We start from the raw sequence: 49,151 nt of genomic DNA on the forward strand, positions 1-49,151 counted from the left end.
GTGGGGCTGGGTCCTTCCATTTGGTTGAGGAACCACAGTCGTTGCTGGGCGAAGGACAGCGGCAGCCGGTCGGGTCGCTCGGTTGCCCGGTGCAGCGGTGAACGGGCGCGGCCGGCCCGGTCCATGAGGCGGGCCAGGTCTGCGACGGTGGGGTTGTCGAACACAGCGCGGATGTCCAGGTCCACGCCGAGAACCGACCGGACCCGGCTGACCAGGCGCGTCGCCAACAACGAGTGTCCGCCGAGGTCGAAGAAGTTGTCGTTGACGCCGACCCGGTCGACCCCGAGGACGTCGGTGAACAGCGCGCACAGGGCTGTTTCGGCGGGGGTGGAAGGCTCCCGGGCGGGTGCTGACGCGTACTCCGGTGCGGGAAGGGCACGGCGGTCGAGCTTGCCGTTGACCGACAGCGGGAGTGCATCGATGGTGACGATCGCGGTGGGGACCATGTAGGCGGGGAGTACCTGCGCGGCAGCCGCCCGCAGCTGGGCCGGCTCGGCTGGGTCGCCGGGGGTCGGAATGATGTAGCCGACGAGGCGGCGGTCGCCCGGGCGGTCCTCGCGAACCACGACCACGGCCCTGGCCACGCCCGGCTGCGCAGCCAGGACGGCCTCAATCTCGCCGAGCTCGATCCGGAATCCACGGATCTTCACCTGGTCGTCGACCCGACCGAGGTACTCCAGCTCCCCGTTCGGCCGCCAACGGGCGAGGTCACCGGTGCGGTACATCCGCTCACCGGACCCGAACGGACACGCCACGAACCGCTGCGCGGTCAGACCGGCCCGGCCCAGATAGCCCCGCGCCAAGCCTGGGCCAGCCAGGTACAACTCACCCGCCACCCCCGGCGGCACCACACCCAACCCCGCATCCAGCACATACGCCCGCACATTCCAGATCGGCCCACCGATCAACGGCGTGTCCAGCCCGGACAGCGGTCCGCTCATCGTGGCGCAGATCGTCGCCTCGGTCGGGCCGTAGGCGTTGAACATGCGCCGGTCTCCCGCCCAGGCCGCCGCGATCTCCGGCGGGCACGCCTCGCCGCCGACCAGGAGACACTCCAGCGCGGGCAGCTGCTCCGGTCGCGCCCCGGACAGCGCACTCGGCGACACCAGGGCATGGCTGATCCGCAGCTCCGACAGCGCCTCGGCGAGGACCTCGCCGGCCAACGGGCCCGCCGCGGGCAGCACGAGCGTCGCGCCCACCGGCAGCGACATCAGCAGCTCCATCACCGCCGCGTCGAAACTCAGCGACGCGAGCTGGCCGACCCGCGAGCTCGGCCCAATCGTGCACGTGTCGGCCAGGAACGCCGAGAAGCTCGCTAGACCCTGATGCGTGACCACCACACCTTTCGGCCGGCCCGTGGACCCGGACGTGTAGATCACATACGCCGCATGGGCGGGCTGTAGCGCCGCGATCCGCTCGTTGTCGGTGACGACTCCGCCGGGCAGCGAAGCCACCTGATCATTCACCCACGCATCGTCTACCTGGATCATGCCAACGGCCGCCGCGTGCGGCAGGGCCGCCCCGGTGGCACGGTCACCAATCAGCAGCTGAGGCTCGGCGTCGGCCAGCATGAACGCGATGCGGTTCGCCGGGTACGCGGGATCGATCGGCAGGTACGCCGCGCCGGCCTTCAGCACGGCCAGCACGGCCGCGACCATCTCCAGCGAGCGCGGCAGCGCCACCGCCACCAGCCGTTCCGGGCCCGCGCCGGCGCCGATGAGGTACCGGGCGAGGCGGTTGGAGCGGGCGTCGAGCTCGGCATAGGTCCAGGACGCAGTGCCGGAGGTGACGGCGACCGCATCCGGTGTGCGGGCCACCCGCGCGGCGAACAGGTCCGGCAACGTCGACGCAGGGACAGCGCGGGCCGTGTCGTTCCACCGGTTCGTGACCAGGTCCCGCTCCGCGGCGGTCATCGGCTCCATCTCACTCACCACGCTCGGCTCGGACGAGACTGTGCGGACTAGTCACGGCGACCTCACTTCTCTCGGCACGATCAAGCTGGCCAGGCGGCGTCGCGACGCCACGGCAGGCGACTGGAGCCCAGCGTGCCGGGCCGATTTGCCCCGTTGCACCTTTGCCGTTGCTGGCACCGGCCGGCGGCGGGCAGTGGCACACGCCGCTTCCCGCACCGCCCGCAGTGGATTCCCGGTCCGCACGGGCGAGGACGACCGGCGCGCAGGGGCCTGCCCAGAATCGCCACAGACCTCGAACGGAAGGCCGTCGTCGCAACGATGATCAGCAAACATGAGGAGCCAGTAAGCGCGCCGTTCGGTGCGGGGCACTGGGTCCGGCCCTGGTCGGTGATCCTGGCCGATGCCCCCGGGCCGTCAGTGGCGCGGCCGGCGGCGGATGGCGCATGGCAGGTGTTCGCCGCCTCGGACGACCCGATGGCCGCATCGCTGCGGCGGGCCCTGGAACGGGCCGGCGTCGGCGCCGGCGTCCTGGTCTGCCTGCCCCGTGACCGGGAGGACCAGGTCGAGCTCGCCCTGTCCGGCGCCCAGGCCGTGCTGGCCGGCGCGGCCGACCGGCGCTTCGTCCTGGTCGGAGGCGGTCCGGGCGCGGCCGCGGTGGCCAGGACGCTGCACCTGGAAGCGCCGCGCGTGCGCACCACCGTGGTCCACAGCGGCCGTGAGCCGCAGATCGCGGACCGGGTCGCCGCCGAGGTGGCCGCCACCACCACCTACAGCGAGGTGTACTACGACGCGTCCGGCGTGCGGCGGATACCGGTCCGGCGGATGCTACCCACCCGCGCGGGCGACCCGGCGGTGTATCCGCTCGGCCCCGGCGATGTGCTGCTGGCCGTCGGAGGCGGCGAGCGAGTCACCGCCGAGTGCGCGCTGGCGCTCGCCGGACGCAGCGAGTGCCGGCTGGGTCTGATCGGCCCCGGCGACCCCGCCGAGGATGCCGGACTGGCCGCCGACCTGGCCCGCCTGGCCGGCACCGGTCTGACGGTCCGGTACGCGCGAGCCGACGTGACCGACACCGCGCAGATGCGGCGCGCCGCCGCCGAACTGGCGCGAGACCTCGGCCCCGTTACCGCCGTACTGTACGGCGGCCGGCGTAGCGAACCCGCCGGAGTGGCCGCGCTGCGCATGGCGGACGTGCGTGACGCCGTCGCGGCCCGGACCGACGGTCTGCGGGGGATCCTCGCCGCGGTCGGTCCCGGACGGCTGCGACTGCTGGTCACCGTCGCCAGCGTTGCGGCGCGACCGGGGCTGGCCGACGCGGTCGCCGGCGAGTGGCTGGCCGAGCTGGCCGCCGACTACGCGGGCTGGTACCCGCACTGCCGCACGCTGTGTCTGCAATGGCCGGCCGCCGAGGCGTCGGAGCAGCCGGGCGTGCACATCCTGCACCGGCTGCTGTCGGACCCCGGGTGCCCGCACACGGTGGTCATCAGTGGCCGCACCGAGGGCGTCTCCACGGTTCGGTACGAGCGGCCGGAGACGCCGCCGCTGCGGTTCGTGTCGCGTCCGCTGCTGTGGTATCCGGGTGTGGAGCTGGTCGCCGAGGTTCGCCTCGATCCCGCGACCGACCTGTACCTGGCCGATCACCGGCTCGGCGACCGGATCCTCATGCCCGCGGTCCTCGGGATGGAGGCGATGGCGCAGGTGGCCGCCGCGCTGACCGGGCAGGATCGGGTGCCGGTACTGGAACGGGTGCGGTTCGTGCGGCCGATCGTGGTCCCGCCCGGCGGCGCGACCACGGTCCGGGTGGCCGCCCTCGCCAACGAGGACGACAGCGTCGACGTGGTCATCCACAGCGAAGAGACCGGCTACACCGCGTCACACTTCCGGGCTCGGCTTCGCTACGGCGACGACGTCGTCGCGCCGGGCGCACCGCGGATCCCTGACCGGCTGCCGGCGGTTCCGCTAGACCCCGCCGCCGAGCTGTACGGCAGCGTGCTGTTCCAGGGAGACCGGTTCCAGCGGTTGCGCCGGTGTCACCGGGTGACCGCCCGGCACGTGGACGCCGAGGTCATGCTCGTGCGCCGGCGGTGGTTCGCCGACCCGCTACCTGGGACGCTGCTGCTGGGTGACCCGGGGATGCGCGACGCCTTCATGCACGGCAACCAGCTCTGCGTCCCGGACGCCACGCTGCTGCCGACGTCGATCGACCGGCTGTACCCGGCGGGCCGCCGGCTACCGGGCTCCGGTGAGGTCCGCTACTGCGCGACCGAGCGGGCCCGGTCGGGGGACTCGTACATCTACGACATCGCCGTGCGCACCGCCGACGGGCAGGTGGTGGAGCGGTGGGAAGGGTTGCGGCTCGCCGCGGTGCGCAAGACCGACGCGCGTGGGCCGTGGGTGGCGCCGCTGCTCGGCCCGTATCTGGAGCGGATGTTGCACGAGCTGACCAGTGCCCGGCTCGCGGTCGTGGTCGAGCCGGACGGGCCCGGCGGCGACCGGGAGGGTGCGATGACCGCCGCGGCGCGTGCGCTGAGCCAGGCGGTTGCGCTCCGCCACCGCAGCGGCGGCCTTGCTGCCGACGGTGAGCAGACGGTCCGGGTGGCGCAGGGTGCCGCGCTGACCCTCTGCGTGGCGGGGCCGGACGTAGTCGGATGTGCCGTGGAGGCGGTGACGCGGCGGCCGCCGGACCCTCGGTACGCCGGCCTGCTCGCCGAGATCCGGTCGGACGCCGCGGAGGACGCCGAAATCGCGGCGGCCCGGGTTCGCGCGGCGGTCGCGTTGCTGGGCGGCAGCGGCGGTCCGGCGGCACCCCGACCGGTGTTGGTCTCCCGCCCTCGCCCTGGTTGGGTGCTCTTCGCCTCCGGCGACTGGTGGGTGGCGACGTTCGCCACCACGGTGCGTGGTGCGGACCGCGCGGCGGTGTTCGCCTTGCTGACGGAACGCCGACGCAAGTGAGCACGTTGGAATAATGAGAATGGGCGGCGACGATGCGCCCGCATGGGTGACAGGTGCCGTGCCTCGTGAACGGTGGCACCGCCTCCGCACGGCGCTGAGCGACACCGACCAACGGCTCCTGTTCGGCCGCGTGAGCACTGTGGAGGCCGCCGTACGCCGCGGACGTCGTCGTGGGCGGGCCGCGGGAACGTCCAGTTCGCGTTCCCTGCCGATGGGCGCGAATTACTCGCGGGTAATTGCAGCGTCAAGTTCACACGCTGTGGTCCGCCGCGGTGCAGGGCGCGTAGCGCTGCTGTCACCGGAGGTGGCGAGTTGGTCGGGCCGAGCGTGTGTTGGTCGCGGGCGTCGCGGTCCGTGGCCGTGCCACACAGAGCGGAGATGGCGCGGTGGCTACGCGCAGCGGCGTCAGGCGCCCTGCACGGCCACGCCGAAGCGGATCGTTACGTGATGCTCCTGCGCCAGCCGACGAAGTGCGGCCATGGCTGCGTCCAGCAGGATGCTGCGCACGACCGCGGCGGCGCGGTCGGCCCCGACGCCGTTCGCCGGCAGCAGGTCGAGCTCCTTGACGGCCTGGGTCTCGGCCGCGGCGGCGTAGTCGCCGAAGAACTCCACCCCGCACTCGCAGCCCAGTCTGCGCAAGGCGGCGACGACGGCGGTGAGTCGTTCGCGCGCGGGAGTCTGCCTCCCGATGTGCCAGCCGAGGTCGTCGAGGAACGCGTCCACGTCGGACTGGGCTCCGGGCAGGTGTTCGGTGCCGGCGGCTCGAGCCGCTTCCGGTGTCGAGCAGGCCTGGTCGACCAGCTCGTAGAGCTGGGACAGCGGTCGCTGGCTGTCTTCGATGGCGGTCAGCAACTGCCGGACCGTGGTCAGTTCCAGCTGGCCGATCTGGGTGAGCGCCCTAATAAGTTCCAGGCGCCGCAGGTGCACCTCGCCGTAGATGGCCTGGTTGCGGCCTGTCGGGGTGCCCGGGGGCAGCAATCCCTCACGCAGGTAGAATTTGATGGTTGCAATCGATACGCCGGCCTGCCTGCTGATGTCCGAAATGCGCATGAAACACCCCCGCTGTAAGCATACGACGTCGGGCACCGTGGCGGTGGGCACGGCGGCGCGTCGTCGCGGTCTGCACGTGGTCCCTTCGCTCACGCCGACATTATCGGCGAGGTCGTGGCATGAAGTCATCAGCCCTTTGTTGTTCGGTTTGATTGTCCAGGCTCTGGCTCTTGGGCGGCATTTGCGCCCGTTCGCTTCCGTGCCTGCCGTTCGGGTCGAGCAGGTTCAGAACGGTGTGTGGCGGCTTCCGAGGGTTGTCTCATTCTGTCTTGTGGCACTTACTCGCCACTATCCGACACCATGTCGCCCGAGTGGCGACGCCCTGGACGGATTCGTCTAAATTCCTGACTGTCAATTTCTCGCGGATGCTTCAGGCGGCCTGTTGCCGGCCGGACGACGCCGTCTCCGGGTTTCCGTGGGTCTCCTCGGCGAGGCGGGCCATGGCCAGCTTTCGCGCGTCGGTCAAGGCCAGCAGGGACGGTGGGTCGATGGAGCGGACCGGCTTGAGCTGGAGGCTGGTGTGGATCACGGTGGCCGACGAGATCTTGAGCGGGCCCTGGGCGGCCACACATACCCGCGGGTTGTCCGGGTCCAGCGTGGCGTGCAGGTCGTCGTCCGCGATCGACTGGGCCAGCAGAAACCAGGTGCCCTCAGGGACGGCGTCGAGGCGGTACGAACCCGGCCGGGTGAGGACCGTGCAGCGCACCGGACGGCCTTCCAGTACGCGGTCGGGGAACAGGCCGAGGAAGATCATTTCGTTGTGGTGCGTACCGGGCAGGCCGGCCCAGCCGGAGACGCGGGCCCGCGACGGCATGGCCGGCTGCGGATGTGTCGCGATCTGCGGCGCGTGGCCCCGCAGGCGGCGGTAGGCCGTCGGGGGCATGCCGACACTGCGGCTGAACCGGGAGCTGAACGTGCCGACGCTGTTGTAACCGACCTTGACGCTGATGTCGACCACGCTCAACGACGTGGACGCCAGTAGACGCTTGGCCTGCTGCAGCCGTAGCACGGACAGGAAGCGCCCCGGCGAGATGCCGGTGATCCGCTGGAACACCCGGGTGAAGTGGAACTTGCTGAACATGGCCGCCCTCGCCAGGTCGTCTACGGTCAGCCGCTCACCGAGGTTCCTATGCATCATGGCGATGGCCCGCCGCACTGCAGTTTCGACCGATTGTTCCATAACGCCCCCCTGAACCTAAGAACACGATTGAACGAACTCAATGAAGGCGAAGTTGCGTACGTCGACTCGGGAAATCCGCTTCCTCCGACGATTCTTGGACTGCATTGTTCGGGCGCTTTCGTCGACCCGACTACGATGTCGGCGATGTTCCGGCCCCCCGGTTCGCCGGTGATCGACTGGCGCTGAGACTACGTCAAGCATCTGTGCCTGACAACACCCGGTCCGGCATCACTAAACGGCGACCATAAATAGCTGCGTCACGCAAAGTAACGTCGGTTAATTGGTAATCATCGCCATCTTATGTAGATAGTGCGAATGTCCAATCTCCGCTTCCGGGTGGGGGTGTCGAGTGGCGCCGGCCCCGCTGGCCAGCCACCCAGCGGGGAGCGGACGACCTAGGCACCTTCGAAGTAGACAGATCTGCCGCCGTTGCGTACGTTGGTCGAAGATCTTCGGACGTCGCACCACGCAAGGGATGGACTGTTCTCGGATGCGGTCAGGATGTATGGATGGCAATTCTTTAGGCCTCCGTGCGGGGGTCTGTTTGATTGGCTTTCACGAATTGGCTTGGGATGAAAGAATGGCGTGGACCTTGAATGCGCCACGTCCTCTTCGGTCCAGGCCGCGGTCTGCGCCGGGTGGCCGTTCATTGGACACGTGCGCTCGCGCAGCTCGCCCGACCGGCCCGCGAGGCCGTGGCCGCGAACCGGACGGGGCGCGCGAGCGAGGCCGGTAAAGCGAGGCCGTTGCCGTGACCAGGGTCGCCACAGTCGATATGTCCGGCCGCTGCTCACCCCACCCGCACGCGTCTCGTCTCCCTGCGCGCACGCCAAAGATCTACTAAAAGGGGTCAATCGGGTGTTCAACCGAGTCGCCATCGTCAACCGTGGTGAGGCTGCCATGCGGCTCATCCACGCAGTCCGAGAGTTGGCCGCGGAGACCGGCGTCCCGATCGAGACTGTCGCCCTGTACACCGACGTCGACCGCACCGCGACCTTCGTGCGTGCGGCCGACATCGCCTACGATCTCGGTCCGGCGTCCGCCCGTCCGTACCTCGACCTGGTGGCGCTGGAGCGTGCGCTGACGGAGACGGGGGCCGACGCCGCGTGGGTCGGCTGGGGTTTCGTCGCTGAGGATCCGGCGTTCGCCGAGCTGTGCGAGAAGATCGGGGTCGCCTTCGTCGGGCCGAGTCCGGAGGCCATGCGCCAGCTCGGCGACAAGATCGGCGCGAAGCTGATCGCCGAGGAGGTCGGTGTGCCGGTCGCGCCGTGGAGCCGTGGCGCCGTCGCGACCGTCGATGCCGCCCGGGCGGCGGCGGCCGAGATCGGCTACCCGCTGATGCTGAAGGCGACCGCCGGCGGTGGCGGGCGCGGTATCCGCGTGATCAGGAACGCCGACGAGCTCGTCGACGCGTACGAGCGCACCAGTCAGGAGGCGGCGCGGGCATTCGGCAGCGGCATCGTGTTCCTGGAGCGCCTGGTCACCGGGGCCCGGCACGTCGAGGTCCAGGTGATCGCCGACGGGCAGGGCACCGCGTGGGCGCTCGGTGTCCGTGACTGCTCGGTGCAGCGCCGCAACCAGAAGGTCATCGAGGAGTCGGCGTCACCGGTGCTCAGCCCGGCGCAGGCGGCCGAGCTCAAGGCGTCGGCCGAGCGGCTGGCCCTGGCGGTCGGCTACCGGGGCGCGGCCACCGTCGAGTTCCTGTATCACCCCGGCGATCAGGTGTTCGCGTTCCTCGAGGTCAACACCCGCCTGCAGGTCGAGCACCCGATCACCGAGCTGACCACCGGGTTCGATCTTGTCAAGGCGCAGCTGCACGTCGCCTCCGGTGGGCGACTTGACGGCGAGCCGCCAGCGGAACGCGGGCACGCCATCGAGGCCCGACTGAACGCCGAGGACCCCGACCGCGACTTCACGCCGTCGCCGGGTCGGATCGCGCGGCTGGACCTGCCCAGCGGCCCGGGGATCCGGGTGGACACCGGCGTCAGCGAGGGTGACACCATCCCGGCCCACTTCGACTCGATGATCGCGAAGATCATCGCGTACGGCCGTGACCGCGACGAGGCGCTCGGCAAGCTGCGCCGGGCGATGGCGAACACCACGGTGATCATCGAGGGTGGGGCGACGAACAAGAGCTTCGTGCTCGACCTGCTCGACCAGCCCGAGGTGATCGACGCCAGCGCGGACACCGGCTGGATCGACCGCGTGCGAGGCGAGGGCAGGCTCGTCGCGTACCGGCACTCCGCGGTCGCTCTGGTCGCCGCCGCCATCGAGGCGTACGAAGAGGAGGAGCGCGTCGAGCGGCAGCGGCTGCTGTCGACGGCGTCCGGTGGGCGTCCGCAGGTACAGCACCGCAGCGGCCGGCCGCTCGACCTCAAACTGCGCGGCGTCACCTACCGGATGCGCGTGGCCCGGGTGGGGGCGCACCGGTTCCGCGTCGGCATCGAAGCGGGCTCGGCCGTACGCACCGCCGACGTCGAACTCGACCGCTTCGACCAGCATATCGGCCACATCGTCGTCAACGGCTCCCGGTACCGCCTGCTCACCGGCACCCACGGGCCCACCCACCTGGTCGAGGTGGACGGGGTGACGCACCGGGTCAGCCGCGACGAGGGCGGCGTTCTGCGTTCCCCCATGCCCGCGCTGGTCGTCGCCACGCCGCTGGAGGTCGGCGACGCGGTTGAGGCGGACGCGCCGGTGCTGGTGCTCGAAGCCATGAAGATGGAGACGGTGCTGCGGGCGCCGTTCCGGGCGCGGCTCAAGGAGTGCTCCGTCTCGGTGGGCAACCAGGTGGAGGCCGGTGCGCCGCTGCTGCGGCTGGAGCCGCTCACCGACGGGGCTGCCGAGACCGTGAGCGGCCCGGGCGCCGTCGCCGTCGAGCTGGACCTTCCCGCCGCGCCGGAGGACGTTCTGGCGACCCGGCGCAGCCGGCGCGGCCAGGAGGACCTGCGCGGCCTGCTGCTCGGCTTCGACGTCGACCCGCACGACGACCGTCGGGTGCTCGACGACTACCTCACCGCGCGGCGGGCGGCCACCGAGGACGGCCACCGGCCCCTGGCCGAGGAGCTCGACCTGGTCACCGTGTTCGCTGACCTCACCGAGCTGAGCCGCAACCGGCCGACCGGCGAGGACGGCGACGGCCACGTCTACAGCGCCCGCGAGTACTTCCACACGTACCTGCAGAGTCTCGACACCGAACGGGCCGGCTTGCCCGCCCCGTTCCAGGCCAGGCTCGCCAAGGCGCTCGGGCATTACGGGGTCACCGACCTGCAGCGCTCTCCCGCCCTCGAGGCCGCCGTGTTCCGGATCTTCCTCGCCCAGCAACGGGCGTCCGCCGACGCCACGGTCGTCGCGACGCTGTTGCGCGCCTGGCTGCGGGAGTCGCCGCCGGACGAGACGCTGCGCGAGCCCGCCGGCCTCGCGCTGGAGCGGCTGGTCGCCGCGACGCAGGTCCGCTTCCCGGTGGTCGCCGACCTGGCCCGCGGCGTGGTGTTCGCCTGGTTCGCCCAGCCGCTGCTGCGCCGCAACCGCGCCCGCGTCTACGCCCAGGTCCGCAGCCACCTTCGCCACCTCGACGCGCACCCGGACGCGCCGGACCGCGCCGAGCGCATCGCGGAGATGGTACGCAGCACCGAGCCGCTGGTCCGGCTGCTCGGTCAGCGGCTCGTGCGCGACCACCTCGACAACACGGTCATGCTGGAGGTGCTGACCCGGCGGTACTACGGCAACAAGGCCCTCACCGGCGTGCGTGCCCGCGAGGTCGCCGGCTGCCGGTTCGTGGTCGCCGAGCACGTGGACTCCAGCGTGGTCTCCACCGCGGTAAGCTTCGGCGCGCTGGGCAGCGCGCTGCGCGGACTCGTCGAGCTGGCCGGCGACGGCGACGCCGTCGACGCCGACATCTACCTCGGCTGGGAGGACCAGCCGGAGAACTTCGACGCGATGGTCGCCGCGCTGCTCGAGGTCCTCTCCGCGCACCCCCTGCTGCGGGTCCGCCGGCTCACCGCCACCGTCGCGGGTCGCGGCGGCGCGGTGATGCACCACCATTTCACCTTCCGCCCGTCGGGCACGGGAATGACCGAGGACCGGCTGATCCGCGGCCTGCACCCGTACATCGCGCAGCGGATGCAACTGGAGCGGTTGCACAAGTTCGACCTGACCCGACTGTCGTCGTCCGACGAGGAGGTCTACCTCTTCCAGTGCGTGGCGAGGGAGAACCCGTCCGACCAGCGCCTCGTCGCGTTCGCCCAGGTGCGGGACCTGACCGAGCTGCGCGAGCAGGACGGCCGGCTGGTCGCGCTGCCGACCACCGAGGACGCCGTCGCCGCCTGCCTAGACTCGATCCGCCGCGCCCAGTCGCGGCGACCGTCGAAGACGCGCTTCACCACGAATCGCATCGTGATCTACGTCTGGCCGCCCAGCGAGCTCACCCGCGAGGAGATGGAGATGATCGCCGGGCGGGTGCGCCCGACGACCGCCGGCGCCGGGCTGGAGGAGATCCTGTTCATCGCGCGGCAGCGCGACCGCCGAACCGGCGAGTTGACCAAGATCGCGGTACGGATCTGCTTCGACGCAGCGGGCGGCGCCGCCCTGACCGTGGGCGAACCGCCGGTCGAGCCGGTCGAGCCGCTCGACGACTACCGGCTGAAGGTGCTGCGGGCGAGCAGCCGCAACACGGTGTACCCGTACGAGCTGACCGGCCTGCTCGGCGACTTCGCCGAGCACGACCTCGACGAGCACCACGCGCTGGTGCCGGTGGACCGGCCGAAGGGGCGCAACAGCGCCGCCATCGTCGCCGGGACGCTCACCACGCCGACCACCCGGCATCCGCAGGGTGTCACCCGGGTCGTGCTGCTCGGCGACCCGACGAAGTCGTTGGGCGCCCTGTCGGAGCCGGAGTGCCGGCGCGTCATCGCCGCGCTTGACCTGGCGGAGCGGACGCGGATGCCGCTGGAGTGGTGGGCGCTGTCCGCCGGGGCCCGGATCTCCATGACCTCGGGCACCGAGAACATGGACTGGGTGGCCGCGGCGCTCAAGCGGATCGTCGAGTTCACCCAGGCCGGTGGTGAGATCAACATCGTCGTCGCGGGCATCAACGTGGGCGCGCAGCCCTACTGGAACGCCGAAGCGACGATGCTCATGCACACCCGGGGCGTCCTGGTGATGACGCCGGACTCGGCGATGGTGCTTACCGGCAAGCAGTCGCTCGACTTCTCCGGCGGGGTGTCCGCCGAGGACAACTTCGGCATCGGCGGCTACGACCGGGTGATGGGACCGAACGGGCAGGCGCAGTACTGGGCGCCGAATCTGCCGGGTGCGCGGGACGTGCTGATGGCGCACTACGACCACACGTACGTCGCGCCGGGCGAGCAGGCGCCGCGGCGGGCCAGCACCATCGACCCCGTGGACCGCGACGTCTCCACCTTTCCGCACGACGTGCCGGGCAGCCCCTTCCGCACCGTCGGCGAGATCTTCTCCGCCGAGGCCAACCCGGAACGCAAGAAACCGTTCGACATCCGGACCGTGATGTGGGCGCTGTCCGACCAGGACCACCCGGTGCTGGAGCGCTGGGCGGGCATGGTCGACGCGGAGACTGCGGTGGTCCAGGACGTACACCTCGGCGGCATCCCCGTGTGCCTGCTCGGCATCGAGTCACGAGCCGTGCCGCGGCGCGGCTTCCCGCCCACCGACGGGCCGGACACCTACACGGCGGGCACGTTGTTCCCCCGCTCGTCGAAGAAGGCCGCGCGGGCGATCAACGCGGCCAGCGGCAACCGGCCGCTGGTGGTGCTGGCGAACCTGTCCGGCTTCGACGGCTCACCGGAGTCGATGCGCAAGCTGCAGTTGGAGTACGGCGCCGAGATCGGCCGGGCCATCGTGAACTTCCGCGGGCCCATCGTCTTCTGCGTGATCTCGCGGTATCACGGCGGCGCGTTCGTGGTGTTCTCCAAGGCGTTGAACCCGAACATGACCGTCCTGGCGTTGGAAGGCTCGTACGCCTCGGTGCTCGGCGGCGCCCCCGCCGCCGCGGTGGTGTTCTCCGCCGACGTCAACGCCCGCACGGCGGCCGACCCCCGGGTGCGGGACCTGGAGGCCCGCGCCGCGGGCGCGACCGGCACCGCACGTGCTGCGTTGACCGCGGAACTCGACGAGCTGCGCGCCTCGGTGCGCGCGGAGAAGCTCGGCGAGGTCGCCGCGGAATTCGACCGCGTGCACAGCATCCAGCGCGCGGTCGAGGTCGGCTCGGTGGACGCCGTCGTCCGCGCCGCCGAGCTGCGGCCGCGCATCATCGACGCCATCGAGTCGCGCCTGCCGTAGAGGAGCGAGCGAGCGGGCGGGCCGCGCTGAGGCGGCCCGCGCGTACCGCCCGGGAGCGGGCCGGCTGGCCGCGTGCCGGTTCGTCCGGGATCGACGCGACGTATCCGGTCACGAACCGGCCGCTCCTACGATCACCACACCCGCAGCAGACCACCTCGCCGGCACCCACCGGCGTCGCTGAGCCAGGGAGTGAAGGTCGCGAAGACCTGACCGAGGTGCACGAAGAGACTCGCCAGCCGGGAGCGGACGGGCCGGCGCACAGCCGCGCCGGCGCGCCTCGCTCTCGTCCGCACAGGCACGACTCTGGCTGCTCCAGCCCTCGGAAGACCTCGACACCTACCCCGGGACCGACGCGCCGGCCACCATCCAACCAGCGACTACACCCTCAACTGTGAAGAGCCGACATTTTTGACCACGAAGCACTACCGGTCCTCCCCGGTACGTCACGGGCTCGTCGGGGTCCGCTATCTCCTCCCAGGGTCGGACCGCGGCCGTAGGATCTGCGAGTGAACGGCTTGCATGGCGCAGATCATCAAACTGCGGGATCCGTGACCGAGTGGGCGCGACTGTTCGTCAGCTACTGCCAGTACGAGGTGTCAACGGCGCCGGGCGCGTCCCGCGTGGACATCTACACCCTCGGCGACGGCTTGCTGCACGTCGGCGGGCCGAATCAGTTCACCGGCTTCTGCGGCATACACACCGGCTGGATCGAGGCGCGCGTCCGTGTCCTGCCCGGGCCTCCCACGGGAGTCGACGTCGGCTGGGACGCGATCAGTGAGGTGACCCTCTTCAGTCCCAGCGGCCGGCTGTCGGTCGTCGGGCTGATGGGCGGCACTGCGGAGGCGCTCACCGACGTCGCTGTTCCGCGCGGGTTGATCCGGGTGCGGGTGCACGCGCGCGACCGCCTGCACGAGACCGTACGCACCGACGACGACCCGCCCGAGCGGCACGAGCTGCACATCTGGGCGGTGTCCGAGGAGACGCCATGGCGCACCGTGCTGGCCGACCCGGGGGCCGCGACTGGGAGCAGAAACCGGCGAAGGCCGCCGAGGAGGCGATGCTGTCACTGGTACCGCGTCCGTCCAACCGTCCGGCCATCCTTGGGCCGCTGCCCCCGACCCGTACGAGGATGATGCGGCCTGTCCCGGGTGGCGGTGGTCCACTACCGGCCCGCGCCGGTCGAGGTTCCGGGGGAGTGCTGCCCGCCGGCGACCTGGAGGTCCGGCTGGAGAGAGTCGACAGCGAGACTTCCCTGTAGTCGTGGGCCACCGCCGACGAGCCGATCTTCCCTCATCCGCTGACCACGCTGCCGGACGACGAGCCGAGTACTACGGCTGACGTCCGGCCCCGGCGGCTTCACGCTGCGGCACGAGGGGGTGCTGGGCCGGCACGCCTTCGCCCTCGGCCTGATCTGGGACCATCTGCTCGACGCCGCCGTGAACCTCCGATTCACACCGGTAGCACTCAAGGTCGGCCTGCACCTCGACGATGCGCTGCAGGCAGCGGTGCGAGGCTTCGTCGACCCGAGCTGGAATCCTGTAGCAGAACCAGAACCAGAACCAGAACCAGGGCCAGTGGCAGGCGAAGATCGAGGCGCGGGCGGAGTTGAACCTGCCACGTCGACAGGGAGCGGGGGCGGGTAACTTCGCGTCCTCGGAAACAGCACCTGCGCACCCTCACCGAAGCGGAGCAGAAGCGCAGTGTCGCCGAATGGGACGAGCTAAGCCCAGCGCCGACCGCCTGCAGCAGGCGCATTTGCGACCAGGCGCCCCCGAGGAGCAGGTGCCCGAAAACCTGAAAGCAAGGCCTCGCCAAGGTCATCCGTCGTGTCGGCGCAACCGCGTTCCGAACCAGGGGTCGCCGGGCGATGAGCAGCACAGAAGGTGTACGGCCTTGTACGGATAAACGAGATCGCCTTCCCTCAACGATCGCCGAACCGGTCTCCTGTCCATGCCGGCCTGCCGGCGGGGTTACCCCCGGCAACCGACACCCGCTGCACGTCCCGTCTACCAAGGAGTCGGCATGACGTCCCTACGGAAAGTGACCCGGCTACTCATCCATCCCCTCATCGCACTGGCGGTCGTCTTCTCCGCATCGGTCCTCCTGCCAACGCCGGCCCAAGCCGCGACGCTACCTGGGGTGAACATTCAGCCTCCATTCTCGGGCTGGTGGGACCGCTACGGGGTCGCGGGGGCGAGCTACCATCACCGGCCGTACGGAGGCGACTGGGCCGTCGACATGTACCGCGCACCTGGCGAAACGGTGAACACCCGCGCATGGCCTGTATCCCAGCAGGGCGCCGTGTCGTACCGCATCGCCGACGTCAGGCTGGCGTGCAGAAGCGGCGTCTACGCCGACGGCGGCTACGTGGTCACGGTCGAGTTCCACTACGGCGGCCACAATGTTGGTTGGGCGAAGTACGCACACCTGGCCAACGTGCAGGTTGGGGCCGGTCAATGGGTGTCACACGGTGCCGTCCTCGGGTATACCGACCGTTTCCGGTACAGCTCTTGCTACAACGTCTCGAATAATGACGGCGTGCACGTTCACTTCGAGGCCTACAGCAACAGCAACTACGCCTGCTACATCAACCGTCCGGCGGGGGCGTGGGTGGATTACTGGGGCGTTATCGGTCGTATAGGCAGTGGCTACGCCTATGGCTTTGGGAAGCCGTGCCCGTAACCCTGTACGGCGTCGAACCATCGGCGAGGGCTCCCTGCTGCGGGAGCCCTCGCGTTCGCACAGTTGGCAAGTTGATCCGCCCGGCGGAGGGGTTCAGCAGGCGGGGCTGTACGGCACGCCCGGCACGTACTGGGCCCACTCCTCGACGGTCACCGGGGCACCGAGTGTGGCGCACATACCGGCGGTGAGCCGCGTTGGGTCGGTCTCCCAGATCCGGGCTGTGGCGTCGGCGCTGCCGGCGGCGATCGTGTGGCCGTCCGGGCTGAAGGCGACCACGTAGAATGCCTCGTCGGTGTGGCCCAGGCTGGCCACCACGGCCGGCCGTTGCGGGTCGCGGACGTCCCAGAGCCAGACGGTGCCGTCGGTGGACGCGGCGGCGATCGTCGCGCCGTCCGGGCTGAAGGTCACCCAGTACGCGTAGCTGGTGGGTCCTAGCAGCGGCCGCGGTAGCGGCCGCGGGTGCCCGGTGTTGTCGAGTGCCCAGAGCCGGACGGTCTTGTCGGCGCCGCCGACGGCGAGGATCCGGCCGTCCGGGCTGAACGCGACGCTGTACGCGTATCCGGTGGAGCCATGCAGGGGTGCGCCGAGCTGGCGGGGCGCGGCGGGCGTGGTGACGTCGAAAAGTCGGACGCGTCCCTCGGTGTCGGCGGTGGCCAGCACGGGAAGCCGTGGATGGAAGGCCGCCGACAGCACCATGGCGCCGTCGCCGCGGATCGTGGCCGCCGGATGCGGGTTGTCGGGGCGGGTGACGTCCCACAGGTAGGTGTTGCCGTCATCGCCGGCGGCGGCGAGCAGAGAGCCGTCGCGGGCGAACGCAATGGTCTCGATCAGCGCCGCGGCGCCGACTAGCGGCGGCCCGACACGAATCGGGCGGTCAGGCCGGGCGACGTCCCAGAGTTCCACGTCTCCGGACCGGCTGCCGACGGCGAGGAGACGGCCATCAGGGCGGAAGGCTGCCGTGCCTGCGTACCCGTCGGCGCTTCCTGGGCGGCGGATAGGGGCGGTCAGGGGTGTCGGTCGCCGTGGGTCCTCGACGCGCCAGAGCTGGATCGTCTCGTCGCGGCTGGCCGTCACCATAACGCCGCCGTTAGGGCTGAAAGCGGTGGCGAAGATGGATCCGGTCGCTTCGGCCAGCAGCGGCCCGGGTCGTGCCCACTGTCGGACGAACCCGTCGGTGCTGCTGCTCACGAGCGTCTCGCCACGTGCGCCGAAGGCGAGCGCGGTTATCGGGGCAGGGTGCGGCAGCGTCTGAATCACCCGTCGGGTTGCGAGTTTGACGACGGTGAGGTTCTTGTCCGACGAGCCGATGGCGAGGCTGTTCCCGTCCGGGCTGAACGCGATCGCGTTGACCCAGCTCGACGGCCCGGTGATCGGGGCGCCATGCAGGACCGGTCGGGGACCCCGCAAGTCCCACAGGCGCACACTGTTGTCGCCGCTACCGCTGGCCAGCAGCGCCCCGTTCGGGCTGAAGGCGAGGGCCAGCACCTTGCCGTCGTGTCCCCGGAGGGTGCCCGCCGCGGTGGGGCGCCGTCGGTCGGCAAGCGCCCACAGGTGCACGGTGCGGTCGGCGCTGCCGGCGGCGAGCAGCCGTCCGTCAGGGCTGAAGGCAACGGCCTGCACCGCGTCGCCCGGCCCGGCCAACGACGGTGCGGGGGTGTGGACACGCGACCCGTCAGACGTCCACAGCCACACGTTCCGGTCGGCGCTGCCGGCGGCGAGGACGCGACCGTCCGGGCTGAATGCGAGGGAGTAGACGGTCGAGGTAGGACCGGTGAGCGCCGCAAGTCGGTGTGGGCTGGCCTGGTCGTCGAGGCGCCATAGGTGGATTTGCTTGTCCGTGCCAGCGGCGGCGAGCAGCCTGCCGTCGGGGCTGAACGTGACGGCGAACAGGGATTCGTTCGGGCCGGCGAGAGGTTCGCCCACCGCTGCGGGCGTGGGTGTGGCGGTGGCGTCCCACAGTCGGACGCGACCGTCCGTACCAGCAGCGGCGAAGAGACGCCTGTCGGAGCTGAATGTCACCGCCTGCGCGGCGCCCGTGATTCCCGCCAGCCGGGTGACGGTCGGGGTCGCTGCCGCGTCGAGCAGGCTGGAGCGTGCCTCCACGGTCGGGGCGACGCGGTACGCGGCCAAGGCCAGGTGCCGGGCGAGGGCGGTGTCCCGGTTACGGAGCCAGTCGGCGCGGCTGGCCAGCAGCCGCGAGTAGGCCTCGTTGCGTTGCGCCACCGCCGCTCGGCGCTGGCTAGTCGCGTCCGAGCGCTGCTGGAAGGCGTAGCCGGCCAGGACGCACGAGACCAGGACGAGCGCGGTGAGTGCTGCAACCGTCTGGTAGAGACGGCGGGTTCGGCGGCGGACGTGCCGGATGCTGTGCTCGAGGAATTCCCGCTCCAGCGGCGAGACCTCCTCGGGGTGATCGTCTGCCCACTCCTGCGCGGCCGCGAGGCGGGTGCCTGCGTACAGACCCGCAGGGTCGCGCTGCTCCGCCCGCCACCCGGTCGCGGCTGCCGCCACCTGTTGTCGCAGCACCAGCCCCGCCCGGTCGCCGGCCAGCCAGTCGCGCAGCGCCGGCCAGGCGGTCAACAGCGCCTCGTGACTTATCTGGACAGTGCCCGTCTCGGCCGTGACGAGCCGCTGGGTGATGAAGAGGTCGAGTACCTGTTGGGCCTCGGCGGCTTCCGCGCCGAAGGCTTCGAGCAGGTCGGCGATGCGCACCACCCGCCGAGTGTCTGGCGTGTCGACCCCGACATGGACAAGTCGAACGAGAAGACGCCGCGCGATCCGCTGTTGCGCCGGGGTGAGCGAGTCGTATGCGCTTCCGGCGGTCGCGGCGACCGCCCCCTGCACGCGCCCGACCTTGCGGTACCCGAGGAAGGTGAGCCGCCTGCCCTGGTCGTGCCGCCACGTCGCAAACAGCGCGTGCGACAGCAGCGGGAGGACGCCCGCCTCCACCTGTTCCGGTCTTGCCGCCGCCACCGCGAGATCGGCGAGCAACAGCTCGATCAAGCCATCTTCGATCTCTACTCCGGCGCTGCGGGCCGGCTCGACGATGACTGACCGCAGCTCTGCAGGCGTGAGCGGGCCGACCGTGACCTGGCGACGCTGGGCCGCATCCAGCAGGGGCGGAAAGCTCAACGCGTGCGCGTAGAAATCGGCGCGTAAGCCGAGCACGACCACCGCACCGACCGGCACCGCGGGGAGGGCCGCGAGCTCGTCGATGAAGTCAGCCGCCTCTTGGTGGGGCAGTGCCGTGAACAACTCCTCCGCCTGATCGACGACGAGCAGGGCGGGCCCGCAGGCGGATCGGATGCGGGTAGCTCGGACTTCTAGCTCCGCCTGCGGGTCGGTGCCTGGTGTCATCAGCTCCACCGTCCAGCCGCCCGGGTCGGCGGCCGCATGGTCGGCGTGCCCGTCGGAGTTGTCCGCCGTACTCTGCAGCGCCGCGATCAGGCCGGCTCGGAGCAGGGACGACTTGCCGGAGCCCGACGCGCCAACGACCAGAAGCAGGCCGCCGCCCGCCGCCTGCAGGCCGATGACCGCCTCGACGAGGCTGGCGGTGAGCCCGTCGCGTCCGAAGAACCAGCGGGCATCGTCCGGCTGGAACGGCGCCAGTCCTCGGTACGGGTCGAGGCCTTGCGGGCGTGGTCCGGGGCTGCGGCGTACGCGACGCCAGGCCTCCAGCCACCCGTCGATCTCCGTAGGAGGGACCTGGCACACCGTGAGAACCTTCAGGAACAAGTCCTGTGACGCCAACGACGGCAGACCCCGCCCGGCGAACCAATCGCCGATCGTGCTGCTCGCGCTGTGGCCGCCCGCCTTCGCCGCCACCTGCCGCACGGTCAGCCCGGCGAGCTCGCGTTGTGCCGTGAGCGCCGCCGCGAACTCCGCGCGTCCGTTGATCCGGGCGAGATCGGAAAGATCGTTTGATCGAACGGAATCCGTCACCGTTCACCTCACGCGTCAACACGGAAAGTGGCGGTGACGTTACTATTGCCGCCCGGCTGGGGCGAGGTTTCGACGCTGTCGGGTCCAAGACGGTGCCGTCCTGTGGTGTCACTCGCAGCGGTCTTCGGCGGCTCGGCCGTGTGGCTCACAGCAGCCGGGACGGTGCCGATACACCCGCAGGTCACGCCCGCCCTGATGGCCGTACTCAGTCGTGATCTCGTACAGGCAAGCTCGCCATACGACGGCTCACCCGCTGCCGGGCACTACCTGTCCGTCACCTGGCGCGACGCACAGCAGCACCGCCTGCCCGCGCCGGCCGGCGGATGCGGCCAACACCAACACCCCAGTCCGCGAGACGGCGGCTGATTCAGAAATGGCTGCGGCCGCCGAAGGAGATGCCGCCGTGGACGTCACGCGCCTGCACCATCGACCCGCTGACGTCGCCGGACACGGTGTTGGTCAGGTTGCCCTGGTTCGCTGCCATGATTGCCTCGACCTTCGCGAAGCGTTCGCGCAATTCGGCATCGAACGCGGGATCACGAAGCGTCTCCTGTTCGAGGAGTGCGGCGAGGCGCTGCACCATGTCCGCAGTCGGGTGGCGTAGCGCAACCTCCACGGTCTGCTGGGCTGCCTGCTCGTTGCGGAATCGGTGCCGGAGGAACTCGGTCAGGCCGGCGACGGCTGACCGGGCCTCCTGTGCGAGCTCTGTGGTCGCCCAGGCGACCAGCGTCGTTGCCGCCGCGAGCATGAGCGGGTCGTCCACACCCTTCACCCCCAGGATTACCACTGGACTGGAGCCGGCATGGGCAACCGTAATCCAGCTCTCTCAATGTTACTCTCCGTGTCTGGACGTGGCGGGCCCAGGGGAGGTCGGGATGAGTGCACAACTGTGGGAAGCGGACCCGTCCGCCGAGCTCGACCGCCGTTGGGGCAAGTCGTCGCACGAACTGGGCAATACCTCTGGCGACGGCAGCTGTCCCGACATCTGGGAGCTGAGCAACGGCGACGTCGCGGTGATCGGGCAGGACCTCACCGAGACCTACCAGGACCGGCTGCCCGAAGGTGTCTCCGTCGACCCCGGTGAGCGGCTTATCATCATTCCGCGATCGACCATGATCGCGGCGAAGGTGGACATCCCTGATGCGTGAACTCCTAGGTGGAGACCCTGGTGAGCTGTTGGCCCTCGACGACTACTGGGCCGACTTCGAACAGCGGTTCTGGAAGACCGGCTCGCCGGGCTTTTGGAAGCTGGAACGGCAGCAGATGTTCAAGGAGCCCCACGATGAGGGCTGGCAGGCTTTCGCCGCCGGCCGGTGGGACGATTCGCTGCGGATTCTTGACGCGCGGCGTCCGGAGTTCGCGGACTACTACCGGCGCATCGCCGACAGCGGGTTCGCCACCCGTCGGGTGCGGGTGGTGCAGGAGCCACTGACGCCCTACCTGCAGTGGGAGCTGCACGTGCTGCGGCTACGCCACGAGTACGGCGGGCTGACGCGAGTGGTGACCCCGGACCAGGTCGCCGCTTCCGAGCTGGGTGGTCCGCTGCCGGAGATCTACACCCTCGGCACGGACGTCATGTACGAGGCGGTCTACGACGCCGACGGCGTGCTCGAGGCGGCGCGGCGCTGGCGGAACCCGGACGTGGTGACGCGGTGCCAGGAATTCATCGAGTCGCTCTACGACGGCGGCGAGCCGCTGGACGAGTTTTTCGCCCGAGCGGTGGCGCTACTGGAGCCTCCCCGCCCGGGCTGACCGATGGCTGACGGCGGGGCGGAGCAACAACGGCCGGAGCACGTCAACCGGTCGGAGCTGTCCGGCCCCGCCGACCTGGTGCAGGCCCGCGACGTGTACGGCGGGGTGCACTTTCATCCCGGCAGCCCCCACCCCGCCGACCCGCCTCCCCGCCAACTCCCCGGTGACGTACGCGGCTTCGTCAACCGGGTCCAGGAGCTGCGAGCGCTGGACCGGCTGCTCGGCGATGAGACCGCCGACGCCACCCTCGTCGTCGTCGCCGGCACCGCCGGCGTCGGCAAGACCGCTCTCGCGCTGCGTTGGGCGCACGCCGTGCGGCACCGGTTCCCGGACGGCCAGCTCTACGCCAACCTCCGCGGCTACGACCCGGGCCAGCCCAGTCAACCGGAGCAGGTGCTCGACCGCTTCCTGCGGGCGTTGGGCGTTCCCGCATCCGCGATTCCCGCTGATCTCGAGGACCGCGAGACGCTGTACCGCTCCCGACTGGCTGACCGGCGGGTCCTGGCGGTCCTGGACAACGCCGCCACGGTCCGGCAGGTGCGTCCCCTGCTGCCGGGCACCAGCAGCTGCCTGGTGATTGTCACCAGCCGCAGCATGCTGTCCGGTCTTGTCAGCCGCGACGGCGGCCGGCGGCTGACCCTGCGCATGTTGGCCGAAGAGGACGCGGTGACGCTGCTGCACGACGTGACCGCCGCCTATCGCACCGGCGATGACGCGGTCGAGCTCGCCGAACTGGCGCGGCTGTGTGCCAGGCTGCCGCTGGCGCTGCGCATCGCCGCGGAACGGGCGGCGAGCCGGCCGTTCATGCCGCTGTCCGAGGTGATCCAGGACCTGCGTGACGAGTCGGCCCTGTGGGACGCCCTCACCGCAGAGGACGGCGAGGAGGCCGACGCCGTACGCTCCGTCTTCGCCTGGTCCTACCGGGCCCTGAACACCTCGGCGGCCCGGCTGTTCCGCCTGCTCGGCTTGCATCCCGGCCCGGACCTCGGCGCCCCGGCCGCCGCCGCGCTCGCCGGCTCGCCGGTGGCGCAGATCCGGCAGCCGCTCGACGCGACCATCGCCGCCCGGGACCCGCCGAGGCGGATCTCCCCGCCGTCGTCGATCGCGTCGGCGGGCAGCGTCAGCGGTGCCGGCAGCACCACCGGCGTCTTCGGTGCCTGGACCCAGTCGGGAGTCTTCGACGTCGTGTCGGTGGTCGACAGCGCCCGAGGTGCCCGCCAGTGACCGACGGCGGCAAGGAGCCACACATCCAGGGACAGGCCGTCCCGGCGGCCGACCGCGACACCGAAGACCAGCCCGCCGACAACAACCGCCGCGCCGAGCAGTACCGGCACCGGCACGACGGCGCGCAGGCCCCGCCAGGCGCCGTAGAAGGCGAGAGCGGCGACAGCGAGGATCGCCAGCTGCCGGAACGTCAGCCCGTATGCGACCTTGTCGGGGGCGTCGACGTCGGCGGGCATCCGCACCCGATCGGTGTGGTCGTTCATCGGCCCACCGCCCGAAGGCCCCGGCCGAGCCCGGGAACCGCGCGGGTGACCTGCTGCACCAGGATCACCCGCACCGCGGCGCCGACCACGCTCGTGCCACCGCCGCCGCCTGGAGCGGAGACGAAGCGGGCCAAGAAGGCGGGCACCCGCAGGGTGGTCCACAGCATGACCATCACCACGAACAGGTTGATCACCCCGCCCGGGTCGACCGGCAGGCCGAGCACGGGCAACAGACTGTCGGGGTCGGTGAGCATCCACTGCCCGGCATACAGGGTGAAGCCCTGCACCACCGGTACCGCCAACACCCCGGTGTAGGAGCGCCACCACAGGCGGGCGACCGGATCGGTCTGCGGCAACGCGTGGAACGCCAACGGCCTGGGCGCCACGGCGGTCAGGACGAGCAGGACGGCGAATCTGACGATCACGCTGAACGCGGTCGCCGCGAGCAGGACGGCGATGATCGCGACGCAGACCACGAACAGCAGCACCGCCGTCATGTCCCGCCCGGCGGTGATGTGGGTCCTGATCGCCCGCAGCGCCCCGTCGCTGTCACCCTCCGGCGTGGTCAGCGCGGCGGTCAGCGCGTTGGCGAGGTCGATGAGCATGTCACACCACAGCTGGGAGAAGTGCGCGGCGACGAACCCCACGATCAGCCGGGGCAGAAGGTCTTTGACCGTGTAGCGGGAGCGTTCGTCGCCGCCGGCGGTCATGGCGAGCACGCCGGCGACGACGAAGGCCAGGACGAAGACGGTGTCCACGACGAGCACGGAACGACCGGTCAACGCCTGCACCTGCGGCAGGGCGGTGACGTTCGGGGTGATCAGCAGCGCGCTGCTGATCACCCCGAACAGCGCGTCCAGGGTCGCCACGATCGCCGCCGCCAGCCAGTCCAGAATCTGGTCGAGCAGCCACCCCATCCTCAGCCCCCGACGATGCCCTGGACGACCTGCAACAGCACAGGTGCGAGGATGGCCAGGCCGTAGCCGACCAGCGCGTTCTTCAACGCGCCCTTGGCCCGCTCGACCTGGGCCGGGTCACCACCGGCCGTGGCCCAGTAGACGCCGGCCAGCACGAGGAACAAGGTCGCGAGCGCGGCGAGGATACCGATCAGCCACAGCCGCAGGTTGTTGATGACCACCGGCAGGGAATTCGCCGCCAGCACCACCGGTTCGCCAGCGTGGGCGGCAGCGGGCACGGACACCAACAGGGCGACAGCGGCTGTCACGGTGGCAAGGCGCCCGACGCGGCGAGCGGCGCGGGAGCAGGTAGAAGCACGAAGACGTGCCGGAATGCGGGACATGAGCGGGTTCACCTCCGGCCCCACCCCATCCCAGGGAGTGGAGCATCGAAACGACGGTCAGGGGCCGCCGCCGGGCGCGAGAGGCAGGGGCATCAGCGAGCCGCGACAGATCCTCGGGAGGAGCACGTCCTCCCTGTCGGGTGTGGCGGGTATCGGTGAGGTGTCAGCGCACCAAGACGACGCGGCACCCAAGGCGCCCGGCTCGCATCAGTCCCCATCTCGAGGCCCGGCGGCGGGCGGAACCCCGCAGTGCCTCATGCGGCGCTGCGGGAAATGTTCCGCACCCTCAAACCGGCGCTTGTCAGCTCTGGCGGACACCCCTCGACTTGACGCGGATCTGGCAGTGAAGCCACGCGACGGACAGCTCAGCCGTACCGACCGCAGGAACGAATGCTGTCGGCGTACGAATCAACCTGCCAACTCGTACGACTCAACGTGCCCAGATTCGGGCACAGGCAGTGGAACAGTTCTTGAGCCTCATCCGGTTCCGTGACCCGCACCGATCGGGCAGCCTCCGGTGGGACACTGAAACGGTCACGGCCGGTAGGCCGGCTAAACAGAACATCCTGGTAGCGCGCGGACTGCGGCAGATCAGTATGCCGACCGCCGTTCGGCACGGCACAATGCCGGGCTCACGACGGGTGGCAGAATCCGCCCGTGTCGATCTCCACAGAAAACTCTCCCAAGGCTCGCATCGTCACGGCGTTGCTGCGAGACGGCAACCAGGTACTGCTTTGTCACCGATCTCCCCAGCGCCGTTGGTATCCCGACGTCTGGGATCTGCCCGGTGGCCACGTGGAGCCCGGGGAACTGCCTGGTGTGGCACTTGCTCGAGAGCTTCGAGAGGAGTTAGGCATCGACATCGCGGCGCCGTCGGGTCCGCCCGTGCAAGAGGTTCGTGCCGACACGTTCGACATGCAGATCTGGGTGATCGAAGCGTGGACGGGGTCTCCAGTCAATGTTGCGCCAGACGAACACGACGCCATCGCGTGGTTCACGGAAGACGCACTCGGAGAACTGTCCCTGGCTCATGACAGCTACCTTCCGATGTTCAGCAGGATTCTTGCCGAGCACCGGGCCTGACCATGACTGAGCACGCGCCTCATCTGCACGAGCGTGCACCGAGAGCGGCTCGCATCGTTGTCACGCCGCGTGACGCTCCACTCAGTCCGGCGCGCACGCTCGGCGGCAGAACCGGATGGCCGCGCGGCACGCGGCAGATCAGCGTGCTCGACCAACGTGTTGTGCGTTAGGTTACGTCGTTCAGTGTCGAGCGCGCCTTCGTGCTGGTCGTCGTATCGGTGCGGGCGCCGGCCCGGACCACAGGAGGCGACATGTCCGACGAGATCAGGCTCAGCGCGGTCACTCTGGACTGCCCGGACGCCGTCGGCTTGGCGGAGTTCTACGCCAGCATCACCGGCGGAACCCTGACGCACGCCGGGGACGGCTGGGCATGCGTGCTGAGCCCGGCCGGGCGGATCAACTTCCAGACTGTGCCCGGATATACGCCACCTGCCTGGCCCGACCCCACCTCGTCGATCATGATGCATCTCGACTTCATGGTCGTGGACCGAGACGCCGCCGAGGCCCGCGTGCTTGCTGCCGGAGCAACAAAGTACGACTTCCAGCCCAACAGCGAACAGTGTTATGTCTACGTCGACCCGGCTGGCCACCCGTTCTGCCTGACCACCTGGGAGGCCACGGCTACACCAACTCAGCTCGGCTGATCAAGCCGCGCAGACGAAGGCCACGGTGCTGCTCACGGGCCCCGTACCAGCCCCGAGGTACCCGCTCATCGGCCAATAGAGTGCCTCACGAATACGTGCGGGGCGTCTCCGCCGCAGCCATGTGACGCAGCGTCGGAACGTGCGCCGGACGGTTCGCGTTGATATACGCCGGATCGCATCAAGGCCAGCGCCGAACCCGCCAGCGGCGGGATCCGACCGCCATGGTCGGACCCCGCCGCAGGGATGTGGTGCGGGTCAGGCAGCAGTGGCCGCCCGGGACGCCGCCCGCGGGGGCTGGGTGGCGGCGCGGCCGGTGCGGGTCCGCGTGCGATGCACTGACTGGTGCCGCAAGTACTCGCGGACCGTGGGGGACACGACGCTGGTGAGCAGTCCCTTGGCCAAGGCGTCGGCGAGGCGTCCGTCGATTCCGCTCATCCGCTTACGCAGGGCATCAGCGGTGATGCCCAACCGCGCGGCGATGGGTTCGATCGCCCGGCGCCCGAGCCGCAGATCGATGTAAGGCTCGAGGTCGACCTGCTCGAGCAGGCCCAGACGGGCGGCACGGCGCACCAGCAGGTCGGGATGGCCGTAAGGGACGTGCGGGGTGCGGGGGCCGGTGACGCGCTCGAGGTCCTCCACCGGCACCGCGTCCCCGGTGCGTCGCAGCAGTTCGTGTCCGGCCCGCCACGCGGCCATACACAGCGCCGCGTGCGGGGCGGGCTTGGCCAGGTCGACGTGGTCGCGCAAGGCGGTGAGGAAACCGGTGAGGATCTCGGCGTCGAGGTCGGCGGCGTCACCGGACCACCCGGCGTGCAGCTGCCCGGCGTGCCGACGCAGCGCGGGCATCGCCATCGCCACCGCCGCGATGACCCAGGACGGTCCGTCCAGGCGGGCGCGGCGGACCAGGTCCCGCCACACCGCGTCCCGGGCGGCGTAGTCGCGGGGATGGCGCAGCATCCAGTCCCGCAGCGCCGGAAGTGTCATGACACCAGCCGGCAAGCCGGTGTCAGGTCCGAGGGTGTCCAGGTCGAGTGTCATCGGGTCGGGGCCGGTGGTCAGCGCCGTGAAGGCGGCGTCGACGGCGTCCAGCGGCGAGTCGGGCCAGTCCGGGTCAGACACGGTCATGTCCACTCCATGTCAAAGTCGATGACACGCCGGAGCGGTGCCACCCGGCGCGGAAGACACCGATTGCGCCACGGCGACCTCGCAGACCTCTGACAGCCCAGGGCAGCAGCATGGATGACACCGTGTCCGCGCGCCGGCGCGCCGACCTGACAGACAACGGCGGCCACCGGCGCCGACTCTGACAGCGGTCTGACAAACTGGCCTTGGCCTGCACCTGGACACCGCCAGCGCACTCATGGCACCGGCCGTGCCCGTGGATCTGACAGCCTTGCCGCGCTCTCGCGAGGGGTCTGACAGCCATCTGACAACCCGGCCGTGACGCCACGGCCGTGTCGGACAGCCCATCGCTGTCAGACACCGCCAACCTGACAGCTGCACGGCGGCACCGTCTCTGTCACCGCGGCCACCGACGGCGGCCGCGACTGACAGCGACATCGCCGGATGACACGACGTCCGGCACTGTCGTCGACCACACCGCATGACCGCCGCAGACCTGACATGCAGGCCCTGACACGAGGCGCCGGTCTCACCGCGCCGACCCACGCATCAACGTCATCGGCCGCAGCGCTGGCGCTGTCAGAGCTGTGCCAGTGCCGGGGGGTGTCCGCCACAGCTGACAAACACCGGTTTGAGGATGTCAGCGCATCACGGCGCGGCGCGGAGCCGACACCACATGAGCGAGCACACGCCGCAGCACTACCCCGAGCCCGCCCACAGCGTCGACCCGCACGACGTCGACCCGACCCTGATCGACCTGGTCACCGGCGACCCGCCGGTACCGATCACCGTGTGGCGCACCGCCCGCGGCCCGGCCGACACCGGCCGCACCATCGGCGCTCGACTGGCCTACCGGCTCGTCGCCGCCTACAGCCGCCCCGGCGAGGCCGTCGTCGACCTCACCGGCGACCACGCCCTGACCGGCGTCTGCGCTACCGGCGCCCGCCGGCACCACCCGGGCTGGTTCACCGACGCCTCCAGCCTCATCATCGGAGCGGCCACCCCGCCGACCCGCCCCGACCCGGCCGCCCTGCCCGAGGACGACAGCGGCGACCTGCCGGACATGCGCACCTGGTTCGGCGACGACCTCACCGACCCCGACCTGCCCACCGACGAGGCCACCACCTCGCCCGGGCGCGCATCCCTCGCCGAGGCGACCAGCCTGGTCGTGGCCTGCTGGCCCCTCGACCCCGCCGACACCACCAACAGGATCCGACTGGCGTGGCTGCTGACCGCGTGCGCGCGGCTGCTGCGCCCCGGCGGCTGCCTCGTCCTCGTCGTCACCGCCCCCGCCGCGAGCATCGGCCCGGAGGACTTCACCCCGGTGGCCACCGCCGCCGCAGCAGTCGGCCTCGGCTACCTGCAGCACATCGTCGCCGTCGCCGCCGACACCGACAGCGAGGCGTTCGTCTACCACGTCACCGACGAGGAACTGCTCACCCTCGCCCAGCAGGCCCACCACCCGTGGACGGTGGCGCACCTGCGCGTGCACGCCGACCTGCTCGTGTTCAGCCCCGCCACGTCCTGGCCACCGCCGAGGCAGCGCCGCCGCGAGGGCGGTGATCGCCGTGGCTGACACCCCCCACCCCACCGACCCGAACCAGCCGACCAGCGCGGCAGACGACACCCACCACGGCCAGCACCGCGACCACCCTGGCCGCCACCGGGCACCGGACGGGCCCGACGGCCTGTCGGTGTGGGCAACCGCCCAGCAGACCGGGCCGGTGCAACGCCGCGGCCGCTACGTGCCCGAGTCGGTCAAACACCCCGCCCGCATGCTCCCCGCGATCGCGGCGCACGCCGTGCACGCCTACACCCAACCCGGCGACCTCGTGCTCGACCCGATGTGCGGAATCGGCACCACCCTCGTCGAGGCCATCCACGCCGGCCGCGACGCCATCGGCGTGGAGTACGAGCCCCGCTGGTCGAACATCGCCGACGCCAACATCACCCACGCCCAGCACCACGGCGCCACCGGGCGGGCCTCCGTGGTCCGCGGCGACGCCACCCGCCTGCGGTCCCTGCTGCCGGCCGCGCTCGCCGGGCAGGTCACCCTGGTCGTGACCTCACCGCCGTACGGGCCAACCGTGCACGGTCTCGTCCGGCCCGGCGCCGACGGGGTGGCGAAGTTCGACAACGCCTACAACGACGGCACCGACCGCGGCAACCTCGCCTACCGCGACCTCACCGGCCTCACCGACGGCTTCGAGCAGATCCTCACCGGCTGCGCGACCCTGCTGCGTCCCGGTGGCACCGTGGTGGTCACCGCCCGACCATGGCGCAAGAACGGACAGCTGGTCGACCTGCCCAGCGCGGTCATCGCCGCCGGCACGCGCGCCGGCCTGATCCCGACCGAGCGGTGCGTCGCGCTGCTCGCGGCAGTCCGCGACGGACACCTCGTCGCCCGCCCGTCGTTCTTCCAACTCCAGGCCGTGCGCAAGGCCCGCGCCGCCGGCACACCCCTGCACCTGATCACCCACGAGGACGTGCTGATCTTCCACCGCCCGGAGCACTGCGTGAGTTCCGGCCAACCCACGGGCTCTCATGGCCGGTCGGCGTGCCCGCCGGATAGGGAGACGGGAGCCTCACCTATCCCCAAGGGGCAGGCCGGATGAGCCGCGGTGAGAGGCTCGCGGGCGTGGAATGCCTGACGGAGTGCTCGCCGAGGCTGACCATCACCCCCAAGCGCAGCACATCGAAGGTGAGGGCTTCCTAGAGCCGACGGTCATGCCCAGCCCGTCCATGGTGCCCCGGCAGTCCACGCGCGCGCGACGCGTCCGGCTGCTGGCGGTGGACCTGCCCATGTCCCCGACCGTCACCCACCTGCCCACCCTGGCTGGCACCGGGAGGTGCAGTGAGTGAACGCAGAAAGCGGGGCCCCGCACGTACTCCTTCACCGGCTACGGCGATCCCTTCCGCCTCACCGGCAGCTGGGTCAGCACGATGAGGACGCGCCGCGGCCGGCCCGCTATAGATGATCTTTCCAGCACGCCGGAGGGTCGCCACCCTGCCGCGGCCGAGCAACGTGAGCTGCTGCGACGCCGTCGCCCGGCTGATCCCCGCGTTCCGCGATCTGCCCATCTGACAGCTCAGCAGCCGCAGAGTGCGGTGGATAGGCGCGTCCTGGATCTGCCGACCTACGGCGGGGCTACCGGCGCCGGCCTTCGACAGCGCCGCTTAGCGTGCCTTCTTCGTCGCCCGCTTACGGGGCGGCGTCAACAGGTCGGCGATCGCCGTGATCGCGGACGGCACCAGGCGGTAGTACGCCCACACGCCGCGCTTCTCGCGCTCGAGCAGGCCGGCCTCGGTGAGGATCCGAAGGTGATGACTCACGGTCGGCTGGGAGAGACCAAGCGGCGCGGTGAGGTCACTCACGGACGCCTCGCCCTCCGGAGCGCTCTGGATCAGACTGAGCAGTCGCAGCCGGGCCGGGTCGGCGAATGCCTTCAGCACGTTCGCGAGCCGCTCGGCATCGGCACGCTTAATCGGCTCGCCAGCAAGCGGCGAGATGGCAGGCGTAGCTGGTTTCGCAGTTCCCACGTATTCCATCGTTCCACCAACACCATCAATCGGCCGGCGGATCCAGGATCGGGTCACCGTCAATTCGCGGGTAGGGAGCAACCCGTCCCGGCCGTGTCGCCGGACGGGCGAGTGTCTGCATGGGCCGAGGTTGTCGGGATCTTGGGCCACTCGGCACGATGATCTGAGGGAGGGGGGAGGGAAGCAGGCAGGCGCCGAGCATGCCCGGCTCATGTGACGTGGTGGTTGTCGATGGACAGGCGGGCTTGGCGGGCTACTGCCTACGCCGCGCCGGCTGGATCACCTCATCCTCGACAGCCAGTCGCAGCCGAGCGGACCGTGGCGGCACTCTTAAAGTTCCCTGCGTCTTCTCCGGGCCGAGTCCAGCCCGCTGCCGGGTGGGGGCTCGCGCGACGCTGTAGCGGGCCGGTGAGCGAGCACCTCGGGTTCGGATTAGCGGGCGTTGTCTGCAGTTGTGGCGGTGGTGCGGGTGGTGGGGCGGAGCGCATCTTGACGACGAGGTTGGCGGGTAGGTAGCGGAACAGGGCGGTGCGCAGCGCGGCGATGGCCTTCTTGTCGGTCAGGGCGAGTGAGGCCATGTGCCGGATGGCTTTCTGGAGGTGATCGACGCCAGGGCGCAGGTCGGTCTCGTAGGAGGTGGACCGGCGGGGGTGGCGGCGAGGTAATGGGCGAGGGTGTGGGCGCCGCGCATGGCCTTGCTGCCGGCAGCGCCGAGCATGGGGCCCAAGGCGTGGGCGGCATCGCCAAGCAGTGCGACCCGGCCGGTGTGCCAGGCGGGCAGCACGATCTGGGCGAGGTCGTCGCAGTCGATCAAGTCAGGGTCGGTAGCGGCGCCGATCACGGCGGCGACGGCTGGTGGCGCGGCGGCGAAACGTTGGGGCCAGCACCGCCGGCCGGCCCGCGGGGGCGGGAACAGGGTGGTCGGGTAGCGACGGGTAGACGAAGATCGCCGCGATGGTGTCCGTATCGAGGCTGGTCAGCTCGATGGAGCGGCCGGGCAGGAACCATTCGTGCACGGCGTGCGGGGTGAGTCCGGCGTGCTCGCACAGGGCGCCGGCGTTGTCGAGGATGAAGGTCATCAGTCCGTAGCCCAGCGGGCGGCGGTGACCCTCGCCGAACGTGTGGTTGCGGATGGTGGAGCCGATGCCATCGGTGCCGAGGACGAGGTCGTAGGCGGCCGGTCGAGCCGTCGGAGCAGGTGACGTGGCGACGGGGTCTCATCCCGGGCCGCGACGAGGACCTCGTCGCGATGCTCAAGGGCGCGTTGCAGGTCGAGCTCCTGCTGACGCTGTTCTTCGAGTTCGGCCTGGGTGTCCGTGAGATCGAGGGAGGCCGAAGGCGCTGCACTTGGCCGCTTGACGCCGAGCAGTTCGGACAGGCGAGCTTCGAGGTCGTTGTTGCGCCGCTGCAGTGCGCGGGCGCGTTCGTGCAGGTTGGCGTTGTCGGCGAGCAGGGCTCAGCGGCCGGCTACATGGTGTGTGGCCGGGTTTTAGCGGCGGTGGAATGGGCGCCAGCGGTCAAGAGCAGATCGGCTGTCTGCGAGTGGTCGCCTCGTAGCGCCCAGTCCAGCGGCGAGTAGCCGGTCCCGCGGTCTTCGCGAAGGTTCGGGTCTGCGTTGTGGGCGAGAAGTTCTTGCACGACGTCGGTGTATCCCCAGGCCGCCGCAGCGCAGAGGGGCGTTCCCTCCTGGCCGTGCCCGCTTTCGGTGTCCGGCGCAGCGCCGGCGGCTAGAAGAAGCCGCACGAGATCAACCGTGCCTTGCACGGATGCCAGGTAGAGCGGGGTCGTGCCCTCGCGGTCGGCCACGTTGGGGTCCGCTCCGACGCGCAGGAGGGCGCTGGCGACCGCTGCGTCTTCGCGTAGCACCGCCTCCATCAGGCGCTTGGCGAGCTTCTTGCGCTGTCGGTTGTTCACAGTCCTCAGGGTAGGTAAGTCGTGTAGTTCGGCGGCTGGCACCTTCAGAGCCACTCGGCGATGGCCGCGACGTGGACGGTGCCCTTGGTAGCGCACGACGAGCGGGTCGCCCGCCGCACGTGCGACGGGCGCCGCACCAGGGACCTCCCTGGTGCGGCGCCCGTCAGCGTCGTGCCCTCGGCCGTGGCGCCAGCTCCGTCGCCACCGCAGGGTTGTTCAGCGGGCGGTGGCGTACGTGGCGCAACCGATCAGTTCGAGCGACACCTGGAGCCGCTCGAGGCTGATGTTCCTGGCGATGGTGTCCTCTGGAGTGTGGTACGGCGGCTCCAGCAGCGCCGGACTCTCCTCCCCACGCCAGGAGAAGTTGGCACTGGCGATGCCGACTTCCTGGAAGGCCTGGTGGTCACTGGAGCCGCGCTGCGTCACCGGCGAGATCCGCGGGTCGTAGCCGAGGCGCACGGCCGCTGCCGCCACCTCGTCGGTGGCCCGGTTGGACTGGCCGGTGAAGGAGAGCAGCCAGTAACGGGTCGCCGGGTCCCAGCTCGTGGCGACCATGTCGTTCTGGTACACCGCGAGGAACCGGTCCCGCTCGGCCTGCGCGAGTTGGCGGACGTGGTGGCGGGCACCGAGCAACCCCTGCTCCTCGGAGCCCCAGAGGGCAAACCGGAGAGTGGCCTCGACCGGGATCGCGCGCAGCACACGGGCCAGCTCGAGGCAGAGCACCGTGCCGGAACCGTCGTCGTTGGCGCCGGGAGCGCCGATGACCGTGTCGTAGTGGGCGCTGACCATGACCACCGGCCCACCGGCGCCTGACCGCCCCGCGCGCTCGGCGATGACGTTGTTCGAGGTCAGGCCGCGGTGCGCGGAGGTGGCGACGGTGAGGGTGAGCCGGCCGGCGGCGAGCAGGCCACGCAGCCGCTCCTTCTGCGCCTGGGCCACCCCGACCACGGGGATCGGCACTGGCGAGCTGGCCGAGCCCGGCAGGGTGGGTGAGAACGCCGCGGTCCGCCGGGGCGGCACGCCGTCGGCCGCGAGGAACACGACGGCGGCGGCCCCGCGGGTCAGAGCGGTGGCGACCAGCTGCTCGCGCCGCGCCGCCACGTAGTCCACCAGCACGATGCGGCCGGTAACGTCCGCGGGGTAGTTCTCCGGTGCGCCCGCGCCCACGTCCACCACGTCGCCGCTGACCGTGGTGTCCAGCGCGGCGTGCGGAGAGGCGCCGGCCTGCCAGTTCAGGTCGGTGGGCAGTCCGGCCGGCGAGGCGATCTGGGCGAGGAACTTGTCCGCCACGGCGAACGGTTCCAGCCGGACGTCGTACCCCAGGTGGTCCAGTTCCTTGGCGATGTAGTCGGCGGCGCGGCGTTCGGACGCTGTGCCGCCGATGCGCGGTCCGATGTCCTCGCTGAGGACACGCAGGTGAGACAGCGCCCGCTCGGCCGACACCTGGGCGATGATCTTTCGGTCGTCCGGGGTGAGCGCCGGCGGACGGTAGGCGCCGGGGCGCTGGTCGGTGGCCGCCCAGGCCGGTGCGGGAAGAGCTACGGTGGCAGCGCCACCGAGGGCGATCGTCAGCATCCGTCGTCGGTTCACGCTGGACGGAACGGAGTCGGTCGAGGGTGTAGCGGGATAGCCGCCGTTGGTCATGGCTCCTCCTGATCCGTTGCGAAGCCTGGTCGACCGGTGGGTGACCGGGCTCACAGAAACTCGAACGTATCCCCTATTCGCGAACAGTCCAAAGATCCGTTCGGCGGTCGTCACCGGCCGTGCAGCTGCCCTGGCCAGGCCGGTCGGCCAGACCGGGGGATTGGACGCGGTCGGCGCGGGTGGGCTCGGTTGCCCTACCTGTCGCGACGAAGTGGACACTGCTTTCGAGATTGGCGCTGGCGCCACCGGGGTGTGGTACGTGCGCCCGTGGCTGGACCTATCGGTGCGCGACGTGCCGCCGCCGCTGCCGCTGCCGCTCGGCGATGTCCGACCCTTTGGGACGCCGCCGGTGCGTGAACAGCCTGCGGCGCAACGTCCAGCTTCGGTCATCGAATCGGGTGTTTTCCCAGCTGACCGGCGTATACGACGGTACGGCCGGAGGACTGTGCCGGTGAAATCACCATGACAACGTTGGAAACATTGCGCTCAGTACGGGGCGGCGCGAATTCAGAACCTGGGAGACCACCACTCAATGACGACCCCCAACGACCCTGGCCAGCACCAGCCGCCGGCTCCGGGTCAGCAGCCGACGCCGCCGACCGCCCAGTTCCCGCCGGTGCCCGCCGGGCAGTACCCGGCGCAGCCCGGCCAGTTCGCGCAGCAGCCCGGCCAGTACCCGCCGCCGCCCGGCGGATGGCAGCAGCCCGGCACGCCGGTGGCGCCTGCTGCCCGCAAGCGGCCCTGGCTGATCCCGACCCTCATCGGCGTCGGTGCGTCCGTCGTGCTGTGCTGCGGCGGGTCGATGGTGATCGGCCTGGCCAGCGACAGCGGCAAGAAGACCGGCGTGTCCGCCAGCAGCGACATCCCGGCCGTCACCACCAGCACCTCCGCCCCGGCCGCGGCGGCGCCGGCCACGTCGGCCCCGGCGCCCGCGCCGGCGAAGACGACCGCGGCCCCGGCCCCGGCCCCGGCTCCGGCCAAGCCGAAGACCTTCGGCATCGGCGACACGGTGCGCGGCGGCGACTTCGAGTTCACCGTCAACAGCGTGAAGTGCGGGATCTCCCGGGTCGGCAGCAGCTACTTCAACCACAAGGCGCAGGGCACCTTCTGCCGGGTCAGCGTGACCGCCAGGAACGTCACCAAGAGCTCGCACCTGTTCCACGCCGACGGCACCATCACCGCCCAGGACGCCGCCGGCCGGGAGTTCGACGTCGACGGGGAAGCCGCCATCTACGACAACAACGACGCCAAGGGCTTCCTCGACGAGATCAACCCGGGCAACTCGGTGAAGGCGAACGTCTACTTCGACGTGCCGAAGGGCACGAAGCTGAAGACCATCACGTTCGACGCCGGCCTGTTCACCCTCGCCAAGGACGCCGTCGTCACCCTCTGACCGACCGGCTGGCAAGCGCGACCTGACGAAGAAAGTGAGCCCCCGAGTCCTCCGGGGCTGTCCCAGATAGCCAGAGCCGTGGGCGACCCGAGTACCGGGCGTTGCCGAGCAACTTTGAGGGCTGCAGTTGAGGACCGTGCCGCCCAAGCCCGTACCGGCTTGGGCGGCACCGTGCGACACCTCCTTGGATAGCTACGCCGGCGGCTAGGACAAAGACGTCTGACCCGGACACCTGCGACGCCGCGTACTACTTCAAGCAGATGGGCGGCACTGTGGGCGTGAGGTACCCCCGTGGAGGTAGTGATTCCCTGCAGCACGCCGGACATCCGACCGGCTGCGACCAAGTGGCCGCTGCGGGCGTGGGCACCTTCATCGGCCCGACGCCGGAGCGGCCCGAGGCGATGCTGTGGATCGAGCTGCGCGAGCACCGTCCTGCCGAGACGTTCGCGCCCGCCTCCCTTCTTGGACCCGAAGGCGGACAAGCGCCCGTAGGTCAGCCGAGTTGGTACGCCTGAGCGGCGTACAAAACGTCGTACCCGGCGGACATAGTGGCCGGCGGCTCTATGACGGTGGCGACCGCCAAGAGGACGTGGGGTTGCGAGAGTGGGGGAGTTGATGGCAGGGACTGTGCCGCTGGACGCGATCCAGAGCGACCGGGCTGCGGGTGTTCTGCTCGCGGCGGCAGGCGGTGACGCGTTGGGCGTGCCGTACGAGTTTCAACCGCCGCTTGCGGCCGGCGAACAGCCCGAGATGCGCGGCGGTGGGCTCGGCCCGTACGCGCCCGGTGAGTACAGCGACGACACCCAGATGGCGGTGTGCATCGCGGAGGTCTCCGCCACCGGGGCGGATCTGCGCAGCAGCGACGCCCTGGACCGCATCGCCGGGAACTTCCTTCGGTGGAGACGGGAGGGCGCCAGCGATATCGGTGCACAGACCCGGCAGGTCCTCGCCGCGGTCTCCCACCTGAGCGGAGCGGGCATCGCCGCGGCGATGCGGGACGCAGCCGTGGATTTGCACCGGCGTACCGGCCGCAGCGCCGGTAACGGGTCTCTGATGCGCACGGCGCCGGTGGCGCTGGCCTATCTCGGCCAGCCGGAGGCGCTCGCCGAGGCCGCCCGCGCGGTCAGTGAGCTGACCCATCACGACCTCCTGGCCGGTGATGCGTGTGTGCTGTGGTGCGCGGGGATCCGCCGGGCGGTTCTCGACGGGACCTTCGACGGGGTACGCGAGGGTCTGGACCTGCTACCCGCGCAACGCCGCGACCAGTGGGCGAGTTGGTTGGCCGAGGCGGAGTCCGAGCCGCCGGAGCAGTTCCGTCCCAACGGATTCGTCGTCGCCGCGTTGCAGGCCGCCTGGTCGGCGATCACCCACACCGACGTCCCAAACCACAATCCGGCCCACGGCAGCTTCCCCTGCCAGCACCTCGAACGCGCCTTGACGGCGGCGGTGCGCGTCGGCGACGACACCGACACTGTCGCGGCGATCGCCGGGGCACTGCTGGGCGCCCGGTGGGGCTCCTCCGCGGTGCCCCTGCGGTGGCAGCGCATCGTGCACGGCTGGCCGAACCAACGCGCGGCGGACCTGATCCGCCTGGCCGTGCTGACGGCCCAAGGCGGCCAGGCCCGCCAGGGCGGATGGCCGGGCGGCGCCCGCGCGCCACGGCAACCGGTCGCGCCGTTGATGCTGGCGCATCCGCACGACCCCGGGGTGATCCTCGGCAACCTCCACACCGACGCGGCCGCGGCGGGCGCCGGCGCGGTGGTCTCCCTGTGCCGCGTCGGCTGCGACGACTTCGACGACGTGGCTGTCGCCAACAGGGTGTCTGTGTGGCTGGTCGACCAGCCCGGCGCCAATGCGCAGCCGCACTTCGTGGTCGATCAGGCCGCCCGGATGGTGCTCGAGTTGCGCAAGGAGGGCCATGTGGTGCTGCTGCACTGCGCCGCCGGTCAGAGCCGCACGCCGGCGGTCGCCGCCCGCTACACAACACTGACCACCGGCATACCGGCGCGCTCCGCGCTGGCCGAGCTGCGCGGGCTGCTCGACACGCACGGCTGGACACTCAACCCGGAACTGCGGCAGGTCGTCGAACAGCTGTGACAGGTCACGCCCGCAGCTGTAGGCCACAGACGGTCGAGAATTGTGTAGCAGGCAAGGCCGGAACTATGGCCCCACCCATGATCGGAGCGGCCGCACAAACTGCCGGAACCCCTGGTGCGGCTGAGTCGGCTCGCCTGCCCACCGGCCCAGGATCGGGGGAGCGGGAGGGAGGCAATCGGGCCCGCTCACGGCAGTCAACCGCGCCCAACGGCACCGGACCACAGCCAACGGCACCCGCGTGCCCGCCTGGCGCAACGATCTGTCACTGCACCTGTTTTGCGAGAGGGAGAGCCAGTGAAACCGAACCCCACCGTCGTTGCGGCCGCGTATTCGGTCCTCAAGCGCGTCGCCGAGGAACGCCGCACGTTGTCGTACTCCGCCTTGAGCGACGAGGTCCCTGGGCTCTCGCGTCGGGGCCACTCGATGGTCGCGACGCTGATCGCAGTCGGTGAGCGCTCGTGGGCGGAGAAGCATGTGCTCCTGCCGGTCCTGGTCGTAAAAGCGGGCCCCAATCGGCTCCCCAGCTCCGGCTTCTACGAGTCGTTAACAACCTACCGCCCAGAAGACGATCAATCCGACCCGAAGAGGGCTGCTCGCCGGGAGCGCGAGAGGGTCTACGCGGCCTACCCGCCAGAGCAGCAATGAGAGCTACTCACCCAGACGGTGGGCACCAGGCCCTCGGCAGCAGAACTATGAGGGGAACCGGGGGAGTCCCCTTCTACGACGGTCCGGCGGCGATCCGGGCTGGCGGCAGACCGCACACTCCGATCTCCGCCGTGAACCCCCCGGATAACTCGGCGCCGTCGAACGGGCGGTGGTGAAGAACAGGCGTCGCTCAGGGCCCCGAACGCCAGGTTCGTTACCAGCGGTGCCGGCGGCGCAGCGGTCTCCGGCTCAGGCGTTTCTGACGTTGCACGACGAGCGTCCGGAAGTCTGTCGCGGATGTGCGGTGTCGTGGGTACGGTGGCCGACGATTCGCGTTCCCGTCAGGAGGGGCGTCCCGGCCACGATGACCAAAGCGACAGAGCCGGTCTGGTACTACGACAGCCCAACAACCCTCACCGGCTCGCTTCAGCGCGGACTCGGCCGCGGCGCCTACCGCGCGCTGCAGGATCCGGCAGCGCCACAGGCCGTATTGGCGTGCGTGAAGCGGGACTACCGCTGGGACTGGCTGGTCGACGAGCGCGCCGTCTACCTGGCCCGCCTGGTCCGCGATCTTGCGCTGCCGGTACCTCCACTGCTCAACCTGCTCCATGAGAACGCCGTCGACGATGATGACAACACGTTCGACAACACCCTGGAGGTACTTGAGGCACTGGGCCGCGCAGGCGACGGGCCCGCGATCGACGGACTGCGGCGGTACGTCCATGACGGCCCTCGCTGGGTCGACGTGCTGCACGCGATCGCCGGAGACTGGCCCCGCGAGTTGTGGGACGACCTGCTGCCGGTAGCACGGACGCGGCTCGGGCAACGTAACCACGCGGACGGGGTGCTCTGGCGCAGCCGGCCATGGCGAGACTGGGCCGCCGTGGACGATCAGCTCGCCGCCGGAGTCGCGGAGTTCCCGCCGCGATCGACGCCGAGACGGCCACTGGAGCAGCAGTCGACCGAAGACCTCCTGACGGCGCTTCGCACCAGCAGCGCCGAACAGCAGAAGGTTGCTCTGCGCGAGCTGAACCTCCAAGGGCCGCAGCCCGGCCTGCTGCCGCTCGTGGATGAGCTGCCCGCGACAGAACTCCACGGCCCGCTTGGCCGCGCCATCCGGATGCTCGGCCCCCAGGCCCTCCCACTGGCCCGCGCCTGGGCCACGCCCCCGGTCCACCCGATGATCTGGACCGCCAGCTTGGTGCTGGCCGAGCACGGTGACGACTCGGACCTTCCGGCACTGCTCGCCGCCTGGGACTGGCTGGACGGCAGAACCGAAGACCGCTGTGGATACGATGCCCTTGCCGCCGGTATCGCTCGGATCGGCGGACCAGCTGCTCAAGCCGCAGTACCCCGACTCCGCCACGCCTGGTTCAGCCCGCACACCTTCGAGCGGGCTGCGCACTTGCGCGCCGTCACAGCACTCGACCCAGGTAACACGGACTCGCTGCTCATTGAGGGCTTGTGGGACTGCGAGAGCGACGTACGGCAGTTCGCCGCCGAGCACACGCCACTGGACGACATGACCCGCAACCAGCTGAGCTACCTGCGCGACGACCCGATGGAGACCCCGGAGGTACGCGCCACCGCCGACGCTCGGCTCAGCTGAGCGAAGATGGGATTTGCGGCGCCTCGCGACGAGGCCAGGACCGATCCGCCTGCTCGACTGCCTGTCCTCGTCCGCTCGATCGCGTCAGGAGACGGCCGGTGGCACGGCATGACCATGGGCTCTGGTCAACGTGGCATGGCCGCGGCGTGCGCGTCAGCGAGCTCGTACAGGCGCTGGGGGTCGCCCAGCGGGCGGATTCCCTCGGAGCCTACTGAGACGTCCCTCGGGTCCAGCGTGGCAGTGTCTCGGAGTGAGGGCACGTCGCGGCCGGCACGGTCAACCAGTACGAGCGCGGTGGCGATGAAGCCTTCCAGCAAGGACCTGAGGATCGCATGGCTTGAGGACTTGTACTGCACGACCAGTGCATCCACGAACCCGACGAACGCGTCCAGCTCGATGTCGTACTCGTCGGCGCGCGTGGGCCTGATGCCGGTCGGCACGCCTACCAGCGCAGTGACCGCCTCGCTGGTACGGACGAACAACGCGGCCACGCAGTTGGAAGGGTTCCACAGGACCAGGTCGCCCACCTGAAAGTACTGACTCATGTCGCCATGATCACGGATGGTCATCCGCTGACCCAAGCCACCGGGCATACGCATCGCCACAGCGGCCCCCCGGCCGGGCGAGAACCGAGATCGGCTTACCTTCTGCCGTCGACCGGACGATGCAGGTGAGGTCGAACGCGGTCGCGCCGAATTGGGTGCGGTCAGTGTGTTCGAGTCTCCCAGACCGGCAGGTGGGGCTCGTCGTTGTGCACGATGATGTTGGCGTGATGGGTCGGGCGGACCGTAGCGAAGTAGAACTGTTGGGAGGGGATGTAACGCTCGCGCCAGCGCCGTTCGACTTCGGCCCGAGATGACACCCGGCGCTCTCGGAGCACGGCACGATCCACGGTCTTGTCGAGTGCCGTCGACACGAAGATGCGCAGGTCCCACCGATCAATCAGTTCCGGGCGCATGAGAAAGACGCCGTCGAAGACCAGCACGGCGTCGGCTGAGGCAGTCGTGACCGGCGGGGACAGTGCAGTATCCGCGGTGCGGTCGTAGACCGCGTGTTGGAAGCGTCGATCTCCGCCCGGGCCGAGCGGATCGAGCAGAACCCGGTTCAGCGCGTCGTAGTCGTGGGTGTCGTGGTAGCACCCTTCGGCCGAGTACTCGCCGCGCGGATAGCGCTGTGCCCGGGGGAAGAGGAAATCGTCGATCGTCGCGCGGATGACGTCGCGGCCATGTTCGCGCAAGACGACGGCCAGCTCGTCGGCGAGGGTGGTCTTGCCGGCGGCGGGCGGTCCGTCGATGGCAACCCGCTTCGGGTGTGCGACTGTGACGGACCCGACCGCCTCGGCCAGGCGGCCGAGCATCTCGTCGCGGATGCCTTGGTCCATGTCCTGTCCCGTCCTGGTCTCGCGAAGGTCGCCGTGTCGGGCCGACATATGCGCGCCAGCCCTTTCGTGCCTGCCAATGCCCGAGCGAGCGAGATTGCGCATGCGAAAGGCCACCCGCCGACTCAAGCACCTGGCCCAGGTCCCAGGACTCCGGATGCCGAGGATGCACCCTCACATGCTGCGCCACACGATCGTGACGGCGATGCTCGACGTCGGCGTCAGCCGCGCGGGTCGTACAGATCGCCGCCCGCCACGCCGAGCCGTGAACCACCATGCCCTACGATCGGGCCCGTAAGAACCTCGACCGGCACCCAACCCTGGGTGACGCCCGCCCAGTATGGCGTCTTCCGAAGCGACTTCCGGCGCGTCGAACGCTGAAACCGGTCCCTGTCCGCACGGCGGCGCGGGTGCAATGTCGCCATGGCCGTGCCCAGTTCCCTGTGGCGCGCACATCTGCCGCCGACCGAGGGCTACCTTCGTGTCGAGTGCACCGCCGTACTCGGTGAGGCTCACCAGGCCTGCTGATCATCGGCGTCGGGGGCGGCAGCGGGGCGTACTGATTCCAGGTGCCATCGCGGAACATGTACAGCCGGAAGTAGGACTCTTCCTGGTCCATCAGGAACACCTGTACCCGCTGGCGGTAGCGCCCTGGCACCGCCCGAATCTGGGAGAGCAGCGCGTCCAGGGCCGCGTGATTAAGGACGCCGGCCCAGAGCTCTTACTCCGGGTTCTTCCCACCACCCCAGTGGTTGGTTTCTGGGTCGGTCAGAGTTTGTAGCGTGCCGACTCCCCGAGCCTGGTCGCTGTACACGGAGACGACCTCGGAGCTGCACGAGTCCACTACCGGCACCTCCGACGGGTCGCAGGAGGTCGAGAAGCCGGGCGGTCGGGCGGATCGGTCACAGGTCTTTGGCCACGGCGACCCCGCAAGATCTACGCCGACCGCGGCTACGACCACGACAAGTACCGCCACCTCGTCCGCGCCCGCGGGATCACCCCCGTCATCGCCCGCCGCGGCACAGCCCACGGCTCCGGCCTCGGCCAACGACGCTGGGTCGTCGAACGCAGCTTCGCCTGGCTGCACGCCTTCAAACGGCTGCGCACCCGCTACGAACACCGCCCCGACATCCACCAAGCCCTACTCACCCTGGCCTGCGCAACCATATGCCTCCGCATGTTGCGGCCGGTCTCGGTGAAGCCCAGCTGCTCATAGAGGTCGTTTCATTTTGAGTTGTGGAGTTTGCAGCGGTCGGCCACGGCGGCCGGGGATGGGTGGGATCGCGTCGATCAGGGGGATGAGTTGGGTGACGTCGTTGCGGTTCCCGCCGGTCAGAGTCACCGCCAAAGGTGTGCCGGCGGTGTCGGTGATCAGGTGGTGCTGCTGCCGGGCCGGCCGCGATCGACCGGGCTCGGCCCGACATGGTCCCCCCTTTGAGCGCGCGCACGTGGGAGGCGTCGACCACCGCGTAGGCCAGGTCCAGGGCCCCGGCGGCACGCAGTTCGGCCAGGAGCACCTCGTGCAGCCGCTGCCACACGCCCTGCTCCTGCCAGCGGGCAAGCCGCCGCCAGCACGTCGATCCGGACACCCCGAACGCCGAGGTTGGCAGTTGCTGCCACGGGATCCCGGTCCGCAACACGAACAAGATCCCCGCCAAGGCAGCCCGGTCGTCACGAGCCAACCGCCCGGGGTAGCGGAACCGGCGGGTACGAGCCGGGATCAGCGGCGCCAGCCGCTCCCACAACCCGTCAACGATCTCCTTCTCACGCACAGCCCACCGATCTACAGACCAACGCCACCAACCACAAGCGAACACCGAACTCAAACTAAAACGATCTCTTAGCCCGGCGGTCCGCAGGTTCGTCACGCTCAGGTCGTCGGCATAGCCGGCCTTGCCCGCGGCCGCTCAGTACTCAACCACGAGCACCCCCGGTCGGCCTTCGCCGGCGTTGCGGCCGCCGCTCCGGCGAGGGTCGTGATGCGGGTTTGCGCATCGATGACCCGAACCCTGATTACGGCACCATGCGTCCGCGATGGTTTCCCCATTCGGTCTGCCATCGGGGTTTACCACGACACTCGATCTGCGCCGATCTTCAAAGGAGACCGCGGATTTGCGGCTGCGGTTCGGACGCTTGGGGCGGCGAACGGGCCGGCATAGCGTACAGCGATCCAGCGCAACGCCCTGGGTCCAGGCGGCATCGGTTCGGATCCTGCCGTCCGAGTCGGGAATTCGATGCCTGCACCGACGCCGGCGCGACATAATCATGGTGCCACCAGCAACACACCAAACGTCAGGTTGGGCCGAAGATCGGCCCAGGGGCAAGCGGCAAACCGGTAGGGATGGGGGATCGGCCAATGACAGAGGAAAGCTCGGCAGGAGCGTCCCTCTGGCCAGAGCATTGGGCCATCTTCGCCGCCACTGAGGCAGACTATGTCGAACACCGGGTACGTACGGCAGATGCGACAGCAACAGCGGGCAATCCGAGGAGCCCGAGCGCGGAGGCGGTCGCCTACCACCTGGCAGCCGCTCGCGCCGCCTGCCACCGAAGCAGCGGCCGGTGGCATCGTCGGCGCAGCATCCTCGACCGCTGGCGGGGCGCTTCGGTGGAGCGTGCCTACCGCAACCTGCATTCGGCGAAGATCTTCCTCGTCGATTTGCTGCCGCAGGCCGAGGTGGATGCACTCATCCCCGACGTGTCGGCCCGCATCGCGCTCGTTCTTGACCGCGACGACCCACGGCGGACCGAGACCCATCAAACCCTCCGTAGCCCCGACGCCGCAGTGCGGCGAGCCGCGCTTAAACAGGCTATGGAGAACGCGTATGAAGCCTCCGACGATGAATATGTGCGAGTGCGCGACTTCCGGAATGTCATCGTGCTGACCGCCATCGCCCTTACGCTGTTCACCGGCATCCTGGTCGCGGCGGTGAGCCTGTCGCCGAAGGCGATACCCCTATGCTTCGAAGCGACCACCGGGCAGACGCCACAGGGAAAGAATGTCTGCCCGAGCGGGTACCATAGCGTACCGAAGGGCGGGGACGTGCTGATCGTCGCGGCCCTCGGTGCAGTCGGCGGAGGTCTCGGCGCGTTAATGGCCATTTGCAGCTTGCGAGGTACGTCTACACCCTTCGGCGTCCCAACCGCCCTTGCCGTGCTGAAGGCGCCGGCGGGTGCACTCACAAGTGTAATCGGAATCCTGCTGCTGGCCGGCGGCTTCGTGCCGGGACTTTCCAATCTAGACAGTCAACGCCAGATCCTGGCATACGCGCTACTGTTCGGTTATGGCCAGCAGGTCATCACACGTATGGCGGACCACCAAGCGCAGCACCTGCTGAATAGACTGCCCAGTAAAGATCTCGAGGCGCAGCACCCCGCACCGTCGCCGTGGCAACCGGAACCTGAGCTCGCGACGACCGTGCCAAGCCCCAATGTCGCGAGAGTTAGGAGTGCGCCAGACTCAGCCAAGCAGGGCGGCACAGGGCAAGATGCACGCCACGCTGAGAGGTGATGCAATGCCACTAAGAGCTCCTAACGAAATGATGTTGGGCGTTTCCTCGGGACGTGAGGATTGTTCTGTCTGAACGTGAGGAGGAGTGAGCAGCCGCCGTGGATCGTCTCGGACGACCTGTGGGCCGAAATCGAACCGCTGCTGCCACCCCGCCCACCACGGCGACACCGGTTCCCTGGCCGCAAGCCGCTGGATGACCGCAAGGTGTTGTGCGGGATCCTGTTCGTGCTCTACACCGCGATCCCGTGGGAGTATCTACCCCAGGAACTCGGGTTCGGATCGGGCATTACCTGCTGGCGCCGGCTGCGGGACTGGAACGACGCCGGCGTCTGGCAACGGCTGCACGAGGTGCTGCTGGGCAAGCTGCGGGCCGCCGGGCAGCTCGACATGTCGCGGGCGGTGATCGACGGCTCCCACATCCGGGCGCTCAAGGGCGGCCCAAAACAGGTCCGAGCCCGGTCGACCGCCGCAAGCCAGGCTCGAAACACCACGTCATCACCGACGCGGGCGGCATTCCCCTCGCCGTCAGCCTGACCGGCGGCAACCGCCACGACGTCACCCAACTACTGCCCCTGGTCGACAAGATCCCCCGAATCAGGGCATCCGAGGCAGACCACGACAGCGACCCGAGCGGATCTACGCCGACCGCGGCTACGACTACGACTGCTACCGCCGCGAGCTACGCGCCAAAGGCATCACCCCGGTCATCGCCCGACGCGGCACCGGCCACGGCTCCGGACTCGGCACCCGACGCTGGGTCGTCGAACAAACCATCGCCCTACTGCACTGGTTCCGCCGCCTACGCACCCGCTGGGAAATCCGCGACGACATCCACGAAGCATTCCTCACCCTCGCCTGCGCCATCATCTGCTGGCGCCGACTCCAACACTCAAAGAGTTAGGACCTCTTAAGAGGGCGTCTGATCTCGCTTGGTGAGGTTGGTCCGATTAGGTGGTTTCGTTTCGCCAGGTTGTGGTGGATTCTCCGGTGAGGTAGCGGCTCATTGTGTTAGCCATGGCCCAATGGATCATCGCCCGGGTGCGTTGAGGGAGGGTTTCGTAGTCACGCACGAGTCGGCGGTGCTGCATCAGCCAGCCGAAGGTCCGTTCCACGACCCACCGGCGGGGCTGGACGTGGAAGCCTTTCCCGGCGTGGCGGGGTACGCGCTCGGCGTCGATGCCGAGCCGGGCGCCGTGTGCCCGTACGGCGGTGTTGTAGCCGCCGTCGCCCCACGCCTTGACCACTGGTGGATGGTCCGCGGAGACGGTGTCGAGCAGGTGCCGGCCGGCGGTGGAGTCCTGCACCGACGCGGCGGTGACGATCACTGCCAGGAGCAGGCCGAGGGTGTCGGTGGCGATGTGTCGCTTGCGGCCCTTGATCTTCTTCGCCGCGTCGATTCCCTGGCTGGACTCGCCGACGTTGCTGGAGGTCTTCACGCTCTGCGAGTCCAGGACCACCGCCGACGGGCTCCCACGACGACCCCGAGCAACCCGAACCCGCTCCCAGCACGTCGTGGATCCGCTGCGTGGTCCCGTCGGTCTCCCACTTGGCGTAGTAGTCGTACACCGTCTTCGCCGGCGGGAAGTCGTGCGGCAGGTATCCCCAGGCGATACCCGTGCGGGCCACGTACAGAATCGCGTTGACGATCTCCCGCAGGTCATCAGGTGGTGCTTGCTGCAGAGCGGGAGGAGGCCAACCACGGACATGCCGCTGGCGACGACGTAGCGCAGGGTATAGAGATCATCCGGTCGCTGTGGTAAACCCGATCCCAGTCGGCATGGGCCGCATCGTATGGGTCGACGGCAAGCGGTTGAGCGTCCCGCCGGCGAGTCGGGCTGGCCCACAGGCAGAGGCTGCGGCACCGGCGCGGCGATAGCCTGCCGTCATGACGAGCGCCGAACTGGATGAGCTGATCGTCGCGGACGCCGACGCGCTGCGCGCGTGGTTGTCGGCCAACCACTCCACGTCGCCCGGTGTCTGGCTGGCCCTGACCAGGAAGGGCGGCACAGTCACGACGCTGACCTGGCAGCAGGCGGTCGACGAGGCCCTGTGTTTCGGCTGGATCGACGGGCAGGCCCGTAAACGGGATCAGGAAACCTCCTGGATCCGGTTCACTCCTCGCCGGCCCCGCAGTTCCTGGTCACAACGCAATGTCGCCCACGTGGCCCGGCTGGAGGCGCAGGGGCGAATGCTGCCCCCAGGCCGCGTCGCGGTAGAAGCCGCGAAGGCGGACGGGCGTTGGGCGGCCGCCTACGCCCCGCCGTCGGAAGCCGAGGTGCCGGCCGACCTCCTCGCCGCCATCGCTGCCGACCCCGCCGCCCAGGCCATGTTCGACGTACTCACCAAAACCAACCGGTTCGCTCTCATCCACCGCGTCAATGCCGTCAAACGGGCGCAGACCCGCGAGCGGAAGATCGGCGAGTTCGTTGCCATGCTGGCCCGGCACGAGACGATCTACCCGCAGAAGGCCAAGCCTCCGAACTTGCCGTAATCGACATCCTCATGATCATGTGTACTCCGCAGGGCGGGGGCGGCCGGCGGTGCCCAACCTTGGCGCCGCCTACGATGTGGACCGCTCAGCGTTGCCACAGGAATGCGGCCGTCGCGCATGCTCGGCAGTAGAAGGCGTAGCCGCAACCGCCGCCGCCGAAGTTGATCGAGGTGCGGTGATCGTGGCCTTCCTCAAGCTGCACGACGAGAGCCATCGATTCCGCACAGTTGCTACACCTGGGCGTCTCGTCGTTCTGCAGCCAGGCGGGCTGGCCACCAAGTTGGCCCAGGACCTCCCGCACAGGCCGGCCGCTTCGCCGGTGCCAGCGCTCGGGAGCGTCCAGGTACTCCTCGGCGTCGATCTCCTCGAACTCGACCGCGCAGCTTTCGTCGAGCAGCGTGATGCCATCTCCGGGTGGGGTTCGGGTATGTGCGGCGTCGGCAAGAAAAATGAATGCTCGGTTGCCGCCGGCGCTGGGATCCCACTCGTCGCACATGCCGGGATCGTTCTGGCACATGAAGACCGAGAGCAGGCCGACCCTGCCTGGCTCCACGTCCGCCAGGTTGACCTGCGCCAGGAATTGCATAGCTCCCGCGCATTCCCGGCACCGCGGCCACTCGAATTCGGACGGTACGTGCGGGAATCCGCCCGTGCGAGTCCCGGAGGCGTCGTCCGTTGCCGGACCGGCGTAGGTCATCAGCTTCACCACGAGAGCAGGCTACGGGCGGACAGGTTGGGCAGGAGGGCAGGGAGCGCATTCGAAACAAGACCAGGGGCGGAGCGTCTGCTCACCGGGGGGCGGCGGGAGGCTGGTAGCCACGCCCACCGGGCTGGGTCTCCTGCCATTCTTCGACCAGTGCCGACCCGACAATCACCACCGGAACGAATGAGGTGCCCACGACGAGCAGCAGGCCGAGCGTGGCGAGCAGCCAAGCCCGCCCGGCACTTTTCGGCCGTCGAGCCCGCAGCCATAGCCACACCGCCACGGGATACGCGATGAGTGCCGGTACCCCGATCACGAGGGGTGGGCTGAAGCCCGCGTCATCCGTGATGCCCACCAGCACGAAGAACCCAGCGGCCGGCAGCCCGCAGATGCCGATCAGGCACATGGCCGAGATCAAGAGTGCGCTGGGCAACCGCGATGGCCGGGCGTTCTCCACGCGGTAACCGTACCGACCGGGTACGGCGTCGCTACGAGCAGCGACGCGGTACGGCCCGAGCGGTGCGCGCGGTCACGGATCAGGCTCACGGGCGAGCCTCCTCGCGGACGGCCAGATTCACGTCATGACGATTGGCGCGGCCTTCCTGAGTTCACTGTTCTGCCGCGGACCGTGCGCTGCGGAGCGTCACGATCGCTTGAGCCAGGCGCCGTCCGGTCCAGCCGATGAGCGCGCACCTGACCTTGCTTCACGGCGCCCCTCCGATGTCAGGCGATCGCGCGCCCACTTCTCCGCGATCTCGGCGAGCGGCTTCCGCAGCCTCGACGAGAATCAGAAGGTGGAGTTCGACATCACCC

General features: G+C 69.9%; 37 protein-coding genes and 7 pseudogenes. 21 read left to right on the forward strand and 23 right to left on the reverse strand.

Features of this window, described 5'->3' with window-relative positions; translation table 11 throughout:
* Positions 1-1,922, reverse strand: a 1,922-nt coding sequence (locus AC5L3Z_RS28775) for a non-ribosomal peptide synthetase (protein WP_494846422.1), incomplete at its 3' end; no start/stop codon positions are given.
* Positions 1,923-2,387: 465 nt separating this feature from the next.
* Here AC5L3Z_RS28775 and AC5L3Z_RS28780 point away from each other — a divergent pair.
* Positions 2,388-4,862, forward strand: a complete 2,475-nt coding sequence (locus tag AC5L3Z_RS28780) for a polyketide synthase dehydratase domain-containing protein (RefSeq protein WP_494846424.1) — start codon at positions 2,388-2,390, stop codon at positions 4,860-4,862.
* Between the two features lie 405 nt (positions 4,863-5,267).
* On the opposite strand, the gene AC5L3Z_RS28785 is transcribed toward AC5L3Z_RS28780, so the two are convergent.
* Both AC5L3Z_RS28785 and AC5L3Z_RS28790 read right to left on the reverse strand, forming a co-directional pair.
* Positions 5,268-5,912 carry a MerR family transcriptional regulator gene (locus AC5L3Z_RS28785; protein ID WP_494846425.1) on the reverse strand — a complete coding sequence of 215 codons (645 nt, stop codon included), beginning with the start codon at positions 5,910-5,912 and terminating at the stop codon, positions 5,268-5,270.
* 370 nt (positions 5,913-6,282) lie between these two features.
* Positions 6,283-7,092, reverse strand: a complete 810-nt coding sequence (locus AC5L3Z_RS28790) for a helix-turn-helix domain-containing protein (protein ID WP_494846427.1) — start codon at positions 7,090-7,092, stop codon at positions 6,283-6,285.
* 858 nt (positions 7,093-7,950) lie between these two features.
* Between AC5L3Z_RS28790 and AC5L3Z_RS28795 the strand changes: the two genes are divergently transcribed.
* The 3 genes from AC5L3Z_RS28795 to AC5L3Z_RS28805 all read left to right on the forward strand — a co-directional run bounded on the left by AC5L3Z_RS28795 (position 7,951) and on the right by AC5L3Z_RS28805 (position 16,089).
* Positions 7,951-13,407, forward strand: a complete 5,457-nt coding sequence (locus tag AC5L3Z_RS28795) for an ATP-binding protein (protein WP_494846429.1) — start codon at positions 7,951-7,953, stop codon at positions 13,405-13,407.
* Between the two features lie 548 nt (positions 13,408-13,955).
* Complete coding sequence (locus AC5L3Z_RS28800) at positions 13,956-14,540, forward strand: hypothetical protein (RefSeq protein WP_494846431.1); 585 nt, start codon at positions 13,956-13,958, stop codon at positions 14,538-14,540.
* A gap of 889 nt (positions 14,541-15,429) precedes the next feature.
* A complete protein-coding gene (locus AC5L3Z_RS28805; protein ID WP_494846432.1) occupies positions 15,430-16,089 on the forward strand; it encodes a M23 family metallopeptidase in 660 nt (219 codons plus the stop codon).
* 93 nt (positions 16,090-16,182) lie between these two features.
* On the opposite strand, the gene AC5L3Z_RS28810 is transcribed toward AC5L3Z_RS28805, so the two are convergent.
* The 3 genes and pseudogenes from AC5L3Z_RS28810 to AC5L3Z_RS28820 form a co-directional block, all read right to left on the reverse strand.
* Entirely contained in the window at positions 16,183-20,028 is a 3,846-nt protein-coding gene (locus AC5L3Z_RS28810; RefSeq protein ID WP_494846434.1) for an nSTAND1 domain-containing NTPase, read from the reverse strand.
* 108 nt (positions 20,029-20,136) lie between these two features.
* Positions 20,137-20,328: pseudogene (locus AC5L3Z_RS28815) on the reverse strand (hypothetical protein).
* Between the two features lie 67 nt (positions 20,329-20,395).
* Positions 20,396-20,791 carry a hypothetical protein gene (locus AC5L3Z_RS28820; protein ID WP_494846436.1) on the reverse strand — a complete coding sequence of 132 codons (396 nt, stop codon included), beginning with the start codon at positions 20,789-20,791 and terminating at the stop codon, positions 20,396-20,398.
* A gap of 112 nt (positions 20,792-20,903) precedes the next feature.
* Here AC5L3Z_RS28820 and AC5L3Z_RS28825 point away from each other — a divergent pair, with 112 nt between their 5' ends.
* From AC5L3Z_RS28825 to AC5L3Z_RS28835, 3 genes and pseudogenes are all read left to right on the forward strand, one after another.
* Positions 20,904-21,176, forward strand: coding sequence for a hypothetical protein (locus AC5L3Z_RS28825; RefSeq protein ID WP_494846438.1), 273 nt, complete (start codon positions 20,904-20,906; stop codon positions 21,174-21,176).
* Positions 21,169-21,780 (forward strand): DUF6879 family protein, encoded by a 612-nt coding sequence (locus AC5L3Z_RS28830; RefSeq protein ID WP_494846440.1) that lies wholly within the window; start codon positions 21,169-21,171, stop codon positions 21,778-21,780. Before AC5L3Z_RS28825 ends, AC5L3Z_RS28830 begins: the two co-directional genes overlap by 8 nt.
* A gap of 3 nt (positions 21,781-21,783) precedes the next feature.
* Positions 21,784-22,455 (forward strand): annotated as a pseudogene (locus AC5L3Z_RS28835) (NB-ARC domain-containing protein); the annotation flags it as partial.
* A 356-nt stretch (positions 22,456-22,811) separates the two neighbouring features.
* Here AC5L3Z_RS28835 and AC5L3Z_RS28840 read toward each other — a convergent pair.
* From AC5L3Z_RS28840 to AC5L3Z_RS28850, 3 genes and pseudogenes are all read right to left on the reverse strand, one after another.
* Positions 22,812-23,267 (reverse strand): annotated as a pseudogene (locus AC5L3Z_RS28840) (PrgI family protein); the annotation flags it as partial.
* Positions 23,264-24,184 (reverse strand): conjugal transfer protein TrbL family protein, encoded by a 921-nt coding sequence (locus AC5L3Z_RS28845; protein WP_494846442.1) that lies wholly within the window; start codon positions 24,182-24,184, stop codon positions 23,264-23,266. The pseudogene AC5L3Z_RS28840 and the gene AC5L3Z_RS28845, both read right to left, overlap by 4 nt.
* 2 nt (positions 24,185-24,186) lie before the next feature.
* Positions 24,187-24,567 (reverse strand): pilin, encoded by a 381-nt coding sequence (locus AC5L3Z_RS28850; protein WP_494846444.1) that lies wholly within the window; start codon positions 24,565-24,567, stop codon positions 24,187-24,189.
* A 657-nt stretch (positions 24,568-25,224) separates the two neighbouring features.
* Here AC5L3Z_RS28850 and AC5L3Z_RS28855 point away from each other — a divergent pair.
* On the forward strand, positions 25,225-25,650 hold the full coding sequence (locus tag AC5L3Z_RS28855; protein WP_494846446.1) for an NUDIX hydrolase: 426 nt from the start codon (positions 25,225-25,227) through the stop codon (positions 25,648-25,650).
* A 251-nt stretch (positions 25,651-25,901) separates the two neighbouring features.
* Entirely contained in the window at positions 25,902-26,294 is a 393-nt protein-coding gene (locus AC5L3Z_RS28860; protein ID WP_494846447.1) for a VOC family protein, read from the forward strand.
* 255 nt (positions 26,295-26,549) lie between these two features.
* On the opposite strand, the gene AC5L3Z_RS28865 is transcribed toward AC5L3Z_RS28860, so the two are convergent.
* Positions 26,550-27,419: a hypothetical protein gene (locus AC5L3Z_RS28865; RefSeq protein ID WP_494846448.1), complete on the reverse strand. Its 870-nt coding sequence runs from the start codon at positions 27,417-27,419 to the stop codon at positions 26,550-26,552.
* Positions 27,420-28,092: 673 nt separating this feature from the next.
* On the opposite strand from AC5L3Z_RS28865, the gene AC5L3Z_RS28870 reads away from it, so the two are divergent.
* Together AC5L3Z_RS28870 and AC5L3Z_RS28875 are read left to right on the forward strand one after the other, a co-directional pair.
* The gene (locus AC5L3Z_RS28870; RefSeq protein WP_494846449.1) at positions 28,093-28,992 is read left to right on the forward strand and encodes a hypothetical protein; all 900 of its coding nucleotides are present in this window, start codon (positions 28,093-28,095) and stop codon (positions 28,990-28,992) included.
* Positions 28,976-30,031: a TRM11 family SAM-dependent methyltransferase gene (locus tag AC5L3Z_RS28875; RefSeq protein ID WP_494846450.1), complete on the forward strand. Its 1,056-nt coding sequence runs from the start codon at positions 28,976-28,978 to the stop codon at positions 30,029-30,031. Before AC5L3Z_RS28870 ends, AC5L3Z_RS28875 begins: the two co-directional genes overlap by 17 nt.
* A gap of 562 nt (positions 30,032-30,593) precedes the next feature.
* Here AC5L3Z_RS28875 and AC5L3Z_RS28880 read toward each other — a convergent pair.
* The 5 genes from AC5L3Z_RS28880 to AC5L3Z_RS28900 form a co-directional block, all read right to left on the reverse strand.
* Complete coding sequence (locus AC5L3Z_RS28880; protein ID WP_494846451.1) at positions 30,594-30,965, reverse strand: ArsR/SmtB family transcription factor; 372 nt, start codon at positions 30,963-30,965, stop codon at positions 30,594-30,596.
* 550 nt (positions 30,966-31,515) lie between these two features.
* Positions 31,516-31,797, reverse strand: a complete 282-nt coding sequence (locus AC5L3Z_RS28885; RefSeq protein ID WP_494846453.1) for an FAD-dependent oxidoreductase — start codon at positions 31,795-31,797, stop codon at positions 31,516-31,518.
* A complete protein-coding gene (locus tag AC5L3Z_RS28890) occupies positions 31,772-32,035 on the reverse strand; it encodes a hypothetical protein (protein WP_494846455.1) in 264 nt (87 codons plus the stop codon). Before AC5L3Z_RS28890 ends, AC5L3Z_RS28885 begins: the two co-directional genes overlap by 26 nt.
* A gap of 388 nt (positions 32,036-32,423) precedes the next feature.
* On the reverse strand, positions 32,424-32,870 hold the full coding sequence (locus AC5L3Z_RS28895) for an ankyrin repeat domain-containing protein (RefSeq protein ID WP_494846457.1): 447 nt from the start codon (positions 32,868-32,870) through the stop codon (positions 32,424-32,426).
* 216 nt (positions 32,871-33,086) lie between these two features.
* Positions 33,087-34,445, reverse strand: coding sequence for a M28 family peptidase (locus AC5L3Z_RS28900; protein WP_494846459.1), 1,359 nt, complete (start codon positions 34,443-34,445; stop codon positions 33,087-33,089).
* Between the two features lie 601 nt (positions 34,446-35,046).
* Here AC5L3Z_RS28900 and AC5L3Z_RS28905 point away from each other — a divergent pair.
* The 5 genes from AC5L3Z_RS28905 to AC5L3Z_RS28925 all read left to right on the forward strand — a co-directional run bounded on the left by AC5L3Z_RS28905 (position 35,047) and on the right by AC5L3Z_RS28925 (position 40,258).
* A complete protein-coding gene (locus AC5L3Z_RS28905) occupies positions 35,047-35,907 on the forward strand; it encodes a DUF4352 domain-containing protein (protein ID WP_494846461.1) in 861 nt (286 codons plus the stop codon).
* Between the two features lie 359 nt (positions 35,908-36,266).
* Positions 36,267-36,422, forward strand: a complete 156-nt coding sequence (locus AC5L3Z_RS28910; RefSeq protein ID WP_494846463.1) for a hypothetical protein — start codon at positions 36,267-36,269, stop codon at positions 36,420-36,422.
* Positions 36,423-36,534: 112 nt separating this feature from the next.
* Positions 36,535-38,004 (forward strand): ADP-ribosylglycohydrolase family protein, encoded by a 1,470-nt coding sequence (locus tag AC5L3Z_RS28915; RefSeq protein ID WP_494846464.1) that lies wholly within the window; start codon positions 36,535-36,537, stop codon positions 38,002-38,004.
* Positions 38,005-38,298: 294 nt separating this feature from the next.
* Entirely contained in the window at positions 38,299-38,649 is a 351-nt protein-coding gene (locus AC5L3Z_RS28920) for a hypothetical protein (protein WP_494846466.1), read from the forward strand.
* Positions 38,650-39,013: 364 nt separating this feature from the next.
* Positions 39,014-40,258 carry a hypothetical protein gene (locus tag AC5L3Z_RS28925; RefSeq protein WP_494846468.1) on the forward strand — a complete coding sequence of 415 codons (1,245 nt, stop codon included), beginning with the start codon at positions 39,014-39,016 and terminating at the stop codon, positions 40,256-40,258.
* A 125-nt stretch (positions 40,259-40,383) separates the two neighbouring features.
* Here the strand turns inward: AC5L3Z_RS28925 and AC5L3Z_RS28930 are convergent, their stop codons facing one another.
* On the reverse strand, positions 40,384-40,827 hold the full coding sequence (locus tag AC5L3Z_RS28930; RefSeq protein WP_494846469.1) for a DUF6086 family protein: 444 nt from the start codon (positions 40,825-40,827) through the stop codon (positions 40,384-40,386).
* Between the two features lie 137 nt (positions 40,828-40,964).
* Entirely contained in the window at positions 40,965-41,639 is a 675-nt protein-coding gene (locus AC5L3Z_RS28935) for a cytidylate kinase family protein (RefSeq protein WP_494846470.1), read from the reverse strand.
* Between the two features lie 916 nt (positions 41,640-42,555).
* Between AC5L3Z_RS28935 and AC5L3Z_RS28940 the strand changes: the two are divergent.
* A pseudogene (locus AC5L3Z_RS28940) lies at positions 42,556-42,852 on the forward strand (transposase); the annotation flags it as partial.
* Here AC5L3Z_RS28940 and AC5L3Z_RS28945 read toward each other — a convergent pair.
* Together AC5L3Z_RS28945 and AC5L3Z_RS28950 are read right to left on the reverse strand one after the other, a co-directional pair.
* Positions 42,847-43,311 (reverse strand): transposase, encoded by a 465-nt coding sequence (locus tag AC5L3Z_RS28945; protein WP_494846483.1) that lies wholly within the window; start codon positions 43,309-43,311, stop codon positions 42,847-42,849. The pseudogene AC5L3Z_RS28940 and the gene AC5L3Z_RS28945 overlap by 6 nt on opposite strands.
* A pseudogene (locus AC5L3Z_RS28950) lies at positions 43,217-43,504 on the reverse strand (transposase); the annotation flags it as partial. The pseudogene AC5L3Z_RS28950 and the gene AC5L3Z_RS28945, both read right to left, overlap by 95 nt.
* 737 nt (positions 43,505-44,241) lie before the next feature.
* Here AC5L3Z_RS28950 and AC5L3Z_RS28955 point away from each other — a divergent pair.
* Positions 44,242-45,144 carry a hypothetical protein gene (locus AC5L3Z_RS28955; RefSeq protein ID WP_494846472.1) on the forward strand — a complete coding sequence of 301 codons (903 nt, stop codon included), beginning with the start codon at positions 44,242-44,244 and terminating at the stop codon, positions 45,142-45,144.
* 102 nt (positions 45,145-45,246) lie between these two features.
* Positions 45,247-46,045, forward strand: a pseudogene (locus tag AC5L3Z_RS28960) (IS5 family transposase).
* Positions 46,046-46,091: 46 nt separating this feature from the next.
* Here the strand turns inward: AC5L3Z_RS28960 and AC5L3Z_RS28965 are convergent.
* Together AC5L3Z_RS28965 and AC5L3Z_RS28970 are read right to left on the reverse strand one after the other, a co-directional pair.
* Complete coding sequence (locus tag AC5L3Z_RS28965; protein ID WP_494846473.1) at positions 46,092-46,601, reverse strand: transposase; 510 nt, start codon at positions 46,599-46,601, stop codon at positions 46,092-46,094.
* Between the two features lie 115 nt (positions 46,602-46,716).
* Positions 46,717-46,770, reverse strand: a pseudogene (locus AC5L3Z_RS28970) (hypothetical protein); the annotation flags it as partial.
* A 259-nt stretch (positions 46,771-47,029) separates the two neighbouring features.
* Between AC5L3Z_RS28970 and AC5L3Z_RS28975 the strand changes: the two are divergent.
* Complete coding sequence (locus tag AC5L3Z_RS28975; RefSeq protein WP_494846475.1) at positions 47,030-47,635, forward strand: YdeI/OmpD-associated family protein; 606 nt, start codon at positions 47,030-47,032, stop codon at positions 47,633-47,635.
* A gap of 85 nt (positions 47,636-47,720) precedes the next feature.
* On the opposite strand, the gene AC5L3Z_RS28980 is transcribed toward AC5L3Z_RS28975, so the two are convergent.
* Both AC5L3Z_RS28980 and AC5L3Z_RS28985 read right to left on the reverse strand, forming a co-directional pair.
* Complete coding sequence (locus tag AC5L3Z_RS28980; RefSeq protein WP_494846477.1) at positions 47,721-48,344, reverse strand: DUF1963 domain-containing protein; 624 nt, start codon at positions 48,342-48,344, stop codon at positions 47,721-47,723.
* A gap of 79 nt (positions 48,345-48,423) precedes the next feature.
* Positions 48,424-48,795 (reverse strand): hypothetical protein, encoded by a 372-nt coding sequence (locus AC5L3Z_RS28985; protein ID WP_494846479.1) that lies wholly within the window; start codon positions 48,793-48,795, stop codon positions 48,424-48,426.
* A gap of 124 nt (positions 48,796-48,919) precedes the next feature.
* On the opposite strand from AC5L3Z_RS28985, the gene AC5L3Z_RS28990 reads away from it, so the two are divergent.
* Positions 48,920-49,151, forward strand: a 232-nt coding sequence (locus AC5L3Z_RS28990; RefSeq protein ID WP_494846481.1) for a cold shock domain-containing protein, incomplete at its 3' end; no start/stop codon positions are given.

It is taken from the genome of Micromonospora sp. LZ37, from assembly GCF_059359015.1.

What these genes read in the sequence shown, in the direction of transcription:
- AC5L3Z_RS28975 (WP_494846475.1), top strand. Translation starts at nt 47,030, where the DNA reads ATGACGAGCGCCGAACTGGATGAGCTGATCGTCGCGGACGCCGACGCG.
- AC5L3Z_RS28780 (WP_494846424.1), top strand. Translation starts at nt 2,388, where the DNA reads ATGGCCGCATCGCTGCGGCGGGCCCTGGAACGGGCCGGCGTCGGCGCC.
- AC5L3Z_RS28805 (WP_494846432.1), top strand. Translation starts at nt 15,430, where the DNA reads ATGACGTCCCTACGGAAAGTGACCCGGCTACTCATCCATCCCCTCATC.
- AC5L3Z_RS28830 (WP_494846440.1), top strand. Translation starts at nt 21,169, where the DNA reads ATGCGTGAACTCCTAGGTGGAGACCCTGGTGAGCTGTTGGCCCTCGAC.
- AC5L3Z_RS28845 (WP_494846442.1), bottom strand. Translation starts at nt 24,184, where the DNA reads ATGGGGTGGCTGCTCGACCAGATTCTGGACTGGCTGGCGGCGGCGATC.
- AC5L3Z_RS28935 (WP_494846470.1), bottom strand. Translation starts at nt 41,639, where the DNA reads ATGGACCAAGGCATCCGCGACGAGATGCTCGGCCGCCTGGCCGAGGCG.
- AC5L3Z_RS28790 (WP_494846427.1), bottom strand. Translation starts at nt 7,092, where the DNA reads ATGGAACAATCGGTCGAAACTGCAGTGCGGCGGGCCATCGCCATGATG.
- AC5L3Z_RS28900 (WP_494846459.1), bottom strand. Translation starts at nt 34,445, where the DNA reads ATGCTGACGATCGCCCTCGGTGGCGCTGCCACCGTAGCTCTTCCCGCA.
- AC5L3Z_RS28860 (WP_494846447.1), top strand. Translation starts at nt 25,902, where the DNA reads ATGTCCGACGAGATCAGGCTCAGCGCGGTCACTCTGGACTGCCCGGAC.
- AC5L3Z_RS28850 (WP_494846444.1), bottom strand. Translation starts at nt 24,567, where the DNA reads ATGTCCCGCATTCCGGCACGTCTTCGTGCTTCTACCTGCTCCCGCGCC.
- AC5L3Z_RS28825 (WP_494846438.1), top strand. Translation starts at nt 20,904, where the DNA reads ATGAGTGCACAACTGTGGGAAGCGGACCCGTCCGCCGAGCTCGACCGC.
- AC5L3Z_RS28930 (WP_494846469.1), bottom strand. Translation starts at nt 40,827, where the DNA reads ATGACCATCCGTGATCATGGCGACATGAGTCAGTACTTTCAGGTGGGC.
- AC5L3Z_RS28870 (WP_494846449.1), top strand. Translation starts at nt 28,093, where the DNA reads ATGAGCGAGCACACGCCGCAGCACTACCCCGAGCCCGCCCACAGCGTC.
- AC5L3Z_RS28890 (WP_494846455.1), bottom strand. Translation starts at nt 32,035, where the DNA reads ATGACCTTCATCCTCGACAACGCCGGCGCCCTGTGCGAGCACGCCGGA.
- AC5L3Z_RS28865 (WP_494846448.1), bottom strand. Translation starts at nt 27,419, where the DNA reads ATGACCGTGTCTGACCCGGACTGGCCCGACTCGCCGCTGGACGCCGTC.
- AC5L3Z_RS28880 (WP_494846451.1), bottom strand. Translation starts at nt 30,965, where the DNA reads ATGGAATACGTGGGAACTGCGAAACCAGCTACGCCTGCCATCTCGCCG.
- AC5L3Z_RS28925 (WP_494846468.1), top strand. Translation starts at nt 39,014, where the DNA reads ATGACCAAAGCGACAGAGCCGGTCTGGTACTACGACAGCCCAACAACC.
- AC5L3Z_RS28905 (WP_494846461.1), top strand. Translation starts at nt 35,047, where the DNA reads ATGACGACCCCCAACGACCCTGGCCAGCACCAGCCGCCGGCTCCGGGT.
- AC5L3Z_RS28785 (WP_494846425.1), bottom strand. Translation starts at nt 5,912, where the DNA reads ATGCGCATTTCGGACATCAGCAGGCAGGCCGGCGTATCGATTGCAACC.